Annotated in this window: 59 protein-coding genes and 1 pseudogene (1 of these 60 running past the window's edge); 52 read left to right on the top strand and 8 right to left on the bottom strand. The window is 36.9% G+C overall.

From position 1 onward, the window contains the following. The 14 genes from RT41_RS05120 to RT41_RS05055 form a co-directional block, all read left to right on the top strand. A protein-coding gene (locus tag RT41_RS05120) for a GNAT family N-acetyltransferase (protein ID WP_096817934.1) crosses the window boundary here: on the top strand, nt 1–896 show its 3' portion. Its footprint begins 109 nt before the window's first position; 896 of the gene's 1,005 nt are visible here — the last part of the coding sequence; its start codon lies beyond the left edge, outside the window; its stop codon occupies nt 894–896. A 282-nt stretch (nt 897–1,178) separates the two neighbouring features. Continuing rightward, nucleotides 1,179–2,267, top strand: coding sequence for a DUF871 domain-containing protein (locus RT41_RS05115; RefSeq protein WP_096817932.1), 1,089 nt, complete (start codon nt 1,179–1,181; stop codon nt 2,265–2,267). 229 nt (nt 2,268–2,496) lie between these two features. Next, nucleotides 2,497–3,999, top strand: coding sequence for a PTS sugar transporter subunit IIC (locus RT41_RS05110; protein WP_096817930.1), 1,503 nt, complete (start codon nt 2,497–2,499; stop codon nt 3,997–3,999). Nucleotides 4,000–4,085: 86 nt separating this feature from the next. Further along, a complete protein-coding gene (locus RT41_RS05105) occupies nt 4,086–4,295 on the top strand; it encodes a hypothetical protein (protein WP_054639789.1) in 210 nt (69 codons plus the stop codon). Next, a complete protein-coding gene (locus RT41_RS05100) occupies nt 4,292–4,486 on the top strand; it encodes a hypothetical protein (protein WP_096817928.1) in 195 nt (64 codons plus the stop codon). Before RT41_RS05105 ends, RT41_RS05100 begins: the two co-directional genes overlap by 4 nt. 134 nt (nt 4,487–4,620) lie before the next feature. Then, a complete protein-coding gene (locus RT41_RS05095; RefSeq protein WP_096817927.1) occupies nt 4,621–4,833 on the top strand; it encodes a hypothetical protein in 213 nt (70 codons plus the stop codon). A gap of 159 nt (nt 4,834–4,992) precedes the next feature. After that, a complete protein-coding gene (locus RT41_RS05090; RefSeq protein WP_096817926.1) occupies nt 4,993–6,429 on the top strand; it encodes a glycoside hydrolase family 1 protein in 1,437 nt (478 codons plus the stop codon). 111 nt (nt 6,430–6,540) lie between these two features. Beyond that, the gene (locus tag RT41_RS05085) at nt 6,541–6,993 is read left to right on the top strand and encodes a dUTP diphosphatase (protein ID WP_054639788.1); all 453 of its coding nucleotides are present in this window, start codon (nt 6,541–6,543) and stop codon (nt 6,991–6,993) included. A 69-nt stretch (nt 6,994–7,062) separates the two neighbouring features. Next, nucleotides 7,063–8,412, top strand: coding sequence for a bifunctional metallophosphatase/5'-nucleotidase (locus tag RT41_RS05080; RefSeq protein ID WP_096817924.1), 1,350 nt, complete (start codon nt 7,063–7,065; stop codon nt 8,410–8,412). 46 nt (nt 8,413–8,458) lie between these two features. After that, entirely contained in the window at nt 8,459–9,292 is an 834-nt protein-coding gene (locus tag RT41_RS05075) for a YutD family protein (protein WP_096817922.1), read from the top strand. 97 nt (nt 9,293–9,389) lie between these two features. Beyond that, nucleotides 9,390–10,493, top strand: a complete 1,104-nt coding sequence (gene rlmN / locus RT41_RS05070; RefSeq protein ID WP_096817920.1) for a dual-specificity RNA methyltransferase RlmN — start codon at nt 9,390–9,392, stop codon at nt 10,491–10,493. Nucleotides 10,494–10,650: 157 nt separating this feature from the next. Then, nucleotides 10,651–11,262 carry a nitroreductase family protein gene (locus RT41_RS05065; protein WP_096817918.1) on the top strand — a complete coding sequence of 204 codons (612 nt, stop codon included), beginning with the start codon at nt 10,651–10,653 and terminating at the stop codon, nt 11,260–11,262. A 207-nt stretch (nt 11,263–11,469) separates the two neighbouring features. Beyond that, nucleotides 11,470–12,456 (top strand): polyprenyl synthetase family protein, encoded by a 987-nt coding sequence (locus tag RT41_RS05060; RefSeq protein WP_096817916.1) that lies wholly within the window; start codon nt 11,470–11,472, stop codon nt 12,454–12,456. 54 nt (nt 12,457–12,510) lie between these two features. After that, entirely contained in the window at nt 12,511–13,413 is a 903-nt protein-coding gene (locus tag RT41_RS05055; RefSeq protein ID WP_096817914.1) for a prenyltransferase, read from the top strand. A gap of 27 nt (nt 13,414–13,440) precedes the next feature. Here the strand turns inward: RT41_RS05055 and RT41_RS10440 are convergent, their stop codons facing one another. From RT41_RS10440 to RT41_RS05040, 4 genes are all read right to left on the bottom strand, one after another. Beyond that, the gene (locus RT41_RS10440; RefSeq protein ID WP_180752684.1) at nt 13,441–13,578 is read right to left on the bottom strand and encodes a hypothetical protein; all 138 of its coding nucleotides are present in this window, start codon (nt 13,576–13,578) and stop codon (nt 13,441–13,443) included. A 132-nt stretch (nt 13,579–13,710) separates the two neighbouring features. After that, nucleotides 13,711–13,899, bottom strand: coding sequence for a hypothetical protein (locus tag RT41_RS05050; protein WP_054639786.1), 189 nt, complete (start codon nt 13,897–13,899; stop codon nt 13,711–13,713). Beyond that, complete coding sequence (feoB, locus tag RT41_RS05045; RefSeq protein ID WP_096817912.1) at nt 13,886–15,961, bottom strand: ferrous iron transport protein B; 2,076 nt, start codon at nt 15,959–15,961, stop codon at nt 13,886–13,888. The genes RT41_RS05050 and feoB overlap by 14 nt, the downstream gene beginning before the upstream one ends. 12 nt (nt 15,962–15,973) lie before the next feature. Continuing rightward, entirely contained in the window at nt 15,974–16,441 is a 468-nt protein-coding gene (locus RT41_RS05040; RefSeq protein WP_096817910.1) for a ferrous iron transport protein A, read from the bottom strand. Between the two features lie 205 nt (nt 16,442–16,646). On the opposite strand from RT41_RS05040, the gene RT41_RS05035 reads away from it, so the two are divergent. Further along, complete coding sequence (locus RT41_RS05035; protein ID WP_096817908.1) at nt 16,647–17,441, top strand: HAD-IIB family hydrolase; 795 nt, start codon at nt 16,647–16,649, stop codon at nt 17,439–17,441. A gap of 398 nt (nt 17,442–17,839) precedes the next feature. On the opposite strand, the gene RT41_RS05030 is transcribed toward RT41_RS05035, so the two are convergent. The 3 genes from RT41_RS05030 to rpmB all read right to left on the bottom strand — a co-directional run bounded on the left by RT41_RS05030 (nt 17,840) and on the right by rpmB (nt 20,410). Further along, nucleotides 17,840–19,507: a DAK2 domain-containing protein gene (locus tag RT41_RS05030; RefSeq protein ID WP_096817906.1), complete on the bottom strand. Its 1,668-nt coding sequence runs from the start codon at nt 19,505–19,507 to the stop codon at nt 17,840–17,842. Beyond that, a complete protein-coding gene (locus RT41_RS05025) occupies nt 19,508–19,870 on the bottom strand; it encodes an Asp23/Gls24 family envelope stress response protein (RefSeq protein WP_180752688.1) in 363 nt (120 codons plus the stop codon). Nucleotides 19,871–20,215: 345 nt separating this feature from the next. Beyond that, on the bottom strand, nt 20,216–20,410 hold the full coding sequence (rpmB, locus tag RT41_RS05020) for a 50S ribosomal protein L28 (protein WP_054639783.1): 195 nt from the start codon (nt 20,408–20,410) through the stop codon (nt 20,216–20,218). 137 nt (nt 20,411–20,547) lie between these two features. Here rpmB and RT41_RS05015 point away from each other — a divergent pair, with 137 nt between their 5' ends. The 32 genes and pseudogenes from RT41_RS05015 (at nt 20,548) to RT41_RS10785 (ending at nt 51,801) form a co-directional block, all read left to right on the top strand. After that, on the top strand, nt 20,548–21,222 hold the full coding sequence (locus RT41_RS05015) for a DUF1129 domain-containing protein (RefSeq protein WP_054639782.1): 675 nt from the start codon (nt 20,548–20,550) through the stop codon (nt 21,220–21,222). Nucleotides 21,223–21,354: 132 nt separating this feature from the next. Then, nucleotides 21,355–22,227 carry a glucose-1-phosphate thymidylyltransferase RfbA gene (gene rfbA / locus RT41_RS05010; protein ID WP_054639794.1) on the top strand — a complete coding sequence of 291 codons (873 nt, stop codon included), beginning with the start codon at nt 21,355–21,357 and terminating at the stop codon, nt 22,225–22,227. Nucleotides 22,228–22,264: 37 nt separating this feature from the next. Continuing rightward, entirely contained in the window at nt 22,265–22,744 is a 480-nt protein-coding gene (locus RT41_RS05005) for an SRPBCC domain-containing protein (protein ID WP_096817904.1), read from the top strand. Then, a complete protein-coding gene (locus RT41_RS05000; RefSeq protein WP_096817902.1) occupies nt 22,725–23,366 on the top strand; it encodes a dTDP-4-dehydrorhamnose 3,5-epimerase family protein in 642 nt (213 codons plus the stop codon). The genes RT41_RS05005 and RT41_RS05000 overlap by 20 nt, the downstream gene beginning before the upstream one ends. Next, nucleotides 23,367–23,618 (top strand): hypothetical protein, encoded by a 252-nt coding sequence (locus RT41_RS04995; protein WP_054639780.1) that lies wholly within the window; start codon nt 23,367–23,369, stop codon nt 23,616–23,618. Nucleotides 23,619–23,630: 12 nt separating this feature from the next. Then, entirely contained in the window at nt 23,631–24,689 is a 1,059-nt protein-coding gene (rfbB, locus tag RT41_RS04990) for a dTDP-glucose 4,6-dehydratase (RefSeq protein ID WP_054639779.1), read from the top strand. Between the two features lie 177 nt (nt 24,690–24,866). Next, nucleotides 24,867–25,073, top strand: coding sequence for a hypothetical protein (locus RT41_RS04985; protein ID WP_096817899.1), 207 nt, complete (start codon nt 24,867–24,869; stop codon nt 25,071–25,073). Nucleotide 25,074: 1 nt separating this feature from the next. Further along, nucleotides 25,075–25,554, top strand: a complete 480-nt coding sequence (locus RT41_RS04980) for a VanZ family protein (protein WP_096817897.1) — start codon at nt 25,075–25,077, stop codon at nt 25,552–25,554. 50 nt (nt 25,555–25,604) lie between these two features. Continuing rightward, nucleotides 25,605–26,501 (top strand): dTDP-4-dehydrorhamnose reductase, encoded by an 897-nt coding sequence (gene rfbD, locus RT41_RS04975; protein ID WP_054639776.1) that lies wholly within the window; start codon nt 25,605–25,607, stop codon nt 26,499–26,501. A gap of 163 nt (nt 26,502–26,664) precedes the next feature. Further along, nucleotides 26,665–27,822 (top strand): beta 1-4 rhamnosyltransferase Cps2T, encoded by a 1,158-nt coding sequence (gene cps2T / locus RT41_RS04970; RefSeq protein WP_096817895.1) that lies wholly within the window; start codon nt 26,665–26,667, stop codon nt 27,820–27,822. Continuing rightward, entirely contained in the window at nt 27,812–28,735 is a 924-nt protein-coding gene (locus RT41_RS04965; protein WP_281251370.1) for a glycosyltransferase family 2 protein, read from the top strand. The genes cps2T and RT41_RS04965 overlap by 11 nt, the downstream gene beginning before the upstream one ends. A 5-nt stretch (nt 28,736–28,740) precedes the next feature. Next, entirely contained in the window at nt 28,741–29,550 is an 810-nt protein-coding gene (locus RT41_RS04960; protein WP_096817893.1) for an ABC transporter permease, read from the top strand. Then, the gene (locus tag RT41_RS04955; protein WP_096817890.1) at nt 29,550–30,746 is read left to right on the top strand and encodes an ABC transporter ATP-binding protein; all 1,197 of its coding nucleotides are present in this window, start codon (nt 29,550–29,552) and stop codon (nt 30,744–30,746) included. Before RT41_RS04960 ends, RT41_RS04955 begins: the two co-directional genes overlap by 1 nt. Next, on the top strand, nt 30,739–32,094 hold the full coding sequence (locus RT41_RS04950) for a DUF2142 domain-containing protein (protein ID WP_245811608.1): 1,356 nt from the start codon (nt 30,739–30,741) through the stop codon (nt 32,092–32,094). Before RT41_RS04955 ends, RT41_RS04950 begins: the two co-directional genes overlap by 8 nt. Before the next feature lie 13 nt (nt 32,095–32,107). Next, nucleotides 32,108–33,082: a glycosyltransferase gene (locus RT41_RS04945; RefSeq protein ID WP_096817885.1), complete on the top strand. Its 975-nt coding sequence runs from the start codon at nt 32,108–32,110 to the stop codon at nt 33,080–33,082. A gap of 14 nt (nt 33,083–33,096) precedes the next feature. After that, nucleotides 33,097–34,854 (top strand): rhamnan synthesis F family protein, encoded by a 1,758-nt coding sequence (locus tag RT41_RS04940; protein ID WP_096817883.1) that lies wholly within the window; start codon nt 33,097–33,099, stop codon nt 34,852–34,854. 80 nt (nt 34,855–34,934) lie between these two features. Beyond that, a complete protein-coding gene (locus tag RT41_RS04935; RefSeq protein ID WP_096817881.1) occupies nt 34,935–36,479 on the top strand; it encodes a DUF2142 domain-containing protein in 1,545 nt (514 codons plus the stop codon). Nucleotides 36,480–36,510: 31 nt separating this feature from the next. Then, nucleotides 36,511–37,230: a glycosyltransferase family 2 protein gene (locus RT41_RS04930; RefSeq protein WP_096817879.1), complete on the top strand. Its 720-nt coding sequence runs from the start codon at nt 36,511–36,513 to the stop codon at nt 37,228–37,230. Further along, on the top strand, nt 37,230–37,592 hold the full coding sequence (locus tag RT41_RS04925; protein WP_096817877.1) for a DUF2304 domain-containing protein: 363 nt from the start codon (nt 37,230–37,232) through the stop codon (nt 37,590–37,592). Before RT41_RS04930 ends, RT41_RS04925 begins: the two co-directional genes overlap by 1 nt. Before the next feature lie 24 nt (nt 37,593–37,616). Further along, a complete protein-coding gene (locus tag RT41_RS04920) occupies nt 37,617–38,744 on the top strand; it encodes a glycosyltransferase family 4 protein (RefSeq protein WP_096817875.1) in 1,128 nt (375 codons plus the stop codon). Beyond that, nucleotides 38,741–39,562: a LicD family protein gene (locus RT41_RS04915; RefSeq protein ID WP_096817872.1), complete on the top strand. Its 822-nt coding sequence runs from the start codon at nt 38,741–38,743 to the stop codon at nt 39,560–39,562. Before RT41_RS04920 ends, RT41_RS04915 begins: the two co-directional genes overlap by 4 nt. Then, on the top strand, nt 39,562–40,512 hold the full coding sequence (locus tag RT41_RS04910) for a glycosyltransferase family 2 protein (protein WP_096817870.1): 951 nt from the start codon (nt 39,562–39,564) through the stop codon (nt 40,510–40,512). The genes RT41_RS04915 and RT41_RS04910 overlap by 1 nt, the downstream gene beginning before the upstream one ends. Beyond that, complete coding sequence (locus RT41_RS04905) at nt 40,509–41,231, top strand: IspD/TarI family cytidylyltransferase (RefSeq protein WP_096817869.1); 723 nt, start codon at nt 40,509–40,511, stop codon at nt 41,229–41,231. Before RT41_RS04910 ends, RT41_RS04905 begins: the two co-directional genes overlap by 4 nt. A 3-nt stretch (nt 41,232–41,234) precedes the next feature. Continuing rightward, on the top strand, nt 41,235–42,284 hold the full coding sequence (locus tag RT41_RS04900; RefSeq protein WP_096817867.1) for an NAD-dependent epimerase/dehydratase family protein: 1,050 nt from the start codon (nt 41,235–41,237) through the stop codon (nt 42,282–42,284). Continuing rightward, the gene (locus RT41_RS04895; protein ID WP_054639774.1) at nt 42,285–43,226 is read left to right on the top strand and encodes a glycosyltransferase; all 942 of its coding nucleotides are present in this window, start codon (nt 42,285–42,287) and stop codon (nt 43,224–43,226) included. A gap of 6 nt (nt 43,227–43,232) precedes the next feature. Then, complete coding sequence (locus tag RT41_RS04890; protein WP_096817863.1) at nt 43,233–44,309, top strand: glycosyltransferase family 4 protein; 1,077 nt, start codon at nt 43,233–43,235, stop codon at nt 44,307–44,309. Between the two features lie 53 nt (nt 44,310–44,362). After that, nucleotides 44,363–45,337, top strand: a complete 975-nt coding sequence (locus RT41_RS04885; RefSeq protein ID WP_096817861.1) for a polysaccharide pyruvyl transferase family protein — start codon at nt 44,363–44,365, stop codon at nt 45,335–45,337. After that, on the top strand, nt 45,330–46,856 hold the full coding sequence (locus RT41_RS04880) for an oligosaccharide flippase family protein (protein ID WP_096817859.1): 1,527 nt from the start codon (nt 45,330–45,332) through the stop codon (nt 46,854–46,856). Before RT41_RS04885 ends, RT41_RS04880 begins: the two co-directional genes overlap by 8 nt. A 14-nt stretch (nt 46,857–46,870) precedes the next feature. Beyond that, complete coding sequence (locus RT41_RS04875; RefSeq protein WP_143467349.1) at nt 46,871–48,175, top strand: glycosyltransferase family protein; 1,305 nt, start codon at nt 46,871–46,873, stop codon at nt 48,173–48,175. Between the two features lies 1 nt (nt 48,176). Continuing rightward, on the top strand, nt 48,177–49,286 hold the full coding sequence (gene wecB, locus RT41_RS04870; RefSeq protein ID WP_054639766.1) for a non-hydrolyzing UDP-N-acetylglucosamine 2-epimerase: 1,110 nt from the start codon (nt 48,177–48,179) through the stop codon (nt 49,284–49,286). Between the two features lie 200 nt (nt 49,287–49,486). Continuing rightward, nucleotides 49,487–49,557: pseudogene (locus RT41_RS10790) on the top strand (KxYKxGKxW signal peptide domain-containing protein); the annotation flags it as partial. A 75-nt stretch (nt 49,558–49,632) separates the two neighbouring features. After that, nucleotides 49,633–51,801: a beta strand repeat-containing protein gene (locus RT41_RS10785; RefSeq protein WP_143467347.1), complete on the top strand. Its 2,169-nt coding sequence runs from the start codon at nt 49,633–49,635 to the stop codon at nt 51,799–51,801. Between the two features lie 201 nt (nt 51,802–52,002). Here RT41_RS10785 and RT41_RS04860 read toward each other — a convergent pair whose 3' ends face one another. Then, nucleotides 52,003–53,382, bottom strand: coding sequence for a GH25 family lysozyme (locus RT41_RS04860; protein ID WP_245811606.1), 1,380 nt, complete (start codon nt 53,380–53,382; stop codon nt 52,003–52,005). Between the two features lie 176 nt (nt 53,383–53,558). On the opposite strand from RT41_RS04860, the gene guaB reads away from it, so the two are divergent. From guaB to RT41_RS04835, 5 genes are all read left to right on the top strand, one after another. After that, nucleotides 53,559–55,040, top strand: a complete 1,482-nt coding sequence (guaB, locus tag RT41_RS04855; protein WP_096817851.1) for an IMP dehydrogenase — start codon at nt 53,559–53,561, stop codon at nt 55,038–55,040. A gap of 170 nt (nt 55,041–55,210) precedes the next feature. Beyond that, nucleotides 55,211–56,305: a ribosome biogenesis GTPase YqeH gene (gene yqeH / locus RT41_RS04850; RefSeq protein WP_180752687.1), complete on the top strand. Its 1,095-nt coding sequence runs from the start codon at nt 55,211–55,213 to the stop codon at nt 56,303–56,305. A 28-nt stretch (nt 56,306–56,333) separates the two neighbouring features. Next, the gene (gene msrB, locus RT41_RS04845) at nt 56,334–56,774 is read left to right on the top strand and encodes a peptide-methionine (R)-S-oxide reductase MsrB (protein ID WP_054639761.1); all 441 of its coding nucleotides are present in this window, start codon (nt 56,334–56,336) and stop codon (nt 56,772–56,774) included. After that, entirely contained in the window at nt 56,764–57,327 is a 564-nt protein-coding gene (locus RT41_RS04840; protein WP_096817849.1) for an NUDIX hydrolase, read from the top strand. Before msrB ends, RT41_RS04840 begins: the two co-directional genes overlap by 11 nt. A gap of 84 nt (nt 57,328–57,411) precedes the next feature. Then, on the top strand, nt 57,412–57,669 hold the full coding sequence (locus RT41_RS04835; protein ID WP_096817847.1) for a hypothetical protein: 258 nt from the start codon (nt 57,412–57,414) through the stop codon (nt 57,667–57,669). Nucleotides 57,670–57,671: the final 2 nt, after the last annotated feature.

The following is a 57,671-nucleotide window of genomic DNA, read 5'->3' as shown; positions in this document are numbered from 1 at the left end:
CCAAAGCTTATCAACATATGGAAGAGAATCAATTAACCTCAATGGTAATTGACATTCCGTTTGATGTTTTCTGGAAAAATGAAAAGCTAAAAATGTCAGGGATCGGATATGTCGCAAGCTATCCAGAATTTCGAGGAAATGGGGCAATTCGCAATCTTATGACAAAATTGTTACAAGATGAGTATAAAAAAGGAACGGCTTTAAGTTATTTGGCTCCGTTTTCTTATACTTTTTATGAAAAATTTGGCTATGCTTACAGTTTTGATCGAAAAGTCTATGAGTTACCCGCTGAGAATTTTCCCAGTGGCCGCAAGACTGACGGAAAAATTAGGCGTGTCACTCTAGCAGAGGGATTAGAACAACTAGAATTAATCCATTCACAGGCTGAAAATGAGGGAAGTATGTCAAGAGCTCCTCATGTTTGGGAATATTACTTTCATTACAAATCAAAACCAAATTTTGCTATTTATGAAGAAAATGGTCGTCCGATGGGGTATTTGATTTATGAATTTAAGGGTTCGACTTTTGTTATCCGGGAACTTATTAGCCTTTCGAAAAATGCGAAAGACGCTATTTATCGCTTTATTGCAAGCCATGCGAGTGGATTTGATAAAATGAGCTGGGTCACAACACCGAGGGAAAGATTTGAATATGATGTTCAAGAACCGGCGGCTTTAACAATCACCCAAGAGCCTTATATGATGGCTCGGATTATCAACTTGGACGAATTCATCAAAGTAAATGGAGAACCAGACTTCGCTGTGGAAATAATTGATGAACAGATTCCTGAAAATAATCGGATCTTTGGGAGTGGACAACCTGTTAAAATGACAATTGGTGCGTTTACCGCTGAAATCTTAAGAAAAAATGGAGCAATCTTACGCGAGTATTTTTAAATTTTGATTACAGAATGTTTAATAGTTTGTAATATCACATAATTGGTATAGACATAAAATGCTATCATTATCATTTTTCACTTAAAATGGCATATAAATATAGTTTATAAAATACAAAAGATATGTTTCATTGTGTGAAATATATCATTTTTTCTTAGAAAAGCGCTTGCATTTTTACTTTGAAACCCTTATCATAGAGTTGAAGGTCATTTGAAAAACAAATGAAATTTAAGAAATAATAGAGAGGAAATAAATTTGTTCTTACAAATTTATTAGAGAAAAATGGGAAAATTAGGAATTTCAGTCTATCCAGAACGTTCGACTTATGAACAAGATAAAGCATATCTCGATCTTGCCCACAAATACGGATTTAAACGGGTTTTTACCTCACTTTTAGAGATTAAAGGTGATAAAGAAGAAGTACTCTCTGGTTTCAAAAAAGTTGTTGACTATGCGAATAGTCTTGGCATGGAAGTCATGATTGACATCAACCCTGGCTTGTTCACTCAACTTGGAATTAGTTACGATGATTTATCTTTCTTCCACGATTTGGGAGCGGATGGGATTCGCCTTGATCTTGGTTTCACTGGTGCTGAGGAAGCTCGTATGACTCGTAATCCTTATGGGATTAAGGTTGAAATTAATATGAGTCAAGGAACAACATATGTTGATTCCATAATGGATTATTCACCAGACTCTGAAAAATTACTAGGAAGTCATAATTTTTATCCTCATCGTTATTCAGGACTTGAATATCAATTTTTCTTGTCATGCACTGAAAAATTTAAAAACTATAACTTAAATACGATGGCGTTTGTGAATTCTCATGCAGCAACATTTGGACCTTGGCCTACACAAGACGGACTCTGTACATTGGAAGATCATCGTGATCTTGATATTGCTACTCAAGTGAAGCACTATAAGATGATTGGTGGAATTGATGACATTACTGTTGCTAATGCTTATGCAAGTGAGGAAGAATTGAAAGCAATGGCTAAAGCATTTAATGCAAGTATGCCTGAGATTAAAATTGTGCCTCGTGAGACTGCCACTGAAAATGAACTGAAATGTTTATTTGAAGCGACCCATAGTTATCGAGGAGATCGATCTGCCTACATCTTACGGTCAACGATGACTCGTGTAACCTATCGTGACTTGGATTTCCCAGCTCACGATACAGATACAATTGAACGCGGCGATATTGTTATTGATAATGATGGTTACGGTCAATACAAAGGTGAAACACAAATTGCCCTCAAAACCATGAAAAATGATGGCCGTGTCAATGTTGTGGGTCGAATCTCAGATGATGAATTGTTCCTTCTTGATTTCTTGAAGCCATGGAGTAGTTTCAAGATGATTAAGGAATAATTAAAAACTTTCATTGACAATTGAGGCTTGTTTTATTAGTTGAAACATGTTTTTAAGTTCTTGATAAGCCTTGATTTTTGTTTTTGAAAGCATTATCATATTTATGTAAGCGATGTTATTTAAGCTTGCGTAAAGAAAACATTAATATTTAACTGCTAATGTTTTCCACTAAAAAAGTATCCAAATATTTTGGAAGTATTTATTATTATATCTTTATAAGGAGGATTCCATGAACGGAATTACAGCATGGATGGAGAAATACATCGTGCCAGTTGCTGCAAAAATCGGATCTCAAAAACATCTGATCGCTTTGCGTGACTCATTCATCGGTATGTTGCCTGCAACACTTGCCGGTGCGTTGGCAGCGATGATTTCTGCAATCGTCACAACTTTCCCACAATCAATCCAACAAATGATTTTGGGGGGTTCAAAATTTGCAGCTCTTGCGCCAGATAAAGTCTGGACATTAGCAAATGTACCAGTTATCGGTGACTTGAATAATATCTCAGGTTTAGTTAACCAAGGTACACTAACAGTTATCGGTATGATTTTCGCCTTTTCTTGGGGTTACAATTTGTCTCGTGCATACGGTGTCAATGACCTCGCTGGTGGTATCATTTCAGTTGCTACTTTATTCGCTGGTTTGCCAAACCAACTTGCAAAATTTACAACAGCCCTCGCTACAACTGGTGGCATGGACAAAACTTCTGGTACTTCAAAAGCCGTTGACGCTGTAAATGGTGTCCTTTCTACACAAGGTCTCGCAACTTGGAAACCAGTGTTCGCTGCAGCCCACATGGATGCTGGAGCATACTTCACTGTTATTATTATGGGTGCAATTGCCGTAATTATTTATGCTAAATTGATGCTTGCTGATATCACAATCAAGATGCCAGAATCAGTTCCACCTGCAGTTGCAAAAGCTTTCCTTGCTATCATTCCAACAATCGTTGCTTTGTACGTTGTCAGCTTGATCTACTACATCGTTGGTAAATTAACAAACGACTCTGTAATTAACTTAATTTCGAAATATATCGCTGAACCATTCCAAGTATTGTCACAAAACATCTTCTCAGTATTGATTGTAACAATCTTCGTATCAATCTTCTGGTTCTTCGGTATCCACGGTCCAAACGTGTTGTCACCTGCCCTCGATGGTATCTGGGGACCTCTTGGACTTAACAACCAAGCTCTTTACTTCAAACTTCACTCTGCAGGAATCAATGATTTGGTTTCTAAAGGTGCAATTGACAAAGCACACGCAATTAACGGTGACTTCGTTAACCTTTGGGTACGTGGATCATGGGATGCCTTTGCTTGGTTCGGTGGATCGGGTGGTACAATCACCCTTGTCCTTGCAATCTTGATCTTCTCTAAACGTCAAGACTACAAAGTGGTCAGCCGTCTCGGTCTTGCTCCTGGACTCTTCAACATTAACGAACCTGTCCTCTTCGGACTTCCTGTTGTGTTGAACCCAATCTTCGCAATTCCATTTGTTTTAGCTCCACTTGTAGCGGTTATTATCGCTTATGTAGCTACTGCTCTTCATTTGGTAAGCCCAGTCGTACTTGCTGTACCATGGGTAACTCCACCAATCTTGAATGCCTTCATGGCAACTGGATTTGACTGGCGTGCCATTATTGTTGCAATCATTAACTTGGCTGTAACATTCATCATCTGGACACCATTCGTAATCGCAGCTAACAAGATGGAAGAAACAGATTTAGACTAATTTTGATATAATGAAGACAAGGTTGGTTAAACTGGCCTTGTCTTTATTTTTATGAAATTACTCCACGAATTGAAAGGAATTCACGTATGATATTTTTAAATCTTGCACAAATGCAAGACCAAGTTGTTCGACTTTTAGAAGAAAATGGTTTCCATTTTGTGAAAAAGGCAGGGTTGAAACATTATTTTGAAACACCAACAAACAATTTGGAAGATGATGCACGTCGAGCAAAAGAATTAATAAAAGCTCAACCTTACGGTTCGGTACTGTATTTTAATGTGGAGGTGGTCAAATGAGCACATGGGGAATTGCCGTCATCAGTCTCGGCTTATTGTTAATAGCCTATCAAAACTGGTTTGGACTACTGATTATCATTGTGGGCGCAGTTATGATTCTCGTTTCTCGGAATCAAAAGAAAAAAGCGGATCAATTAGCTGAAGAAGTAATTGAAAATCAAAAGAACGAAAAAATTAAATCACGTAAATAAGTTCCATTTATTGAAAAAGTGATATTTTAAAACTGTTAAAAAATTGATATAATGAGCATAGGGAAATTTTTTAAACTAATGCTTCTGTTTTTGTCAGAAATGACGACAAAAACGAATTGAAAGGACATTTTAATATGATTATTGTAAATCTTGCACAAAAACAAAAAGAAATTATTGAACTTTTGGAAGCAAATGGTTACACATTTGTAAAAAAACAAGCTTTGAAACACTATTTTGAAGTTCCAGCAGGTGTTACAGACTTGGATGAAGAAGTTAAAAAAGTGAAAGCCTTGATTAAAGAAAGCGAATGGGGACAAGTTTTGTTCTTTAATGTAATAGCCGGATAAAATAAAGAAACCTGTCAGTACTGACAGGTTTCTTTGATCAATTAAAAACATATTTCAAATGTTGTAACAGATATAAGCGTTTCCATTTGGTATAATATTAGTGAAGGCAAAGTCCTTAACTTATAAAAATATGATGAGCCGTTTAGGTTTAGGAGAATTATGGAACATAAAATATTAAAATCCTTCCCAAATGATTTTCTCTGGGGGTCTGCTTCAGCAGCATATCAAGTCGAAGGTGCTCCATTTGAAGATGGGAAAAAAGCGAGTGTGTGGGACAATTTCGTACGCATTCCTGGGAAAACATTTAAAGGCACAAATGGGGATGTAGCAGTAGACCACTACCATCGATACAAAGAAGATGTCGCTTTGATGAAAGAACTCGGCTTGAAATCATACCGTTTTTCAATTGCTTGGAGCCGTATTCTGCCTGATGGACGAGGAGAAGTTAACCAAGGCGGATTGAAATTTTACGAGGATTTGATTGATGAATTAATTACAAATGGAATTGAGCCGATTGTAACTCTCTATCATTGGGATTTGCCACAGGCTTTACAAGATTTGTATGGAGGCTGGGAATCTCGCGAGGTTATTGCCGATTTCGTCAATTATTCCGAAATTTTATTCAATGCGTTCAAAGGAAAAGTCAAATATTGGGTTTCATTGAATGAACAAAATGTCTTTACAAACCAAGGCTGGGTGACTGCAACTCACCCACCTGGAAAGAAAAATCTTAAACTTTTTTATCAAGTTAATCACCATGCCAATTTGGCTAACGCAGCAGTTATTAATAAATTCCATGATATGAAAATGCCTGGACAAATTGGTCCAAGTTTTGCATACACCCCACAATATGCAATTGATAGCAATCCAATGAATGTCCTTGCAGCTGAAAATGCAGAAGAAATGTATAGTCATTTTTGGATAGATGTTTACATTTATGGTGAATATCCAATTGTTGCCTTGGCTCATTTGCGTGAGCAAGGATTGGCACCTGAATTTGCGGATGGTGATGCTGAATTGTTGAAATCTGCTCATCCAGACTTCCTCGGTGTTAATTATTATCAAACGGCAACAAATGCATGGAATCCAGTTGACGGGGGTGTAGGTGCGACAGAATTTAATACAAGTGGTAAAAAAGGAACCACAAAAGAATCAGGTGTTCCCGGATTGCACAAAAAAGTTCAAAACCCGTTCATTGAGCGGACAAATTGGGACTGGGAAATTGATCCAGAAGGCTTACGCATCGCACTTCGACGGATCACTTCACGCTATCGTATTCCAGTCATGATTACTGAAAATGGACTTGGAGAATATGATAAACTTGAAGATGGTAAAGTTCATGACGAATACCGTATTGCCTATCTCGAAAGTCATGTTAAAGCGATAAAAGAGGCCATTACAGATGGTGCAACAGTCATTGGCTATCACACTTGGAGCTATACAGATTTACTTTCTTGGCTAAATGGTTATCAGAAACGATATGGTTTTGTCTACGTTGACCAAGATGAGAGTATGGAGGGCAGCCTCAAACGGATTCCAAAAGACTCTTATTACTGGTATCAACAGATCATTGAAACAAATGCTGAGGAACTATAAGCCAACTTGTTTTTCATCAACAATGACATTAAATTTTACATCTCAAAGCACCTTTTGGTGCTTTTTTCTATGGTATAATAAGAATAATTATTAATAGAATTGAGAATGAAAATGAAGATACGTGGATTTGAATTTGTTACAAAATATGCTGACCAAGGTCTTGATTTACCACATCGAGAGACAGAACACGCGGCTGGATATGACTTGGCAGCCGTCGAAACTGTTCATTTTGCACCAGGTGAAATAAAATTAGTTTCTACCGGTTTGAAAGCATATATGCAAGCTGGAGAAGTCCTTTACTTGTATGACCGTTCATCAAATCCAAGAAAAAAAGGGCTTGTTTTAGCAAATTCAGTTGGTGTAATTGATGGCGATTACTATGGTAATTCTGGAAATGAGGGCGAAATTTTTGCTCAAATGATGAATATTACTGACCACGCTGTTGTTATCGAAGCAGGTGAACGTGTGACGCAAGGCGTATTTATGCCTTTCTTAGTCGCTGATGGTGATGATAATGTGACAAAAACAGTTCGTACTGGGGGGTTTGGTTCGACTGGTAAATAATGAAAGTGTCAAGGTTACTTTACATGAGTAGCCTGCAAATTGCCTTGACAGATATGGTATAATTGAGCTATGAATAATCTGCGAATTCTCCACCTTAATGATTTGCATTCGCATTTGGAAAACTTTCCTGTTATTGAGCGTTTTTTTGCTGAACAAACAGCCGAATTTTCTTCTCCAAAAAACGTCTTGCGATTTGATTTAGGTGATAATATTGACCGTGTTCACCCCTTGACAGAAGCTACGAATGGTCAAATGAATGTGGCCTTGATGAATCGATTGAATTTGACTGCTGCTACGATAGGAAATAATGAAGGACTGGGGCTGACACATGAGATGTTGAGCCATCTTTATGATGAAGCAGAGTTCCCCGTTCTTCTATCAAACTTGGAAACTAATTTCGCGAAAGGTCCAATGATTTTTACGACTACATTCGGTCTTCGAGTAGGGATCATTGGCTTAACAGCTCCTTATAGATTGGCTTATCCATCTGCAGGGTGGGAATTATCTGATCCCATTTCCGTTTTAGATGACCTTTTACCACTGGACTGCGATTTTACAATTTTACTTTCACATTTGGGGAAAAATGTTGATGAAAAGATTACGGAGCGCTATGATATCGATTTAATCATTGGTGCTCATACGCATCACTTGTTTGAGCATGGCGCCATATCTAATGGGACATTGTTAGCAGCAGCTGGAAAATATGGTCAATATGTCGGGCAGATTGACCTTACTTTTAACGAAGAAAATCATCTGGTTGACCACCAAATTGAGGCTATTGCAACAAACACATTGCCAAAGTATAAATCTGATGCACTTGATATTAAGGGCTGGCAATTACAAGGCCATAAACTTTTGTCTGGAACTCAATTGGCTCAGTTAGAGCATCCAATTCCAAATCAGTATCCGCATGATGAAGCCAGTCATTTTTTAGGGGAGATTTTAACCGAAGCTAGTCAAACCGATGCTTGTATCCTCAATTCAGGCTTGATTGTTGCGGATGAAATTCCCCAAAATATCACACTTGATACTTTGCATGATCTTTTACCACATTCGATTCGTATGGTTCGTTTTACCATTACGGGATTTGAACTGCGTGAAGTGCTAATGGAAATGATTGATGTGTCGGCTTTTCTTTCAACGCAACAAATTCGGGGCATGGGCTTCCGCGGAAAAACGTTTGGACGTCTTGTTTTACATCAGTTGAAGATTGAACACGGTGAATTTTATATTCAAAAAGCTGGAGTATGGGAAAAGATTATACCTAATGAAAGCTATCAGATTGTTGTTCCAGACCAGTATTTGTTTACATGGTATTTTCCTATTCTGAAGAAAATTGGAAAATCAGAAATTATTTTTCCTTATTTCTTGCGGGAAATTGTGGCGCATAAATTAATAGAAAATGAGAAAGGACTTTGAGGCAGCACTTTTAGAACCAGCTAAAAACTGCATAAAGACAAAATAAATGCCAAAAGAGATTGACGAAAGTAAATTAAATTACAATAAATATCCAGGAGAACATGTTGTTGAATTTGAGGGGGTTGTTACTGTTGGAACAGATAAAACATTCCACTTGGTTCAAAATTTCCGAGAGGGTTTTGATGCGGAAAAATTTGAACAACGATTCTCAGAGCTTTTTGACAAGTACGACTATATTGTTGGAGATTGGGGCTTTGAGCAACTTCGGTTGAAAGGATTTTTCTCAACAAGCCGAAAAAAAATGGATGCGGCAACGAAAATAGATCATTTAGAAGACTATCTGAATGAATATTGCAATTATGGGGCACCTTATTTTGTTTTGAGACGCATTCGGACAAAGGAAAATCGGAAAAAAGAGGCCTTTAATTCTGAACGTGCGTTTGATGAGAATGATCGTCAAGCTAAATTAGATAAGCCAAAACGTCGCCGAAATCGTAACCGAAATAAAAATCGGAATAACGAAGGAGCGGAGGCTAACAGCTATGAAGTTAGAGATAAAAAAGGAAACTCTAATCTAGAAAAATCAAAAGTTCAGAATCAGAATATGTCCAAGGGGCCAAATCAAAAGTTGGATAACAAGGGCGAAAAAGGGAATCCAAAGAAGAAAGTCAATTCTGACAAACGCAAAAATAGTTTTGTCATCACTGACAATGATTCAGCGAGAGAACCTCGGAAGAAAAACGAGTCTAACAAACGCACTCGTACAAATACTAATAAGACAAATGTTGGTAATTCTAATTCGAATAAACAGAAATCAAATGGCCAAGCGACAAAACCAAAACAACAAGGTTTTGTTATTCGCACACGAGATTCTAAATGATTATGAATCATACCTTAAGTCTACTTTTTTATCCATCACAACACAGAGTTAATCATTTAAGGCAAGGATTCATATATTAACAAAACAAGGAATAAATATGAGGGCTGAAGAAAAAAAAGACGCGAAGGCATCCATCTATGGATTGACGCGTGAGAAATTGATTGACTGGGCAGTCGCAAATGACGAAAAAAAGTTTCGTGCAACACAAGTTTGGGATTGGCTTTATCGTAAACGAGTTCAAACATTTGACGAGATGACAAACCTATCTAAGGAACTCATTGAGAAACTCAAAGCTGAGTTTATTATGAATCCATTAGAGCAAGTGGTGATTCAAGAATCAGAAGATGGAACGGTTAAATACTTATTTAGACTTCCGGATCAAATGATGATAGAAACCGTTCTCATGCGACAAGCCTACGGCTTATCCGTTTGTGTCACAACACAAGTGGGATGTAATATGGGTTGTACTTTTTGTGCAAGTGGGATTTTGAAAAAAGAGCGTGATGTGACAGCTGGTGAGATTGTTGCGCAAATTATGTTGGTTCAAAAATATTTTGATGAGCGTGGACTTGATGAACGTGTTTCTCATTTAGTGGTGATGGGGATTGGTGAACCATTTGATAACTACCAAAATTTGATGGATTTCTTGCACATTGTCAATGATGACAACGGATTGGCCATTGGAGCTCGACATATTACTGTTTCAACATGTGGTTATATGCCTGCTAAAATTCGTGAGTTTGCCCACGAAAATTTGCAGATTAACTTGGCGATTTCACTGCATGCACCTAATAACGAACTAAGAACTAGTCTCATGCGTATTAATCGAAGCCAACCTTTGGAAAAATTATTTAATGCCATTGACTATTATACGGATACTACTAATCGGCGCGTGACATACGAATATATCATGCTTTCGGGTATTAATGACAGTCCAGAAGTCGCACAACAATTGGCAGAATTAATTAAACCGCGAAATAAATTGGCATATGTCAACCTGATTCCCTATAATCCAGTTGCTGAGCATATCAAATATGAAAGATCAACTAAGGATGCTGTTGAACAATTTTACAATGTTTTGAAGAAGAATGGAATCAATTGTGTTTTACGTCAAGAGCATGGGACTGACATTGACGCAGCTTGTGGACAGCTTCGTTCAAAACAAATGCGAAAAGATAAAGTTCAAAAAGTAATGAACTAAGAATGGCGACTTCAAGTTGTCATTTTTTCTTTGTAACAAAGTTCTATTATATTGAATAAAAGTAACTATATTAATCAAATATTAACATTTGAAGATTTTTAAAAATGGAACTATTTGTGGTAAAATAAAAGCATTATAGAGAAGAGGGATAAATTTTATGGACTATGTAAAACTTAATAAATCACGACATGCCACCAAACATTTTGATGGTAAAAAAATTCCTACTGTTGATGTAAAACAAATTATTTCTGCGGCCAGTTTGGCACCTTCTGCGCATAATATTCAGCCTTGGCACTTCGTCATTGTTGAAAGCGATGAGAAAAGAGAAGCTTTACTTGGTGAAGTCAAAGGCCAGAATGTTGATCAAATTAAGGAAGCTGGTGCCGTTATCGTTCTCTTTAGTGATACTGATCTTGTTGAACGCTCTCGTGAAATTGCCCGCGCTGGAGCTGAAGAATTGAGTGACGAGCAGCTTGAACGTTTTAATAGTCGTTATCCTCAAATGTTTGATGAATATGACGAATTCTATGAGAGCAATTATCTTTCAATTAATGCTGGTTTAGTTACCATGAACTTAGTTTATGCGATAAAAAATCGTGGTTACGATTCAAATATTATTCTCGGCTTTCATCGGACACCAAAAATTAATGAAATTCTAGAAGTTGAACGTCGTTATCGCCCTGAATTAATTATCCCTCTTGGAAATGCAGCAGTTAAAGGTGTGGCAAGTTATCGTTTACCACAAGATAAAATCATCGAAATTCGTTAATCGACGAAAATTTGTCAGTGTTGCTTAGGAATTCTTGTTTGATTGTGTTAAGGCAATCAGGCAAGAAAATAAGCATTCTTACAAATTTTTTTTTAATCATATTATATTGTTTTGTGATGTCTTATGTAAAAAAACTTTTACAAAGCAGAATATTATAATTTTTGCTAAAATAGTTAATAGTGCGTATGACACGAGAGGATGGAATAGATGCTCAGCTTTTGGCAAGATTACCCTGAAATTCAAAACAAATTAATTGCTGTTCAAGAATTAATGGCGGAACGACTCAAGATTAATAATCAAGAGATTGAGTCAGCATTACAGAAAATGACTTCGCGAGGCGGAAAAATGGTTCGGCCTGCACTTTTTTTCTTGTTCGCTGGATTAAATTCAGATGAATCAGATCCCAAAATGCAAGAACGTTTGCTCAAAATTGCTGCATCACTCGAAATGCTCCACTCAGCAACACTTATTCATGATGATATCATTGATGATTCGCCTTTGAGACGCGGAATGCCTTCTGTTGAAGCCCAATTTGGAAAAGATGTTGCGGTCTATACAGGTGATTTTGTTTATACCATTTTCTTTGAATTGTTGATAGAAACGATGGTATCAACACCATTTTTAACAAAGAATGCTAAATCAATGAAGAAGATTTTACAAGGTGAATTGACACAAATGCAATCGGCGTTTGACGCTACTATTTCTGTCCATAAATATTTGAAAGCTATTTCCGGAAAAACGGCCGAACTTTTGAGTCTGAGCTGTTTAGAAGGAGCCTATTTTTCTGGTGCTGACAAATCAGTGCAACATTCAGCAGGCAAAATCGGTCGCGCTATTGGGTTAGCTTTTCAAGTTTATGACGACATATTAAACTTCTCTGTTGGCCTTGATGAAGAAAACAAGCCTATTCTGACTGATGTCCGTTTAGGGATTTTTACATTGCCGTTGCTTATTGCTAGAGAAAATGAACCTGCTACAATCATGCCTTTTTTGGAACATCCAGAAAAATTGACACGCGAGCAATGCCTTGATTTAGCAAAGTTGGTAGAAGAAGCTGGAGGGATTGCAGGCGCTTTATTATTTGCAAATAGCTTGACTGACAAAGCCTTAGAAGAAATTGAAAAATTACCTGCTGGTCGTAGTCGCGATATTTTATCTGAGGCGACTCAACTTTTGTTACAAAGAAAATATTAAAATGAGTTTACCTCGTTTTTTTTGTTGAGAAAATAGAAAACTAGGAGATGAAAGATGAATGTAAAAGTTTTTGCAGAATTAATTGAATTAAAGGCTAAGACTGCGAGTGTTTTCCCCTTTTTGATGGGACTTGCCTATTCACTCTATCATTACCATGTCGTTAATTTAATTCCATTATTAATTTATTTTGTCGCGATGTTTTTATTTAACTGTTTTGTGGATATTTGGGACAATTATAATGATTTTCATAATGCTGTCGATACAAATGATTATCAAAAAAATACGAATATTATTGGCCGTGAAAATTTAAGTATGGGTTTGATTAAAGGACTTCTTATTTTCTTTTTTTTCAGTTCACTATTAATCGGATTACTCGTAGCAGCAATGACTGGCTGGGAAGTTTTTGCAATTGGTTTGATTTGTTATGCAGTCGGTATTTTTTATGCCGGAGGACCTAAACCACTTTCAACTTTACCTATTGGTGAGTTTTTAAGTGGAATCACAATGGGTTATCTGATTTTTTTAATTTGTGTTTTTATTTGTGCAGGTCCTGCTTTTATCTGGAATTGGACAACGATTGGCTCGACTTTTCTCGTTGCATTGCCCAGTGTTTTACTGATTGCCAATTTGATGTTAGCAAATAATACATGCGACCTTGCAGAAGATGAATCTAACCATCGGTATACTATAGTTCACTATATTGGAAAAAAAGCGGCAGTTGATTGGTGGGAAACGTCGATTGTTTTGAGTTATGTGGCCATTATTGTTGCAGTTGTACTGAAACTTATTTCTCCAATCTTGTTATTAATGTTAATGACAGTTCCACTGATGATAAAATTTGCTCGCCCCTACGTTAAGGCACAGGTGAAAAGAGAAACTTTTATCAGTTCAGTTAAAATACTGATGGTATTTTCACTTTTTCAGGCCATTTTCATGTATCTTGGATTAATCTTTTAGCGAAAAAACCAGCATAGTGCTGGTTTTTTAGATATTTTGCTCAATTATTTGTAAAACGCCACTTTCATTGTTTGAAGGAGCAGTATGCTGTGCGATATTCAGAAGCGTTTTAGAGGTAGCATTTTTCATGACAAATGAGTTTGGCGTCATAGTTTGATTGGTCATTTAAAAAAGTGCCATCCATATCTACTGCGATTGCTTTCATCATTTACTCCTTTATGTTATTGTATCAAAAAGGCGCTTTCTAATAATGATTTTTTGTTTTTAATGATGGAACTTTAACCAAAGGCAACTACATCATTCTTCACATGAACAAGAATCTTTGTGGCTGTTTTCAAGTGTCGTAGAAATTGGAACGGCTGATTTAACTGGGCAGGTATTACTGCTACAATCTTCACAGGCACCCTTGCTATGTACGATTTTACGAATGGTTAAAGCCGTTGCAGTTAAAATTAAAGCAAGTAAAATAAAACTAGGCAAGTTCATAAGTGGGTTCCTCTCCCTTTCTGAAAATGAAATATAAACCAGTGGCAAGTGCAAACGAGGCTAGTAAGGTCATGAGTGTAAATTGACTGGATTGAATGGCAAAACCGATTTGATAAATAATAAAACTCATCATGTAGGCAACCAGTGTTTGGAAGCCTACGGCACGCATTGTCCATTTCACATCGCCCATTTCTTTATAAATCGTTGAAATTGCTGCTATACAAGGGGCACAAAGTAAATTAAAGACTAATAGAGAATAGGCAGAGAGAGGGGTGTAAGCGTGTCTGACAGCTTCCCAAAGTTGATGAGTGTTACTTGTGTCATGTGCATATAAAACGCCCATTGTCCCAACGATTGTTTCTTTAGCAACGAGCCCAGTGAGCGTTGCGACCGCTGCTCTCCATTCACCAAAGCCTAGAGGGGCAAAGAATAATGCAATAAGACGACCGAAATCAGCTAAAATGGATTGGCTCGTGGCAACATTTTGGAAGGTCCAATTGTAGTTCGAGGTGAACCATATGAGCACATTCATTGCGAAAATAATTGTACCAGCACGTTTAATAAAACTGAAGGCATGGTTGAAGGCATATTTGAGAACCGTAAAGATTTGGGGAAGGTGATATATTGGCAGTTCCATGATAAAGGCAGAAACATCACCTGCAAACATCTTTGTTTTCTTAAGAATAATGCCCGATAAGATTATCATTCCCATTCCTAGAAAATAGGCACTAGGGGCTACCCAGCTCGCTTGTCTGAAGAAAGCACCTGAAATAAGTGCAATAATTGGTAATTTTGCGGAACAAGGCATAAATGTAGTAACCATAATTGTAATTTTACGATCACGTTCTTGTTCAATTGTACGAGTCGCCATGATACCTGGAACACCACAACCTGAGGATATCAGCATTGGAATGAAAGACTTGCCAGAAAGACCAAACTTTCTAAAAATGCGATCCATAATAAAGGCAACACGTGCCATGTATCCAGAGTCTTCAAGTATTCCAAGGAGTAAGAACAAGACAAAAATCTGTGGAATAAAACCAAGTATGGCACCAATACCGGCAATAATTCCATTAAGCACAAGATCTTGAAGCCAAGGGACAATTTGAAGATGGGCCAAGATGAAACTAGCAAAGTTTGGAATCCATTGGGCAAACAAAACATTATTAATCCAGTCACTCGCAATGGTTCCAACGGTCTGAATGGATAAATAATAAACGGCCCACATGATAAGTACAAAAATAGGAAGCCCTAGCCACTTATTTGTTACAATTTGGTCAATTTTATCTGTGAGTTTAATCGATTTACCTTCTGATTCAGTGACGCAAAGTCGGACAATTTGGCTTATTAAATCATAACGCTCGTTTACGATGATCGATTCACGATCATCGTTCAATATTTTTTCAGAGATGCTGACTATATCATCGATTTCAAGCAATTGTTTTTCTGTCAGTACTGACAGGGCCAATTTGTCGCCCTCAAAACATTTGATTTGATCAAATCGACGATTTGAATGAATGACTTTTGCAATTTCAGAAAGGGCACCTTCAAGACGGTGATCATAATCCAGTGCTTGGGTTTTTGGGATTTTTTTAGCAAGATTAATTAATTCATCAAGTCCACGGTTTTTAACTGCTGAGGTTTTAACAATGGGAAGTCCGAGTCGATAGGATAACTTCTCAAGGTCAATTGATTTTCCTTCTCTTTCAACTAAGTCGCTCATGTTTAAGGCAAGCACCATTGGAATCCCAAATTCCATTAGTTGCAAGGTTAAGTATAAAGAACGTTCCAAGTTTGTTGAATCTATAATGTTGACCAAAACATCAGGTGGTGTGAGTGAAAGATAGTCACGGGTAACCTGCTCCTCGAGTGAATATGGAGAGAGGGAGTAGAGGCCAGGCAAATCTTGAATGGTGATAGTTTTGTCCTTTTTATAACGACCAGATTTTCGTTCAACGGTTACACCAGGCCAATTTCCGACTTGTTGATTACTTCCAGTTATGATATTAAAGATGCTTGTTTTCCCACTATTGGGGTTCCCTAATAAGGCAATGATTGTCATACTTTTACCACGTTAATCTACTTTTTTGTCAATAACGACTTTAATTCTATCAGCATCAATTTTTCGTAAAGATAAGGCATATCCTCTCAGATGGAGTTCCATAGGGTCGCCAAGGGGTGCCAACTTTTGGACTAGGACACTTGTTCCTCGTGTAATTCCCATGTCCATCAGTCGGCGTTTTATCTCACCAGTAGCATCAATGATTCTGACGATACCTGTTTGACCAATTTCTAATTTTGAGAGACCGACGATTTCTTCTTTAGAACGTTCTTTTTTTACAAAAATTTGTTTCAGATAAGAACTACTTAAAGCTAATCTTGCATTTTCAAGCTTAACTATTGCATTTTCACCGTTAAATGAGATTAAACTAATCGCCTTTTCTTTAATAAAGCCAAGTTCACGCAGTTTTGGCTGGTCTTTTCCAAGGATACGATCAATATAATAAATTTGTCCAACGTGAGTTTGATCAAGTGTTTGCATTTTTACTCCAAAATTAATTTATGTCAAATATATTTTACACAAATTATATCACAAAAACTTTGTGAACAATGTGCAAAACTGAAACTTTGTGCAAAATGTAACATTAAATTTTTGTTACAGGATGAAAAAAACATGTTTCTTAATATAAAACGCTTACTTTTCATAGAAATGTTATAATTTAATTAATAAACATACTGGAGGTCATATGATAAAACTGATTTTAACAGATTTAGACGGTACTTTTCTAAATTCAAAAGGGGATTATAACAAAGAAGACTTTTCCAATATTTTGTCAGAACTGACTAAAAAGAACATTGCTTTTGGTGCTGTCACAGGGAAACAAACGGAAAGAGTAGAAGAACTATTTGGAGACTTAGCAGATAAAATTTGGATTTTGGGCGATTCTGCTAGCCGAATTAAACATGCGGGGAAATTTGAATTTGAATCCCTGATTCCAAATTCAAAAGGTCTAGATATTATTTCCAAACTTGAAGGCATTCAAGCCGACCAAACTATTATTGCTTGTACGACGCAAGCAGCAGTTATTGCTGACCGACGTCAATTGCTCGATGGCGAGCTTGTTCGTCGATCTTATGCGACGATTAATGTGGTTAAAGATTTCTCAGAAATAACGGATGATTTTGTAAAAATTACTGTTTTTGATCGTAAAAAGCGGTGTTTTGATACATTTGAGAAAATAAAAGGAGAACAAGATAATTTTTATATTGTTGCAAGTGAGGCGGCATGGATTGACATTACTTCAAAGGGGATTCACAAAGGGACAACTGTTCAAAAACTGCAAGAAATTTTAGCTGTCAGTTCTGACGAAACAATGGCTTTTGGTGATGGCTACAATGATTTCGAGCTACTTAATCAAGCTCAAGAAAGTTACGCTATGGCAAATGCTTTTGACGAAGTCAAAACACATGCCAAACATATTGCACCTCCCAATGATGAAAACGGTGTTCTGCAAGTAATTAAAGAAAAAGTATTAAACTAAACAAGAGATACACTGGAGTCCAGTTTTCATTTCCTAAAAAAATGGATAGGGTCGTCCATGTTTTCGATGAATATTTGATGCTTTTCGAAGCATCTTTTTTAAAGCTTTTGAAAAATTAAATCCTTTGCTTCTAATTCAAGTAAATATTGGGCAAGATTTTTTGAACGGCTCTCAACATTAAATTGAAATACTGATTATCTTTAAAAATTAAGTCAAAGTTAACTCCATGTTTTTGAATATTGCTCAAAATTCACAAGCGTCCGAATGGATTGGAATATTGGGGAGTGCGCTTTGGTAACTGAAAAAATTCTCCCTCCCTTGAGAAGAGAAGAAGTTTCGATGAAAATATTTCGAAAATAAAAAAAGCTCTGATTTTAGAGCTTTTTAATTATATTGACTTATTCAACTGAGAAGATATAAGGATAAACGGGTTGTTTTCCTTCGAAGATTTCGACTTCAAGGTCGCCGTATTTCTTTTGGATCACACGAGCAACTTTTTCAGCGAATGCTTTTTTACCTTCACTACCAACATAAATAGTTGCGATTTCACTGTCATCGTCAATCATTTTATCAAATACAGCCATCATTGCATCACCTTGACGCTTTGTAGATACAACGATTTTGTTGTTCAACATTCCGAGCGTGTCTTTTTTGTGGATTTCAATTCCATCAACATTTGTATCGCGTATTGCATTTGTAACCGAGCCAGATTTAACTTCTGAAAGTGCTGCAGTCATGCTGGCTTTATTTTCTTCAATGCTATGCGTTGGGTCGAAAGCGAGAAGTGCTGTGAAGCCTTGAGGAACTGTTGCTGATTCAACAACTTCGACAGGAATTTCAGCTACTTCAGCAGCAGATTTTGCTGCCATGAAAATATTTTTATTATTAGGTAAGATGATTACTTTTTCAGCATTAACATTTTCAATTGCTTTGAGAATATCTTCAGTTGAAGGATTCATCGTTTGACCACCAGAAACAACGTGATTGACACCCATTTCTTTAAAGATCTCAGCCAAACCATCACCAGCGGCGATAGCAATCAATCCCCAGTCTTTCTTAGAGGCTGAAGTTGAAATATTAGATTTGGCTTCTTTTTCCTTTACACCTTCGTTTTGAAGACGCATATTATCAACTTTGACCTTAAGTAAACGACCAAATTTGAGTCCTTCTTGAATCACAAGCCCTGGATCTTCAGTATGAACGTGAAGTTTAATAATTTCATCGTCATCGACTAAAACAGTTGAGTTTCCAAGTCCTTCAAGGAAAGTTTGGAAATTATCGTGGCTATATTCGGTTTGAACCGATGGTCCTTTACCGATTTCGACCATGATTTCGGTACAGTATCCAAATTTAATATCAGCAGTAGAAGCACTTCCTACACCAGCTGATTCATGTTCAACATTGACCATGCGATCCATTGCACCCAGTTCAGCAATTGGTGTTTCAGGAACAAATTCGCCATTCAAGGCCATCATGAAGCCTTCATAAATATATACGAGACCTTGACCACCGGAATCAACAACGCCGACCTCTTTGAGAACAGGAAGCATTTCAGGCGTCATTGCCAATGCTTTTTTAGCACCGTCAAGGGCCGCAGCCATTATTTCAACGACATCATCCGTTTCGTCCGTTTTACGTTTCGCCATTTCAGCAGCACCGCGAGAAACAGTCAAAATAGTCCCTTCGACTGGTTTCATAACAGCTTTGTAAGCTACTTCAACACCCGATTGGAGCGCGGCAGCAAAGTGAATGCCGTCAAGTTCGTCATAGCCTTTTGCATAATTGCTGAAGCCACGGAAAATTTGCGATGTAATAACACCAGAGTTACCACGGGCACCCATGAGCAAACCTTTTGAAAGGATTTGAGCAACTTCGCCAACTGTATTGGCTGGACGTTCGGCAACTTCTTTTGCACCGTTTGTGATCGTCATCCCCATATTTGTTCCAGTATCTCCATCAGGAACTGGGAAAACATTGAGCGAATTAACGTACTCAGCTTGTTCATTCAAACGACTTGCTGCCGCTTGGACCATTTCTTTAAATTTACTTGCGTCTATATTAGCCACTTAGTCTTCAACCACCTTCACATTTTGTACGTAAACGTTGATTTTTGAAACGGAAATTCCGAGTTGGTTTTCCAAATTGAATCGAACGCGTTCTTGGATGTTTTTTGCAACTTCACTGATTTTTACACCATAAGAGATGACAACATACACATCAATTGAGATTTCATTGTCAGTATTTGTTACAACGACACCTTTAGAATAATTCTCTTGACGTAAAATACTGCGGAAATTATCTTTGACAGCCGCTTTGCTTGTCATGCCAACGACGCCGAAAATTTCAGTTGTGCTTGCACCAACAACAGTAGAAATGACTTCAGTCGCAATATCGACATTGCCATGTGAATTGTTAATAGTAACACTCATTTTCATATATGTGCCGCTCGTTTTTGCCAAAACGACACTTTCCTCCATATTATTTATAATATCATTATTTATTTTATCATATTTTTACAAAATAAAACAGTTGCTTTGGCTTGCAACCGCTATTTTATATCAATTCTAATCGTATCAATTATTTTTTGATTGTTTTTATGGTAATTTCTGACTGAAACTTCTGATTGACGTCCCCATTTTTGCCCCTATCTATTGGATGAAAGAAATTTTGGTTAATAGATAGGTCTGATAGCCTAGTAGTCCATTTTAAGGACAAAAAAACTCTGCCATTAATGACAGAGTCCCATTTTTTGCTTGCGCAAGCAAAAACTTCAATTATGCACGTTCTACGCCTGCAGGCAATTTTTTGAGTGCTTTAGCAGTAGCCCAAACAGTTTTGAGTTGGCCGTTTTCGATGATTTTAACTTTTTGAAGGTTAGGTTTAACGACACGTTTAGTTTGGTTCATTGCGTGTGAACGGTTGTTGGAAGCAGTAGTTCCAGCACCAGTAAAGTAACATACTTTAGACATGAATTAGATCCTCCTTATAGAATTTTATGCACCTAAAGGATAACATACTTGTCGATTATAACATTTTATTTATAAAAAAATCAAGTTTTTTCCATTTTTTGCTGATTTTTTTTCTATTATTTGATAAAATAGGTCTTATGGAAAATTTAATTGACGAATTAACAGCGAAGAATAAAGAATATGTTCACGCAGTAACAAAGCAACTGATGTTAGTAGGAAAATCAGACGACGAAGTAAAAACGATTTTGAATGAACTCTTACCACAAATTATTGAAGGTCAAAAAACAGCAACCCCTGCTCGTAAACTGTTGGGTACACCAACTGAGTTTGTTGACCAATATGTGCCAAAGGCAGCAGTAAATAAGAAAAATTCGAATGATAAAAATAGCAACGACAAACCTGTTTGGATGTGGCTTGATAGCACGCTCTTATTCTTTGGCTTTATTTATTTGGTTACAGGAGCAATTTCACTTTTCTCGCCGAAAAGCGCCCAAGTCTATGGCTTAGTAACAACGATCATTATGGCTGCTCTTGCAGGACTTGTCATGTATATGATTTACAAATTCTACTATGCCCAAACAGGTGAACGTCGCAAATGGAATTGGAAACAAATGTTATTAGTTGTGGCTGTCGTTCTCGTTTGGTCAGCATTCTCAACATTCTCTGTTTTACTTCCACGTGCAATTAACCCAGTATTCAATTCTTACATTACTGTTTTGATTGGTGTTATCGCACTTGTTGTAAAATATTTACTCAAGCGCAAATTCCATATTCGTTCAACATTGGCACCAATGTCAACCGTACAAAAATAAAATTATAAAGAGCTTGATGCTCTTTTTTTGCGTGATTTTAATGCAAATAGTGGCGGAGAAACAAAACAAGTCAATGACAGTATAATTGAAATGTGCTATAATTATTCTGATAAACTATACATGGAGGTTCCAATGAAAGGAATTATCTTAGCAGGCGGTTCAGGGACTCGCCTATACCCACTGACACGTGCAGCTAGTAAACAATTAATGCCAATATATGACAAACCAATGATTTATTATCCACTTTCAACACTGATGTTGGCAGGTATCAAAGATATTTTAATTATCTCTACACCTACGGATACTCCTCGATTCAAAGAATTGTTACAAGACGGCTCTGAATTCGGGATTAATTTGCAATATGCAGTTCAACCTTCACCAGATGGGTTGGCACAAGCATTTATTATAGGTGAAGATTTTATTGGGGACGATTCTGTCGCCTTGATTTTAGGTGATAATATCTATCACGGCCCAGGAATGTCTAAAATGCTCCAGGGTGCAGCAGCAAAAGCACATGGCGCAACTGTTTTCGGTTACCATGTTTCAGATCCAGAACGTTTTGGTGTGGTCGAATTTGATGATGACATGAATGCTATTTCTATAGAAGAAAAACCAGAGCATCCTAAATCAAACTATGCTGTTACAGGACTTTACTTCTATGACAACGATGTTGTTGAGATTGCTAAAAGTATCAAGCCCTCTCCTCGTGGAGAACTTGAAATCACTGATGTAAATAAGGCTTATCTTGAACGCGGGGACCTCTCAGTTGAACTCATGGGACGTGGCTTTGCGTGGCTTGATACTGGAACTCACGAAAGCCTGCTTGAAGCTGCTCAATACATAGAAACAGTTCAACGGATGCAAAATGTTCAAGTTGCAAATCTTGAGGAAATTGCATGGCGTATGGGCTACATCACAGCTGAAGAGGTACGTGAACTCGCTCAACCATTGAAGAAAAATGAGTACGGTCAATACTTGCTCCGCTTGATAGGCGATGTTAAATAATTTGTAATTTAGCTAAATTTATAATTAAGGAAAAAAGATGGAAATTTCATATCCAGATGAGGTCACAATTGCGGGTGTGCAAGAATTTGCAGCTCCAAAGGAACTTGTTTTTGAAGTTTTTACTCAGCCTGAACATTTAAAGCAGACGCTGACACCATTTGATGAAAAGATTGTTGCTTTAGAATTTGATGTACGACCAGGAGGGATGTACGATTATACTTTCGTCACCCCTGACGGCAAACCTTATCGATTTTTTGGTCAATATTTAGAAGTCCAAAAGTCTAAAAAACTTATTTCGACTTGGCATTTTTCTGGTTGGGACAGCGTTGAAGCCGTTGAGACTTTGGATTTTCATGATTTAGGAAATCAAACTTTGATGAATTACCAATTGCGCTTCCGAACTCCTGAAGGTCGAGCTCACATGAGTAAAGTTGATGGTGTTGAAGCAGGCTACCTCAAAGTCAATGAATATTTAATTAATTTACAGAAAGATAATAATGACAGAAGAATTTTTTGAAAAAAAACTAGCTGCACATCCTATTGAAGCCATTCCGGGAGTGATCAAATTTGATATTCCAGTCCACGGCGACAATCGCGGCTGGTTCAAGGAAAATTTCCAAAAAGAAAAAATGCTTCCACTGGGCTTTCCAGAAAGCTTTTTTGCAGAAGGAAAATTGCAAAATAATGTCTCATTTTCTAAGAAAAACGTTTTGCGTGGGCTTCATGCAGAACCTTGGGACAAATACATTTCAGTAGCAGATGGTGGACGCGTTCTGGGCACTTGGGTCGATTTACGTGAAGGCGAGAGCTTTGGCCATGTGTACCAAACAATTATTGATGCCAGTGTTGGAATGTATATTCCACGTGGTGTTGCCAATGGTTTCCAAGTGCTTTCAGATACAGTTTCATATAGCTATCTTGTTAACGACTATTGGGCATTGGAACTGAAACCAAAATATGCTTTTGTTAACTATGCAGATCCAGCATTGGACATTAAGTGGGAAAATCTTGATGCTGCTGAAGTTTCTGAAGCAGACAAGAATCACCCTTTGCTTAAAGACGTTAAGCCTGTCACAAAAGAAGTTCTTTATGGAAAATCTAACGCTTTTTCGACTGAAGATTGGAAATTTGGACTTTAAGTGAAAGCCTTACATCTTAAAACGAAAAAAACGCTTGAATTTTGGTTAATTGGAAATGAAAGCCAGCCCGATTGGGTGCGTAAAGCATTCGAAAATGGTGGATTTAGACAAAATGGACGGAAATTAATTATTGTCAATACCTACGGGCTTGTCAAAATTTCTGTCAGCGCAGATGAGATCCTCATTTTCAACGGAAAATATGCGAAGGTTTTGCCGAAAACAAAGTTTGAACGAGAGTATAAAATAATTTAAGGAAAACAAAAAATGGAATCACCATATAAACATATCGTGGTAACTGGTGGCGCAGGCTTCATCGGTTCTAACTTTGTGCACTATGTGTACAATAATTTCCCGGACGTACATATCACAGTCTTAGATAAGCTTACTTACGCGGGTAATGTAAATAATATTAATATGTTATTTGAAAGCGGCCGTGTTGAGCTCGTGGTTGGCGATATTGCTGACCCTGAGATTGTCGATCAAGTTGCCTCAAAAGCAGATGCGATCGTGCATTATGCAGCAGAATCACATAATGACAACAGCTTGATTTCACAAGATGAATTTATTCAAACGAATTTCATCGGAACCTACACTTTGATTCAAGCAGCACGTAAGTATGATTTGCGTTTTCACCATGTCTCAACTGACGAAGTATACGGTGATTTGCCTTATCGTGAAGAATTACCAGGGCACGGTGAAGGCGTTGGTGAAAAATTCACACCTGAAACGCCTTATAATCCAACGTCACCATACAGCTCGACTAAAGCTGCATCTGACTTGATTGTCCGTGCTTGGGTACGTTCATTTGGCTTGAAAGCTACGATTTCAAACTGTTCAAATAATTATGGCCCTTTCCAACACATCGAAAAATTCATTCCGCGTCAAATCACAAATATTTTGGCTGGTATTACGCCAAAACTTTACGGCGACGGCAAAAATGTCCGCGATTGGATTCACACTGAAGATCATTCTTCTGGTGTTTGGGCGATTTTGACAAAAGGACGTTACGGCGAAACTTATCTGATCGGTGCTGATGGCGAAAAAAATAACAAGGAAGTCTTGGAAGACATTTTAACACGTATGGGACATGATAAAAATGATTACGATCGTGTTGTAGACCCTCGTGGAGATGCGCATGACAAACGTTATGCCATTGACAATACGAAACTTCGTGAAGAACTTGGTTGGACTCCTAAACATACCGATTTCGAAAGCGGCTTGCAAGCAACAATCGACTGGTATCGTGAAAACGAAAATTGGTGGAAAGCTGAAAAAGAAGCTGTCGAAGCAAAATATGCTAAAACACAAAAGGTTATTAAATAACATTTTGAATGAGGCTGACTATGAAAAAAGTGATTTGGGCTGTGTTGAGAAGGGCTTATTTGCCTGACCCTGCAGTCGCGAACCTTTATTCGACTCCGTCTTTACTGCCCCTACTGTTATCTTTTTAGCGATTTTGTCCAAGATTGAGCAAAATAAGAAAAATGAAACTAGGCAGAAATGCAAAAAATTATTAATGTGAAAAATAAGAAGGTCCATTTTTTACAGTCTGAACATCAAACAATGTGTGGGTTGACTGATAAAGGCGTTGAGGGATATGCTAAACCGATTTGGCAGGCAACAAATCTTGACGTAAATTGTAAACTTTGTTTGAAAAAATGGAATCAATTGGGCCAAGTAATCAAAGAATCACCAGAAGTGAATTGAAATGAGTAAAAAATACAGTCAAATTTGTTTTGGGTGTTACTTATTTTTCCTGGTCTGGCTGATTATGTTCAAACTTTCGATTAATTTACCTGTCTTTTTTCAACGGGCAAGTGGACGGAGCTTAAATTTAATCCCCTTTGTAAATGATGGCGGGACAAGAGAAATGTTACTCAATGTACTTGCCTTTGTACCACTAGGATGGTTTTTACGTAAGGTCACTCATTTCAAATGGTTTAGTGCATTAAGTGTTATTTTCTTAATAACTTTAATATTCGAAACACTTCAATATATCTTTGCCATAGGTGCAAGCGATATTAATGACATCTTGATGAATAGCTTAGGTGGTGGAATTGGACTCATTCTATTTCAATTGCTCAAAGATAAAAGTAAACAAAAAATCGGGAATGGTTTAGAAATAGTGCTCTTTGCTTTGATGTTGCTAATTCTATTGCTTCAAATTGTCCATCATTTCGGACGCTGATATAGCTTCATTAAAAGATTTTAAGACATAATATTAAAAAGGAAAAAAATATGATTTTAATTACAGGAGGTAATGGTCAGCTTGGTACAGAACTTCGTTATTTACTTGACGAACGTGGCGTGACTTACACGGCAACTGATGCAGCAGAGCTTGACATTACCGATAAAGCAAAGGTCGATGCCTTCTTTGATGAATACAAACCGACGGTCGTTTATCATTGTGCAGCTTATACTGCTGTTGATAAAGAAGAGGGCGAAGGCAAAGCGTTAGGCGAACTTATTAACGTTGATGGAACACGTAATATTGCTCAAGCAAGTGCCCGTGTTGGAGCAACAATGGTTCAAATTTCAACGGACTATGTTTTCGGTGGTTACCTGCCAATTGGGGAAGAACGTTTCCCTGATGATGCAAAACATCCTGAGTCAGAATATGGTCGTACAAAGGATCTTGGAGAACAAGCAATTGTAGCATCTGGTGCGAAGTTCTATGTCATTCGCACGGCTTGGCTCTTTGGCTCATACGGACCAAATTTTGTCTTTACAATGCAAAAATTAGCTGAAAGTCATCCTGAATTGACTGTCGTTAACGATCAACATGGTGTTCCAACGTGGAGCCGTACACTTGCTGAATTTATGACACATTTGGTTGATGTTAATGCTGAATCTGGTTTCTATCATTTGTCAAATGATAAAAAGAAAGATGAAGATGTGACTTGGTTCGATTTCGCAACCGAAATTTTAAAAGATACCGATACAGTAGTTAAACCAGTTGACTCGTCAGCATTCAAACAAGCAGCTAAACGTCCATTTAATTCAACGATGAATTTGGATAAATCAAAAGCAACAGGCTTTGTCATTCCAACATGGCAAGATGCGTTGGCCCAAATGATGGCCCAAGGTGACCTGCGTGCTGACAAAAACAAAATTAAGGGTGATACTTCTAAATAAAGCGTCGCCCCTCAATAGAGCGGAGAATTCTGTCAGAGATGACAGAATTCTCGCTTTGAGAAGTCGGTGCAATTTTGCACCCTTTCTGATATCAAATCTGCTCAATAGTATTAAGCATGTAGTTTTGGTAATAACTTTGGCAAAAACAAAGTAATGGAGAAACATGAAACACATTTTTATCATCGGAAGTAGAGGACTTCCAGCAAAATACGGAGGCTTTGAAACCTTCGTGGAAGAACTCGTCAAGCACCAAATCAATAAAAATATCAAATATCATGTGGCTTGTCAAAGCGAGAATGCAGATTTAGTACACGCAGGAGAGCATTTCGAATATTTAGGCGCAGATTGTTTTTCAATCAAAGTCCCCAATATTGGTCCTGCGCGTGTTATAGCTTATGATATTCTGGCGATTAATGCGGCACTTAATCAAATAAAAAAAGAGAAGATTCAACAGCCGATCTTCTACATATTGGGGAATACAATTGGTGGTGTCATTGGACATTACGCTAAAAAAATCCATCAAGTGGGTGGAACGTTACTCGTCAATCCAGACGGGCTTGAATGGCGTAGAACCAAATGGGCTGCCCCAGTACGGAAATACCTTAAGTTTGCCGAAAAAAAAATGGTAGAGCATGCTGACCTGATTATTTCCGACAATCAAGGGATTTTAGATTACCTCAAGAGTGAATATGGCTCAGTCAAGTCTGACGTTATTGCTTATGGTACCGAGCAAGTTGAATCAGATTTGACAGAATCTGAAACTTTGGTAAAATATAAAGTTAGTGACTATTTTCTCATTGTGGGACGTTTTGTTCCAGAAAACAATTACGAAACTCTGATTTCGGGGTTCATGGCGAGTCGATCCAGACGTGATTTAGTCATTATTACAAACTACGAAGGCAATACTTTCTATGATACATTACGTGAGAAAACACATTTTGACCAGGACCCACGAGTGAAATTTGTTGGGACCGTTTATGATCAAAATGAACTGCGCTTTATTCGTGAAAATGCCTTTGCCTATCTTCATGGACATGAAGTTGGTGGTACAAATCCAGGGCTGCTTGAAGCCATGTGGTCAACACCAGTCAACTTAGTTCTCGATGTCAATTTTAACCGTCAATCTGCGGCTGATTCAGTTCTATATTTTGACAAAGACAAAATCACAGCCCAACTTGAAAATCTGTCCGTACTGACAGTGGAAGAAAAAGCACTGTTGCACCGAAAAGCACAGGCGCTAATACAAGAAAAATACACTTGGGAACACATTTGTGAACAATACGAATCCCTATTTTTGAAGGAGTTTGTTTTTGAAAGTTAATATCTTAATGTCGACGTACAATGGTGAAAAATTCGTCGCTGACCAAATCAAATCAATTCAAGAGCAAACATATAGTGATTGGAGCTTGATTGTCAGAGATGACGGTTCAAAAGATAGAACCTGCGAAATTGTAAACGAGATTGCCAGTCACGACCACCGTATTCGGTTACTTAAGGCTGATAATGTTGGCGTCGTCAGATCATTTTTTGCACTGACAAAAATTGAACCAGCAGACTTTTATTTCTTTTCTGACCAAGATGACTATTGGCTCGAAAACAAGTTGGAGGTCATCTTAAAAGAAGCAGAGTCCCATGATAATCAGAAGCCCATTCTTTATTACACCGATTTGAAAATCGTCAATAAATCACTTGACGTCCTGAATGAGTCCATGGTGAAGTATCAATCCGGTCATGCCAACACTCAATTGGTGCAAGAATTGACTGAAAATACGGTTACTGGCGGTACGGTTGGAATTAACCATGCACTTGCTGAAAAATGGCATGATACCGAAAATATCATCATGCATGATTGGTGGCTTGCGCTACTTGCTGCTGCTTTAGGTGAACTTGTCTTTATTGACACACCAACGGAGCTTTATCGTCAACATGATAATAATGTTCTAGGTGCTCGAACATTGACAAAAAGGATGAAAAATTGGTTCAATCACTGGATAAAAAAATATTGGTGGTTAATCACTTCGAGTCAAAAACAAGCACAAAAATTATTGGTATTTGATGAATTGCCAGAAGAAAATCGAATGTTGGCACAGACCTATGTTGAAATCTTGGAAAAACCTTTTATTAAAAGAATTCATGCACTTCGACATTATCATTTGAGAAAAAATAGACCACTTCATACCTTTATTTTCAGAACTCTTGTTCTGACAAAATTTGGTTACAAAAAGGAAAAATAATTAACATGAACTTTTTTAATCGTAGAAATCAAATTCTACTAAAAGAACTCGTAAAAACAGATTTTAAACTCCGTTACCAAGGATCAGTCATTGGCTATCTTTGGTCAATTCTAAAACCCGTCATGCTCTTTGTGATCATGTACCTTGTCTTCGTTCGCTTCTTGCGCTTCGGAAGTGCGGTTCCCCACTTTGCTGTTGCCCTTTTATTGGCCCTGACATTGTGGAATTTCTTCGCAGAAACAACCAACATGGGAATGGTTTCTATTGTCTCGAGAGGTGACCTACTGAGAAAAATTAGTTTTTCAAAACCAATTATCATTTTCTCAGTTGTAGCAAATGCCTTCATCAACTTATTGATAAGTTTGATTGTCGTTGTTATTTTTGCTTTTCTAAATGGCATTCATATGTCATGGAATGTGATTTTCGTTGTTCCGCTTTTAGTTGAATTAGTCCTTTTAGCTACAGGCGTTGCCTTTATTTTAGCTACCGTTTTTGTTAAATTTCGTGATTTAGGACCAATTTGGGAAGTGGCAATGCAAACTGGCTTATATGGTACCCCAATTATTTATCCTATAATCCAAGTTTCACACACGCATCCAACCATTGCCAAAATTTTGATGCTCAATCCAATGGCTCAAATTGTTCAAGATATGCGTTATATTTTGACATTCAGTAATAATACTAACCCAACTTTGTGGCAAATGACGGATAAACCTTACATCATTATCATCCCATATCTCATTCCATTTATTATTTTTGGAATCGGCTTGTGGATTTTCACAAAAAACTCTAACAAATTTGCGGAGATTATCTAATGAATGACAATATTGCAGTAAAAATAGATCACGTAAGTAAATTCTTCCGTCTTCCAACAGAGGCAACTTCTAGCCTCAGAACAACTTTGGTTAACCGTTTACGCGGAATCAAAGGTTATAAAGAACAACACGTATTAAAAGATATTGATTTTGTCGTTGAAAAAGGCGACTTTTTTGGCATTGTCGGACGTAATGGCTCTGGTAAATCAACATTGCTTAAAATTATTTCACAAATCTACACCCCTGAAAAAGGAAACGTGACAGTTAATGGAAAATTAGTTTCATTTATTGAACTTGGGGTCGGATTTAACCCGGAATTAACAGGTAAAGAAAATATTTTCCTGAATGGTGCAATGCTCGGCTTTTCTCACGAGGAAATTGCGGCTATGTATGATGAAATTGTTGATTTTGCGGAACTTGAAGAATTTATGAATCAAAAATTAAAAAATTATTCTTCAGGAATGCAGGTCCGTTTGGCCTTCTCGGTAGCCATTAAGGCACGTGGAGACGTATTGGTTCTGGATGAAGTTCTTGCCGTTGGGGATGAATCTTTCCAAAGAAAATGTAACGACTATTTCCTCGAACGTAAAGCATCTGGAAAGACAACGATTCTTGTTACTCATGACATGGGCGCTGCGAAGAAATATTGTAACAAAGCGATTCTTATTGAGAACGGATTGATTAAAGTTTCAGGCGACGTGAACGATGTTGCCAACCAATACAGCTTAGATAATCTACAAACTGAAGTAACAGCAAACTCTAATTTAGATATTGATGTTAAAGATGAATGGATTGATCAGCTTGAAGTTAACTTCATCAATCAACAAAAAATTTCACCAAAAGATGAGATTAAATTTGAAGTAAGTTATCGTGTCAAAAAAGCGATCAAAACTTATGTTGCCTTCTCATTGACTGATGTTGACCGCAACATTTGGATTTACAATGACAACTCGCTTGATTATTTGACCGAAGGTCAAGGCCACAAAAAAGCAGTCTACACCTGTAAGTTGGATCAGGTTAACAATTTAAAACTAAAATTACAAGTCTCCATTCGTAATGAGCGTGATGAAATGGTTGCATTTGCGGATGAAAAAGTTATATTGATTAATCGAAATGATATACCAGAAACTGATAAGTCTGCACTTGATTCTGCAACTGGCCTAATTCAACGAAATGGGGCATGGACTTTTGAATAAAATAGCGAAAAGAACTGACGATCAAAAGAAGTATTCAAAGCCAGAAAATATTTTTCTATTTTTAGTGCTCGTTATCGGTTTTCTAGCTGTTTTCATTACTCCACCTCTAACCATGGGAGATGAAGGCTATCACCTTAGCAGGAGTTACAATCTCTTCTCAACAAAAGCTCCAGAATCAATGTCTAATCCACAGGTTCGGGCAAAAGAATTCGAAGCAATTGGGCTTTCGACAGAGGGGAAAATTAATCCCACTTTCTACAAAAAGTTGATTACCAAAAAAGTTGACTTGCAAAATGATGGAGTGAGATTTTCCGTTTATAGCAAATGGAACAACACCTTTGGCCCATTAGATTTCATGCATTTACCCGCAGCAATCGGTGTTTTAATTGCTCGACTGATTTACCCAAGTTTGGGAATCATGGATTATGGCGGACGTATCGCCAATTTACTCTTCTTCGCATTTGCTTTTTATTTCTTAATTAAGAAAAACAAATATGCTAAGTGGTCGATGATTTTGCTTTTTGTGATTGGTGGAATTCAAAAAATATTTAGTCCAAGCTATGATGTGCTTAGTTTTCTCGTTTTTGCTGCTTTTGTAGTGAATTTATTTGACCTCGCACAACTTCCAACAATTCGAGAAGTTAGCTTGAAAAAAGCAATTTACACGGCTTTTCTCACTTGCTCATTTTATTTTATAAAAACTAATTATGTCTTTGCAATTTTTGCCTTTTTGGGACTTCCAATGTTTTATCGACCGATAATTAAAAAATTAAAAAGTCTAAAAATATCAGGAAAATTTTCCCTCTCGGCATTGATTCTTGGTATAATATTTATAGCAACTTATTTTGTAAATAAGAAAATTCCAATTTTCACAATCATAAAAAAATTCATAGAAAATTATATGAATGTGGAAATGATGAGCAATAATGCAAAACAGATGTGGCAAATTGTTCCAACAACTTTACCTGGTTTTATCAATATCATCTTCATTTTAATTCTATTTATCGTGATGATGGGAGAATTTAAAGTAAGTTGGTCGAAAGGGACTGTCATTTTCTTCAGCATGACTTATTTGGTCAATTGGTTAGGGATATTTGCAGGATTCTTTATTGAAAATGCTGCGTTAGCAAGTGCCAATTTGCAAGGCCGCTATTTATCACCGTTTATGTTTCTATTTGTTCCTTTTGTTCAAAATTTAGGACGAAAGTTCAATTTTACCATGTCTGATAAGGCGATTAAAAAGCTGTCAGTATGGACAATAATCACAATTTCTATTTTGTATTTGTGCATTACTTTTTACCGGTCTTACATCTTGCATGTAACTCCGACTTGGACCAATAATGCATAGAAAAGGAGAGACTATGCTAGATAAAGTCTCTGTTGTTATCACTTGTTACAATCATGAGGCATACATTGAACAGTGTTTACGAAGTGTATTCAATCAAACATACAGCAACATTGAATTAATCGTCTTCAACGATGGCTCCACTGACCAGTCTGGTCATGTAATCGAACGGTTATTAAAAGAAAGTCCATTTGCAGAAACATCTTATTTCTCTCAAGAAAATCGGGGAATTGTCGCAGTAAGGAATGAGGCCTTAACTAAAATAACGGGAGATTATCTTCTTTTTATAGACAGTGACAATTATATTGATGTTCAACATATTGAAATTTTAGTTCATTCCTTACAAAAAAGTAATGCTGATATCGCTTACTGTCAACTGTGGGATTTTGTTCATGATCGTCATGTTTTACGTGATGACTTGGATTTTAAGCTGGAAAAAGAACTTGAAGGCAATCTGATTGATATGTCCTCGTTGGTTCGCGTTTCTAAAGTTTCGAATGTCCGCTTTGATGAGCAATTGGACCACAAAGCACTTGAAGATTACGATTTTTGGCTTGCCTTAATCCTAAAAAATCAAGCAAAACCGATATTTGTCAAAGAAACAAAGTTGAACTATCGCGTTTTAGATAATTCCCGCACTGAAAGAGGGAACTGGGATAAATATTATGATGCATATTTCTATCTTTTAGAAAAATATCATGCAATTATACCAGATGAAATATTAAAAGCTAGTCAAGCAAATATTAAGTTATGGTTAAAAAGTTACTTGGAAAATAATGAAAAGTTAACTGAAGCCAATCAAAAAATTCAGGAAAAAGATTCACATATTTCTAATTTTCAAAAAGAAGTGAAGACATTAAAAAATCTTTTATCCGCAAAAGAAGAAGAACTTAATAGTTTTGAAAAAGAACTCGATGAGAAAAATCGAGAACTAGAGGCTATTAAGAACACGAGAATTTATAAATTTCTTCAAAAATTGAAGGGAAATTAATCCAGGGGTAATCAATGAAACGACTTTTACTTTACGTTCACTTTAATCGAAATAAAGAATTAAGTGGGCACGTCATTTATCAACTCAATCAGATGAGAAAATTATTTGAAAGAGTAATTTTTATCTCAAATAGTGAGTTGCCAGCTCAATATCAAAGTCAACTTTCTGAGTTTGTTGATGAGTTCATTCAGCGTGAAAACAAAGGCTTTGATTTTGCTGCATGGCGTGATGGGATGAACAAAGTGGGGGTTGACGAGCTGAGATCTTACGATTCTGTCACATTGATGAATGATACCTGTTTTGGTCCTCTTTATGATATGGCTCCAATTTATGAAAAATATGAAGCACAAAATGTTGATTTTTGGGGAGTGACGAACCATCGTGCCTACCGTGAATCGAAAAATCACTATTTTGATGAACATATTCAGTCTTATTATAAGGTTTTCAATCAGAATGTGATTCAATCAGATGTGTTTACTGATTTTTGGAAAAACATTGTTGATTATACGAATGTGCAAGATGTAATTGACCATTATGAAATTCAGTCCACCAAAGTATTTATGGATGCGGGATTTCATTATGAATCAATTCTTGACACGCGGAATTTAGATGCAAAGAATCTTCTTCACCCTGATTTTTCTTATTATGCTCCAGATGTGATTCTTCGAGAAAAAGTTCCATTTATCAAGGTTAAAGCATTCCAAAGTGTTGAAAGCAACGGCATTGCTTATTATATGCTTGATTACATTGATAAAAACACGGATTATCCCAAATCGCTTATTGTCGAACACCTTAGCACAGTCGGCTACCCTGATTCCAACTTCTTATTGCCAAGCAAAATGATTACAACTTTGCCAGAAACAGTAATTCATCAGAGCGTTGCCGTACATTTACACGTTTATTATCCAGAATTACTGGAAGAATTTCTAGATGCATTTAAAAATTTCTCATTTAACTATGATTTATTTTTAACCACAAATACGGATGAAAAAGAAACAATCATTCAGGAAACATTAACTCGACGTAAGGTTAAAGCAACTCTGGTTAGGACTCCCAATCGTGGGCGTGATGTTATTCCATTTTTGGCACTTAAAGATGAATTAAAAAAATATGACATCGTGGGACATTTTCACACAAAACGTTCATTAGAAGCAGCCTTTTTTGCGGGAGAATCTTGGAGAACTGAGTTGATTGACATGTTAATCAAACCAGCTGATAACATCATGGCTCATTTTGAACAAAATAAAAAATTAGGAATTGTCATTGCTGACATCCCAAGCTTCTTTAGGTTTAATAGAATTGTTGACGCTGACAATGAGAATAAACAAATTGCGCCAATTATGAATGATGTATGGAAAAGAATGAAAATGAACAAAAAAGTGAATTTCCATGATTTTAATACATTTACAATGAGTTATGGAACCTTCTTCTGGGCTAAATCAGAAATCCTCACTCCCTTATTTAATTTGGAAATTATGGATCGAGAAATACCAGATGAGCCTTTGCCACAAAATACAATTTTGCATGCAATTGAACGGATGTTAATTTATCTTGCTTGGGATAAAGAAATGGACTTTAACATCAGTCCAAATCAAGTCAAGCTCAGCCCATTTATTGATGCGCGAACACTGAACCAACGTTTCCACATTAGCCCTGAAAATTCAGATGACATTCGATTGAGGTATGTTGGTAAATTGCTGATTAAAAAATCAATCCGACTAATAAAGTATCGTGTCTATAAACTTCTTGGCAAGGATGTTAGTGACTTATAAACTGAACACTAGATTACTTAAATTAAATTCTATTGTTCACAATTTAGGAGTAAATTTACCAAAAAATTTCTAGGTGGGGTATGAAATATAAAAAGAAAATCATAATCTTAGTTGTTAGTTTAGTTACACTTCTTGCTGCACAACTCGCAATTAATACGATTCCGAATCAACTTCCCAATACATCAAGAGCTATTATTTTTATCGCCTCAGTTATTGGAGCCATTATTTTTGTCAATTTTGAACATGTGAAACATCTCCCTCGCAATGCTTTTGTCATTATTTTATTTTTAGGAATAGGAATTTCGATTATTAAGCCGATTCAATTTGGACTGGATGAAGAAACACATTTGACTTGGGCAATTCGTTTGGCTGATGGCCAACTTTTTGCACGTGAAACCATGGTTCAGCCCGATTGGAATACAGTCGAGAGATATGATTCGTTGAGAAAACCGAATGCGGTTCACACTAAAAATGGGTTTTCGAGAGAATTTCTTAATGAAAAACATGAACCTTCGACTTATTCAGGCAAGATAACGGGGGTTAATAATATTGGCGAAATTCCAAATGCGCTTGGATGGGCAGTTGGTCGGTTAGTGAGTTCAAGGATATTTGTCTCTTATTATTTAGGAAGAATATTTAATGTCCTTGCCTATGCTTTAATGGCCTTTTTGGCACTGAAATTAGGTAAAAAATATCGAGAAGTGATCTTCCTTTTTGCTGTATTTCCTACAAATTTGTGGATTATCGCAGGTTTCCAGTATGATTGGCTCTATTATGGCCTTTCGATGTTGATTATAGGTCTCTTAACAAGGTTCTTCTCAGATGAAAAAGTAAGTCGAAAAAATCTAAGTTTATATCTGCTTGCGACAACTTTAATGATATTTCCAAAGTTTCCTTACGTTTTAATGGGAATTCTTCCACTCTTTATTTCGAAAGACAAATTTGTCAAAGCAAAAGATAAACTTTTTTACGGCTTGGCGACTTTAGGAAGTTTTCTAATTGCAGTCTTGTGGTATGTGAGTCCAAAACTCATTCGGCATTTTTCACAGGCAACAGTTGAAAGCAAACCTACAGTAATTACAAATGCAGTTGATGCCACTTACTTTATTAAACATCCATTTCCAATCATTAGGACATTTATAAATGATGGACTGGGCTCCCTAAGTAATTTTTCTGGATCGGATATTTCAAAGAATCCACCAGCACCTTTATATTATGCTCAACACGGTTCACAAATTGTAAATGCGATGCTACCACTTGTTTTTGTTGTCTTACTTGTATTGGCCACTGTTCGACTTGATTTTCAAGTTAGCAAAAAAATTAAACTTGTATTTATTGGCATTTACATGATCATTTCATTCCTTGTAATCTATGCAATGGCTGGAGACAACCGTGTTGGATTTAACGCTGGGGATTTGTATATCAAAGGGGTTCAATTTAGATATTTTTATTTGATGTTGATGACCTTACCAATAATTTTTGGCGACGGACTTCGAAAATTATTTCCTGTCAATTATCATGATAGTGAGACCGCTGATTTGGCTGTTTCTCAACATCTACAAATTTCGTTATTTTATATTAATGTTTTTATTATGTCAGTGGCAATTTATGTGTTGATTAGCTGAGCCAGTGTTTAATAACTTATAGGAGTCAAAAATGAAAAGAATACTTCTTATTATTCCGGCTTACAATGAAGCGGAAGGAATAATTGATAACATAAATAAAATTGAATCCTATCGTGCAAAATGTGCTTATGATTTGGATTATGTTGTGATCAATGATGGATCGACAGATAATGAGGAAGAAGTTTTAAGAAATCATCAGATTAATCACATTGAGTTAATTCAGAATCTTGGCATTGGTGGCGCAGTTCAAACCGGCTATAAATATGCACAGGAAAATAATTATGATATAGCTGTCCAATTTGATGGTGATGGCCAACACGATATTGAATCACTCCCCCATTTATTAGATCCGCTTATTAATAATGAGGCAGATTTTACGATTGGCTCACGTTTTTTGGAAGAAAGCAATTCAGAATTTAAGTCCTCAATCACGCGACAAATTGGGATTCGGTTTTTATCGGTGCTAATTTATTTGACCTCTAAAGTTCGTATTTTGGACGTCACCAGCGGTTATCGTGCAGGAAACAAAAGGGTCATTGAACAATTTGTAAAGCGTTATCCACGCCAGTACCCAGAACCTGAAAGTTACATGCATTTGTTTTCCCAGGGAATCAGAGTGAAAGAAGTTGGCGCCCGCATGTTCGAGCGAACAACTGGTGTTTCAAGCATTAATTTCATTAAAGGAATTAATTATATGATTTCTGTTTCCTTATCTATTTTAGCTTCAGCAATTATTGGAAAGGATCGATAATGCCAATACAACTACGAATCATGGCTATTATTTTAGCCTTTGCCTTCTTTATTTTTACCATTCGTCTTGTCAGACGTGACAAAGCAGAGATTAGACACATGTTAAAATGGATTATTCTTGCTATTGTTATCCTACTTGGCGCTGTTTTTCCAGAAATTGGCTCAAAAATTGCACATTTGATGGGAATTAAAACGTTGGCTTCAATGACCCTCTTTGTGTTAGTTGGAATTTTGATTATCATTGCGATGCTTTACCAAATTTCATTGGTGTCAGCTGAAAAACAAATTACGAACCTCGTTCAAGAAGTCTCCTTGTTGAAAAAGCGCGTGGATGAACTTGAAGAACAAACTAAAGACGAATAGGAATTAATTTAAAAGGATACGAATATGTCAAAGACAGTTGCATTTTTTAATGGCTTTTATGTTCCGCATCTGGGTGGTGTCGAGCGTTACACATACAATATTGCCAAAAAATTACTTGAAAAGGGCTATAATGTCATTATTGTGACGACTCAGCATGATGACCAATTAAAAAACGAGGAAATCTTAGAAGGTATCAAAGTTTACCGCTTACCGATTAAGAAATTTTGGAAAAATCGTTATCCTTTTTTTAAGAAAAATAAAACTTATCACGATTTAGTTCAAAAAATTGAACAAGAACCAATTGATTATTTTGTTGCAAACACAAGATTCCATTTGGCAGCACTTCTGGGAACGGAATTAGCCAAAAAGAAAAATAAAAAGGCGATTGTTTTAGAGCACGGGACAACCTATCTGACACTTAACAATCCATTTTTGGATTTCTTTCTTAAGCGCATCGAAAAGTGGCTTATTAATAAGGTCAAGAAAAATACAGATATTTTCTACGGTGTTTCAAAAGAAGCAGCTGATTGGATTAAAATTTTTGGGATTCAGTCAAAAGGCGTCCTTTACAATGCTGTAGACTCGGAAGACTTGGCTAAATTTAGTCATCCTAAACATTCGGATACGATTACCCTTTCATATTCTGGTCGCTTGCAAGCTCAATTTAAAGGTGTTGAAAAATTATTATCAGCTTTCATCCAGATTTCAAAAGAGTACCCTCATCTAAAACTTATTATCGCAGGGGATGGGCCAATTCTTGAAGAAATGAAAGCACAGTATCCTCAAGAGAATATCCATTTCCTTGGCCATGTTTCACATGATAAAGTTATGGAAGTCAATAATGAATCAGATATTTTTGTATTAATGTCAAAAATAGAAGGCTTCTCGACTTCTATGATTGAGGCAGCCCTTTTGAAAAATGTCATTATTACCACAAATGTTGGTGGTGCTCATGAACTTATACCGTCAGAAGAATATGGTTTTGTCATTGAGAACAGTGAGGAAGCGCTACTTTTAACTTTGAGAGAATTACTTGAAAATCAAGATAGAATCCAAAAAATTCAAAACAAAGTTTCTCAACGTGTTATCGAAAACTTCACCTGGGATATGACGGCTGAAGCATTTATTAAAGCATTTGGAGGGCTAGAATGAAAGAACTCACAGACCAAGAATTAAAACAACTCCAGCTGGAAATGACAGCTTACATTGATCAGATCTGTCGTGAAAATGAAATTGAATATTCTTTGGGTGGAGGCTCTCTGCTAGGATCAATTCGCCATAAAGGATACATTCCTTGGGATGACGATATTGATTTAATGCTGATACGTCCTAATTATGAGAGATTAATGTCATTACTGACAGAAAAACTGCCAGAGCACTATTCAATTATTTACTACAAGGTTCGCCCAACTTATTTGCCTTTTGCAAAAATCTATGATAATAGGACTTATTTTACAAGTAAATTGGATAATTTGAATAAGGGGACAGGCGTTTTTGTTGATATTTTCCCCATGGATGCTCTTCCTGATGACAATCAGAAAAGTGATGAGTTTAAGAAAGAAATTCAAGAATCGGCTATTGATTTAGCTGCCTCAGCACCAGGAACAGTCTATGCAAGTGCATCAAAATGGTATTATTTTATAGGAAAATTAATTCTTTGGTTCCCTCGCCATCTTAGATTTGCTGGTAAAAACAGACAAATAGCTGAAAAAGTGGATCAATTAATGCAGAAATATGAAAACTCTGATGTTAAGTCTATTGGTTATGCGTATTCAGGTTACAAAACGGAACATTTTCCTCGAGAAATTTTTGAGACATACGAAGATGTTCAATTTGAAAATCGAAAATTTAGAAAAATTAAAGACCATAATAGTTACTTAAATACTTTGTACGGGGATTATATGCAATTGCCCCCCGAAAATAAACGGGTCAATCACAGTTATTATCACTGGTACTGGAAAGAAAAATAATGAAAATCAATGTTTGTTTATCAACTTACAATGGCGAAGCTTTCCTAAGTGAGCAAATTAAAAGTATTTTGAACCAAACGTATCCTGATTTTACACTCTTAATACGCGATGACGGCTCGACTGACAGAACGGTAGAGCTTATTAAAAGCTATCAAGCAAAAGATAAGCGAATTGAATTTATAAATGAAGAGGACATAAAAAATATTGGTGCTCCACGTTCATTTTACGAACTTGTCCGATACGAGCAAGCTGATTTTTATTTCTTCTCAGACCAGGATGATGTGTGGAAAGCAGATAAAATCTCCCTTTTCATTTCTGAAGCACAGCAACAAAATAATTCAAAACCGATTACTTATTATTCTAATTTTACTACGGTTAACGAAGAACTACGAACCATCCGCCAATTGGCCTATCCAGATAAAGAACAAGTTACATTAGAGCAAAATCTAGTTGGAAATAAAATCATTGGTTGCTCAATTATGATTAATAATGCATTAGCAAGAATTTGGGAACTATATGATTTTGACATTGATAGCTCCTATCATGATTCATATTTGGTCTTGATGGCACTATCAATGGGGAAACTCGTTTTTATTAATAATTCAACTATTCTCTACCGCCAACACAGTCATAATTTGATTGGAGATAAGAAAAAGGCAAGTCCACTTAATAGTTTCTGGGCGATGATTTATTCATCAACGGTCAGAGCTGAGGATATTTCTGTCAAATACCAAAAATATATTGTGCCCGATCGAAAAGAAATAATTAGTGACTTTTATAAATTATCATTTTATTCATTCTTTAAAAGATTATTCCTTGTCGAGAGGCATCGTTACAATCGTGGAAATTTTAAAGAAAACTTGATGGTAAAAGTTCTACTAATCTCACAATTTCACAATCAAAATAAAGCATTAGCCACTAATCTAAAGAAGTTTAAGGAGAAAAAATGAATATTGGCGTAATCTTTGCCGGTGGAACTGGCAGCCGAATGAAATCGAAAGATAAACCTAAACAATTTTTGGAAGTCCATGGGAAACCCATTATCGTTCATACACTCGAATTATTTGAGAAGACCCCAGAAATTGATGCCACGGTGGTTGTCATTATTGAAAGTTGGCTTGATTACATGAATGACCTTGTTAAGAAATTCAATTTGCTAAAAGTAAAAAGTGTTGTGCCCGGTGGGACAACTGGGCAGCTTTCTATTTTTAATGGGCTTGAGGCAGCAGAAAAAATTGCTCAAGGTGAAGAATCCGTCGTACTAATCCACGATGGGGTTCGCCCGTTGATTAACAGTGAAGTCATCGTTGACAACATCAACTGTGTGAATAAAAATGGGACAGCAATTACAACTGCACCTGCTAAAGAAACAGTTGTCCTTGTGGATAGCGAAAATCATGTTTCAGAAGTCGTTGATCGCACGCGTTCATTTACAGCAAAAGCACCACAAAGCTTCAAATTAGCTGATATTTTATCTGTAGAACGTGACGCAATTTCAAAAGGGATTATCGATGCTATTGATTCTAGTACTTTGATGGGGATGTATCATCGTGACTTAACGATTGTCGAAGGTCCTTATCAAAATATAAAAATCACTACACCAGATGATTTTTATATGTTTAAAGCATTGTGTGATGCACGCGAGATTTCACAAATTTATGAGGTTTAAGATTTGTTAACATATCAAAATAAAGTTGTCCAAGCCGATATTCAATTGATTATCAGTCAGAAGAAAATTAACTTTGAAAAATTAAGAAATAAAACAGTTCTAATAACGGGTGTTTCAGGAATGTTAGCAACATATTTAGCCTATACCCTTTATTATTTGAGTGATAAAGAAGCTTTCAACATTCAAATTATTGGAACAGCAAGAAATATGGCTAAAGCGCGTCAAAAATTTGAAGGTCTTTCTGAAGATTATTTCACGCTTATCCAACACGATGTAACAATTCCTTTTCAAACAAATCATCAAATTGATTTCATTATTCACGCTGCTAGTAACGCCAGTCCCAAATTTATAACGACTGATCCAGTGGGGATAATAAAAGCCAATACGATTGGGACTTTAAATCTCTTGGAGTTTGCCCAAACACAAAAAATAGAAAATCTCCTTTTCTTATCCACTCGAGAAATTTATGGAAAAGCAATTAAACAACAATTGTCAGAAAACGATTATGGTGGATTTGATATTTTAGCAGCTCGGGCTTGTTACCCAGAGAGTAAACGAATGGCAGAGACGCTTTTAATGAGTTATTATTTACAATTTGGTATTCCATTCAATGTGGCACGCATTGCGCATACCTATGGCCCTGGTATGGAAATCGGGAATGACGGTCGCATCATGAATGATTTGATTTCTAATGTTGTAAATTCACAAGATATTATTTTGAAAAGCGACGGAAGGGCCGAACGAGCATTTTGTTATCTGGCTGATACAACAACAGCTTTATTCTTTATTTTGCTGAATGGTGCATCAGCACAGGCCTATAACGTTGCTAATGAAGATGAACCAATCATGATTAGAGATCTCGCACATAAAATGGTCGAATTATTCCCAGAAAAAGGTTGCTCTGTAGTTTTTGACATTCCAAAGACGATGAGCAGTGCTTACAGTAGGGATGGGCGAACGGTTATGGAAATGACAAAGATTGAGCATTTGGGGTGGCAAAGGCAAGTGCGTCTTGACCAAGGCATTAAGAAAACAGTTGAAAGTTTTGAGTAAATGATGAAAACAGCAGTATTAATGGCAACCTACAATGGGGAAAAATTTTTAGAAAATCAATTGGATTCAGTCAGAAATCAAGAATTAAAACCTGACTTTGTCGTTTTTCGTGACGATTGTTCGACGGATGGTACCATTGCTTTTCTTAAACAATATATCGCTAGATACAATTTAGAAAATTGGCTTATAAGAGAAAATGAAACGAATTTAGGTTGGCGTTTAAATTTCAGACAGCTCCTGATTGATTCACAAGAGTTAGATGTTGACCTTGTTTTCTTCTCTGACCAAGATGATACATGGAAATTGGATAAAAACCGTCGACAAGTTGAGGTATTGAAAGAACACCCAGAAATTGAAGTATTAAGTGGTGACATTGAAATTAAGAAGATATCTGAACAAGCGACCATACCGACTTATTTCGAGTTTTCTGACCATTATGCACAAATTTCAAAATATCCAGCCAAAACAACTTATAATTCATTTCGGTCAGGTTGGACCTTGGCAATACGTCGCTCGTTAGTTGACGCAGCACTTAAGTATTGGAAACCTGAGTATAATATTACCCACGATGTTCTTTTTGCGACTCTGTCAAGTTTGACAGAAACTGGCTATAACTTAAATCAAACGGTCGGTATTCATTTGCGCCATGCCGGAAATGCGAGCGGGAAGGCCTTGTTGACCATTCATGACCCTAAAGCACTGCATGTATCAGAACTCTACAAATTTGTTGGATTTTATGATATTATTTATAAAATCTTAAAAGATCGAGAATCAGATTATGCACCTGAAATAAAAAATTATTATGAGTTTTATGTCAAACGTCATCATTTGGCGTCTGAAAATAAGATCATTCCTGTATTTGCTCAAATCTTTACAGAGTGGAAATACTACGCAGGAATGAGTGGACGAATTCGCGATGTCATATTTGCGTTTAAAAAATAGGAATCAATGAAAAAAATAAATTTTGTTTTACCAGCCAATTTTGACCGACCAGTAGGAGGCTTTAAAATTGTCTTCCAATATGCCAATGAACTTAACCAACGAGGCTATGAAGTATCTATGACTTTTCTCTTCAATATGAGAGAAAAGCATTTTCTCATTTCTAAAGCACAACGGTTTGTCAATAATCACATTCACCAAGTTGTAAAACATAGTGAAGAATTGACCTGGTTTGATTTGGATAAAAATGTTAACATTTATTATGATGTTGCGACACAAAACGAATTTCCCGACGCGGATTTTGTTGTGGCAACTGCCGCACCAACGACAACAATTGTGTCCAAGTTGCCTGAAACGAAGGGGAAGAAATTTTATTTCATTCAAAATTTTGAAACATGGTTTTATGATGAATCTGTAGAAAAAATTAATGAAACTTACAATTTAGGGCTAACGAATATTGTTATTTCCAACGAATTGCGTCAGAAAGTAATCGAAGGATCAGGCAAAGAACCTAAATATTTACCCAATTTTTATAACCCAGATGAATTCTTTTTGGCAAAGCCAATCGAAAATCGTGACAATATCGTTTGTTTAATCAATCATACACACGAGGTGAAACGTACAAAACTTGGTCTTGAAATACTCGCAGAGGTTAAAAAACAAGTTCCAGACCTAAAAGTTGAACTTTTTGGTGCTTATGAGCCTGTTACCGAATTAGCTGACTATGTAAATTTTACATACAAGGCTAATCCAGAACAACTACGTAATGATATTTATGGCAAATCGAAGATTTATTTATTACCAAGTGTCCTTGAAGGATGGGTTCTGACAGGAATGGAGGCAATGGCTTGTGGAGCAACGGTTGTTTCAAGTCGAATTGGTGGTATCGTTGACTATGCAAACGATGGGAATAGCATCTTAATTGAACCAGACAACAAAGCAGCCTTCGTAAAAGCAATTGTGGATTTATTAAACGATGCAGACAAATGTGAAACTTTGGCGAAAAAAGCGCGTGAAGAAGTCCAACAATATCGTATTGAATATTCAAGCGACATCTTAGAGAGGATATTACAAGGTAATGAGTAGCCTTTAATATTTTACAAAGCTCTAATGAAACTTTAAGATTAACTGGAGGAAAAATGACAAAACTAATTACAATTTGGGACACATCAGTTGGTACCCTTAATGTTGGTGATGAAATTATAAACGAAGCTGTAAAAAAAGAACTTTCTGACATTTATCAAGATGGCTACCAACTTGTATCTACAACAACACACGATATCATTGGTCGCCGAAGTCGTTTGATCATCAAACGTAGTGAAGCTTCTTTTGTTGCTGGGACAAATATCTTATCTTCTAAATATAAACACTTCAGAACGAGCAATGGTTGGAATCTACGTTATCGAGACGCTTTTCTTGTTCGTGATGTTATCTTATTAGGTGTTGGCTGGGAGAATTACCAATCTAAACCATCGTTTACGAATCGTTTTATGTATCAACATATTCTAAATAAGAATATTATTCATTCGGTTCGCGATAACCACACGAAAAAGATGCTTGAGAGCATTGGTATTTCAAATGTTGTTAATACTGGTTGTCCAACACTTTGGCGCTTATCCCCAGAACATTGTCAGACAATTCCTCATCACAAGGCAAAAAAAGTGATTACAACCGTAACTGATTATCGTAAAGACAAAGTTGCTGATGAAAAAATGTTGAAAACTTTGAAAGATAATTATGAAGAAGTTTATTTGTGGCTCCAAGGTTCTTATGATGAAGACTACTTTGATCAATTAGATTCTGATGTGATTAAAGGAATTAAGAAAATTCCAGGTTCATTACAAAGATATAATGAAGTCTTAGAAGATCCTGATATCGAATTTGTAGGAACTCGTCTTCACGCAGGAATCCGAGCAATGCAAAAGGGCAGAAGAGCAGTGATCATTGGAGTAGACAATCGTTCAATTGAAATGAAAAAAGACTGGGACTTACCTGTACTTGAACGTGAAAATATTGATTATTTAGCAGAATATATCAATCAAGATTTTGAAACTAAGATTAACCTAGATTTTGAATTGATTGAGCAGTGGAAAGCACAATTCAAACATGAATAATACTTCTCAAAATAAAAGTCTTATTATTAATTTAGTTTCGGCGCTTTTGATTTTTGTTGTAAATTTATTGATTAACTTTATTCTTTCTCCATTTATCGTCCAAAATTTAGGGGCTGAAGCGAATGGTTTCGTGCAACTAGCAAATACTTTTGTTTCATATGTTAGTATCATTACTATCGCGCTCAACTCGATGGCTTCTCGGTTTATTACGGTGTCCTTGGTTAAAGGAGAAAAACAAAGGGCAAATCAATTTTATTCATCAACTTTCTTTGGAAATGTTATCTTACTAGGGGTATTAATCATCCCAATTGCGGTTATGATTTACAATTTACAACACTTTGTAAATATCTCTCCATCCTTAGTTGGTCAAGTAAAGTATCTATTTAGCTTAATTTTTATTAGTTTTTTCTTATCAACTGCAGCTCCCGTGTGGACTGTTGCAACATTCGTGAAAAATAAAATCTATTTGCAATCAATTGGAACAATGTTATCGACATTGACCAGAGCGATTGCCATTGGTTTATTATTCATGGCTTTTAAACCAAAGATATGGTATCTCGGAATTGCCGCAATCCTTTCAACTCTGATCCTTCAAATTTGGCAATTTTACTGTAAAACTAAAGAATTAAATGAGCTTAAAGTTAAAATTGAAGATGTAAAATGGGAGAATATCAAAGAATTACTTGCAAGTGGTATTTGGAATTCAGTGAACCAGCTTGGAATTTTGCTATTTGGTGGTTTGGATCTTATCTTTTCAAATTTATTTATCAATGCGAAAGCAATGGGGATCGTTTCGATTGCCCAGATTGTTCCCAATTTTTTAGGAAGTTTGCAAAGTACAATCACAAATATCTTCACACCCAACATGACAATATTTTATGCCAAAGGGAAAATTGAAGCGCTAAAAAATGAAATATTTAAAGCCGGAAAAATTAATATTGCCCTACTAGGAATTCCTTTTACAATCCTTGTTGTTTTTGGGCAGGAGTTTTTCCACTTATGGATGCCGAGTCAAAATAGTGTGTTGCTCCAACAACTTTCTGTCTTATATACGCTTAGTTTTTTGCTGATGGTTGGTATTATGCCTCTTTGGAGCATCTTTGTTATTGTCAATAAAACAAGGACAAATTCAGACACGGTAATTATTAGTGGAGTAATAAGCGCCATTTTGACTTTAGCTGCATTAAAATTTACTAATCTCGGTGTATTAGCCATTTGTGGTGTCAGTTCAATCGTAGCGATCTTCAGAAATATTATTTTTGTGGTTCCTTATTCAGCGAAGTATATTGGATTGAAGTGGACGACCTTTTTTCCACTTATCTTTTTGACAATATTTAACTTTGTCGTTGAATTTACATTAGGAAAAGTACTATTGCATTTTATGACAGTTGATTCATGGCTAAGTCTAGCTACTGCAGTCATTATTTTCGGATTGCTAAGTATAGTATTAAGTTTTGTTATATTGCTAAATCGTAAAGAAAAAGCCTATTTTTTCAATTTTTTGAAGAAAAATAAATAATAATGGATAGAGATATGAAGAATATTGTTTTATTAATGTATAATTTTCCTCCACTTGGTGCTGGAAGAGGGATTGCTTGGACTTATTTCTGTGAGCAACTTTCGAAGAATTATAATGTAACAGTCTTTACTGTTGAAGCAAGTGAATTTGACCCTTTTTATAATGCGGATAAGTTAAATTTAATCACTGAAAATTATCAAGTCAACAGATCAAATCCAGGGGTGTTGTATGAAAGAAATGTAAATTCATGGAAAAATTCAGCCATAAATCCTGCCACACATAAAGTTAATAATAATTCTGCTTCAAGTGAAACATTTTCCAAAAAATTAATCAATAAAACAAGAAAAATTCTTCTTTTTCCAGATAGTTATGTGTTTTGGAATAAAAATTTAGAAGAGGCAGTACTTGACTTTAGCAAGGACCACCAAATTGATTTAATTATCTCAGTTGGTTTTCCATTCTCAACACACTTGGCGGCATCTAAATTACAAAAAAAATTGAATACAAAACTCATCTTAGATTATGGTGATCCTTGGTCATTTAATCCTTCAACAACGACAATTCCAAGGGAAAGGCAATGGTTTGACAAAATTGTTGAGGGGCGTATCTTAAGGAAGGCAGACTTTATTACTGTTACAACTGAAAATACAAAAGAGATGTTTAAAAAGAATTTTCCCTTTGTTCAAGGTAAAATCGATATTATCACACAAGGTGTTTTCACTAAAGATTTTTACGATAAGGATTTGATTCATGAAAATGAGTCAAGTGTAATCACGATGTTTTATGCAGGAACATTTTACAAGGACATTCGCAATCCATCTTCCTTTTTCGAAGCCCTCTTGAAAATAAATCAAATCGATTTGAAAGGCAAAAAAGTAAAAATCATTATTGCTGGTAACATGGAAGACTATGTTTTGACCCAGATTGATAAATTCTCTGATGGAGGACCAATCGAAATCAAGGCATTAGGAAATCTTCCTTTCGATTTAGTGGCGGATTATCAAAAGAAAGCTGATGCTTTATTATTTTTTGGTAACTATGGTGGTGTTCAGGTACCCGGGAAAATTTTCGAGTACTTGGCAACAGATCGGCCAATTTATGGTGTGATTCCAAAAGGTGATGAATCAGAACGTATTATCAACAGATATGATAGAGGAATTATTTCTGATTATGATGAAGGAAATATTAAAGCATCATTTATTAACTTTATCGACGAAGTCGCTAATAAGAAATATAACCAGCTTGAACCTATTAAGGATTATGACTGGAAAAATATAGCTGAAAAATATGAAAAAATAGTAGGGAGCGTATTAGGTTAAGATGAATGAAATCAAAGTAATGAGTGTTTTTGGTACTCGACCTGAGGCAATCAAAATGGCTCCATTGATTAAACAATTGGAAAAAGATGAGCGTTTTAAATCAATCACGGTTGTAACAGCCCAACATCGACAGATGCTTGACCAAGTTTTGGATATATTTAAAATTATCCCTGATTATGATTTAGATATCATGAAAAATGGTCAAACCTTAAGCGATATTACGAGCCGTGTTTTATTGAAATTAGATCCAGTCATCGAGGAAGCTCAACCAGATATTATACTTGTTCATGGAGATACAACAACAACTCTAGCCGCATCGCTTTCAGCATTCTATCATCAGGTTAAAATCGGGCATGTGGAAGCTGGATTAAGAACATGGAATAAATACTCTCCGTTCCCTGAAGAAGCGAACCGCCAAATGACGGATGTTCTTGCTGATTACTATTTTGCCCCTACAGCTAAGAGTAAAGCCAATCTCTTAGCTGAAGGACATGATGAGAAGAAAATTTTTGTAACGGGTAATACAGCCATCGATGCGATGAAATACACAATTTCTACCGATTATTCCAATGATCTTCTGGATTCAATCAAAAATAAAAAGATTGTATTGGTTACTATGCATCGTCGCGAAAATTTGGGAACCCCTATGATGAATGTTTTCAAGGCAATTAATCGACTTGTGGAGAAACATCCGGATGTAGAAATTGTTTTTCCAATTCACAAAAATCCAAAAGTTAGACAAAACGCAGCGGAAACATTGATAAAATCAGAACGAATTCATGTGATAGAACCTTTGGATGTCGTTGATTTCCAAAATTTTGCCAATCACAGTTATCTTATTTTGACGGATTCAGGTGGAGTACAAGAAGAAGCACCTTCTCTTGGCGTCCCAGTTTTAGTTTTGAGGGACACCACAGAGCGTCCAGAAGGAATTGAAGCAGGAACACTCAAAATGGTTGGTACAAATGAAGCAACAGTTTTTGATAATGCTGATTTATTGCTCAGCAATGATGAAGAATATGCTAAAATGCACCATGCTGAAAATCCCTATGGAGATGGAAAAACCAGTGAACGTATTTTGAAAATTCTTTCAGAGCAACTAAAAAAATAAAACGAGAGCAATCTTGAACAATTAAAAAATACCTGTCAGTAATGACAAGTTTTTTTATACCAATTTTTCCTTTAAATGGCCAGGATATTACTGATAAATAGTTAGTAATATTTTAAACTTGTAGTTGACAGATTACAAAAAAAGGTATATAATGTCTTTGTAATCGATAAATTACTTTATTCATATAAAAGGAGAATAAAATGGAAACAAAAGATTCAAACTTCCGCACATGGAAGTCTGGCAAGACTTGGCTCTTTGCTTCGGCTGCTGTNGGGGGGGGGGGGGGGTTGCCACTACCGCACATGCTGACACTGCAGCAATTACAGCAAACAATTCTGTTGGAACCGTGCCAGTCTATCAAGTTGCGAAAGGTAATGACCATTTCCTTTCGACTAACAAAGCTTATGTTGATACCCTTTTAACTAAAGGTTACAATTCAGAGAGAATCGTTGCTTTTGCTTATGCTTCAAGTGCTGTTCCAGTACAAAGCTGGTACAATCCATCAGCAGGACACTATTTTACAACTGATAGTTCTGCAGCAAATGTTGCACGTTTGAAAGCTTTGGGTTACACTCAAATGTATTCTTCAAATTTGTATTCCGCTGGTCAATCCGATGTTGATGCTGCACCTGTTTATGTTACATATAACCATTCCGCTAATCATTACTACTCACAAGATCAAACTGACGTCCCTTCTGGATATTCTAACCAATCAATTTCATTCCTTGGTGTTAAAGCAGCAGCCAGTATAGTTACAAACGCTGCAACAGTTACAGCAGGGGCAACTAACGCTCAAGTCGAAGCTGCTGTTGTAGATCAAACCAGTGTTGATGCTGGTGGTAATTCACTCTACAAGAATGTTAATGGTGTTCTTACAGTAAATTCATCAGTCCTTACATTGTCAGGCCTTGACACAACTAAGACTGGTACTCAAACTGTAACAGTTAGTCTCGCAGGAACCAGTGTAACAGCGACTGCTAAAGTCACAGTTGTAGCTCCAACAGTATCATCTACAACTGGTGCCGTATCTACCTCTGTCATTAAAGGTGCAAATACTAGTATCCTTAGCTCAACAACTGGTCAGCCAACAGCATATACACTGAATGGTTCGACAGCATCAGAAACATATACGAATGCTAGTGGTGTATCAACAACAACGACTGTACCAAGTTCTACACTCAATGTAGCCACTGGAGCTACTGTTGACCCTTATGTTGGATTGACTTTACCAACTGGTGGTCTTGTCGCAGCAGCTGCAGCAATTACAACAACAAAAGCTGTTACAGCATCACCAACAGCTGACCAATCAGTTTTGTATAACGGTACTGGAGATGCATTAGTTACAGACTTCCCTACATATTCTGAAGCAACTTCTACATATTCTTCAACACCTCTAACAGTTGCTGAAATGAAAGCAGTTGTTGGCTATACTTGGGATGATGTTGATGCTAAGACGACTGGCAATACAGGAACTCTTGACACAACTAAATTACCTGTTGGCGATGTTGTCACAATCCACTATTACACAACTGATGTAAATGGTGTCAAGACACCATTGGCAGACACACAATTGACTGTTCAAGCTGCAGCAACGACTACAGCTGTTAATCCAGCCTTCAAGATTGATACGACGAAAGATACAGAAGATACAACAACCGGTGCTGTTGATGGTACTTCTGGTGCAGTCGCAACAAATGGTGTGGTTTCTGGTGGAAGTACGTTGACACTTGGACAAACAGTGCTTGGCGGAACTACTTTTGACCCAGCTAGCTTGACTACTATGGCTAAAGCTACAGGTGTTACTGAAACGATTGTTTATGTACCAGCAACAGATACTTCTGCTACAACTGACGTCGCTCAAGCTGCTACAGATGTTACTGCAGCTCAAGGTTTGGATGAATCTTTAGCAACATATGCTGCTGCAAAATATACTGCAAAAGGACTCACTATCCCTTACACTATTGTGACATCAGTAGATACTACTAAACTAGGAACATATACAGCTTACTTCTCAAATCAAAAAGCCACTGGTGCAACTCTTGTTAATGGAGTCGTTACACTTCCAACTACAACAATGACTTCTGCTGGTAGCTTGACATATACTGTTGCTAAATCTACAGCTACACCAACCACGTCTGCTTCTGCAACAGCAGCTCGTGCTGCAAATGGCACAATCACAGTTTCTGGTTACGGTACACTTCCTGTTGTACTTGTATCTTCAACTGCAACTGCTGACTATGTTGCTTATGCTCCTGCTAGCTATTTGGATGCACTTGGCACTTCAACAATGACTTTGAGTAATAACTCAGGCACGTTGACAGCAGTAGCCCCAGCTTCACAAACCATCGCTGACCCATATGCTCCAACATCAGAAACAGTTGCAATGACCACAACTGATTTGGGTGCACTGACAGGTACTGGCTCTACTGGTTCAACAGTTAGTTACTCGGATGTTAAGGTAGTAGCATATACTTATGCTGGTAATACAACTTATGTTGCCTTTGCTACTAAATAATTTTGATAAAATTTAAAAAAAGTCGAGCAACCGCTCGGCTTTTTCTTATGCTCAAGGTGGAGCGGGTAGAAGGTTCATTTCTGGATTTAATTTATCAAAGTAATAAAGATTAAAAATTAATCCATACCGTCAAGTTGAAAAAAGCACGCAAAAACGTGCTTGAATGCTCTGTGAAAAGCGTTTTTGTTAAAACGGACTTTTTTATGATTTTAAACCGTACCAAGAAATACCTTCGTAGTTCCAACCTGATTTAGAGAGGACATTTTTTTCGTTCAAATCAGTGGTAAATAGGTGTTGCTTTATTCCAGAATTATATAGCCGATAAACAGGTGTGTCGCCAGTGCTTGAAGTGGCTGCGTAAAAGACAATCCCCTCATAGTTCCAACCCGATTTAGAGAGGACATTTTTCTCGTTCGTATCTGTTGTATAGAGGTGCATCTTGATTCCTGGATGATAGAGTCGATAGACTGGAATCCCCCCAGAGACGGGAGCATAATAGCTGATCCCTTCATATTTTCCCCAGCCTATATTTACTAACGTATTTTTTTCGTTTAGACTTGAAGTATAGAAATGTTCTAAGTTATTTGGGTTGTAAAGTCGATAAACTGGAGTGGATGTTACAATGGGAATATTAAAGAAATTTCCGAAGTCAACGGAGGTATCTAGGTTATTATTTTGAAGATTTGTTGTACTGTTAAAATACATCTGGCTGGTATATTGCCAGGCACCAAATTGTGAATTATTGGTGTATTCTGTTGGCCAACTGTAGGTTCCAGTTGAATTTAGAGCAGGAGTGTCTGCTGGATATTGAGCTACCCAGAGATTTTTTGCTCCTAGAACGCTTGGATTCATAACTGATGAATTCGCCCAACTTTGTTGAGTATAGTATTTTACATTGGAGAAACCATTATTATTAAGAACTGTAGCAAATGTTTGAGCTCCTGTTGTCCAGCTACTTACTGCGGCTCCTCCTGTAGCTTCGCAGTCGGCAATCATTACTGTACTGGAAGGGAGTGGTGAATGAGAATCTTTTTGAAGATTTGCTTGGACGGTGGCTAACGTGTTGAGGAAGAAGTTTGCTTCAGTTGTTGCGTCAGCTACAGCACTTGGAGAAGTGGACGTGAGTGGAGGAAAATAGGCAAAATGATAGAGGGCGATATTTAGTCCCGCATTTTGAGCCATTTCAATTTGAGATGTAGCGTAACTGTTTACCCAACCGTAACCTTTAGCATTAGCAGAACCTCCTGAAAGTTGGATAACAACAGTTTTTACTCCAGCTGCTTTTAACGCATTGAAGTCAGATTGGTTAAATGTAATGGTTTGGTTTCCTACTGTCCATGTGTTGGTATTTGAAATATCAACGAAATCGGTTGCTGGGAGATTAGAGATAGAAGGATTGAGATTGACTGGGATTCCTGTCGCTGCAGAGCTTGATGAAGAGGTACCAAGGATGGAGCGTTTTGCCTTTTGTGTGAGCGAATCCCCCATTGCTGGTTGCCCTGTCGTGGGATTGTATTCAGCGAAAGCTGGTTTTGCCACAAAAATAACTCCTGTCAGTGCTGACAGCAATAATAATCTCATAATTTTATTTTTCATACTTCTATTGTATTATATAATGAAAAAAGTTACAAATAAAGGACGTAGTTTTTGTCTACTTTAAATAATATTGGTTTGAAAAAGTGTGAAAATCGTGATAGAATAGATGAAATATATATTAGGCTGAAAGTCTTTAAAGAAATATTGGAGGATTATTTTCGATGTCAAACTGGGAAACTAAGTTTTTGAAAAAAGGATTTACTTTTGATGATGTACTGCTTATTCCAGCAGAAAGTCACGTATTACCAAACGAGGTGAGCATGAAAACTCGGCTTGCTAAAAATTTGACGTTGAATATTCCCGTGATGTCCGCAGCAATGGATACCGTTACTGACAGTAAAATGGCGATTTCAATGGCGCGTCAAGGTGGATTGGGAGTGATTCACAAAAACATGTCAATAGATCAACAAGCAGACGAGGTTCGCAAGGTTAAACGTTCTGAGTCAGGTGTTATTACTGACCCATTCTTTTTGACCCCTGAGCATAAGATTGAAGAAGCAGAAAATTTGATGGCAACCTATCGTATTTCTGGTGTACCGATTGTTGAAACGCTAGCAAATCGCAAATTAGTTGGGATTTTGACAAACAGGGATTTGAGATTTGTCAGTGATTACGATCAATTGATTAAGAACGTCATGACAGCGGAAGAATTGATTACAGCGCCTGTTGGAACAACTTTAGATGAAGCAGCAAATATTTTGCAACAACACAAGATTGAAAAGCTTCCTCTTGTTGATGATTCAGGTAAATTGGCAGGCTTGATTACAATCAAAGATATTGAGCGTGTAATTGAATTTCCCAACGCTGCCAAAGATGCTCAAGGTCGTTTGCTCGTAGCTGGTGCTGTTGGTGTTACTTCTGACACCTTTGAACGTGCAGAGGCGCTCTTTGCTGCTGGTGCTGATGCAATTGTCATCGATACTGCCCATGGACATTCTGCAGGTGTTTTGCGCAAAATAGCTGAAATCCGTGAACATTTCCCAGATCGGACATTAATTGCTGGAAATATTGCGACTGGCGAAGGTGCACGTGCCCTCTATGAAGCTGGTGTTGACGTGGTGAAAGTTGGGATTGGTCCTGGCTCAATCTGTACAACTCGTGTTGTTGCAGGCGTTGGGGTACCACAAATTACAGCCATTTATGATGCAGCTAATGTAGCACGTGAATATGGCAAGACAATCATTGCTGATGGTGGAATCAAATATTCTGGCGACATCGTCAAAGCACTTGCCGCTGGTGGAGATGCTGTTATGCTTGGCTCAATGCTTGCTGGGACTGACGAAGCGCCCGGCGAAATGGAAATTTTCCAAGGTCGGAAGTACAAAACCTATCGCGGAATGGGTTCGCTTGCTGCAATGGCTAAAGGGTCTAAAGATCGTTATTTCCAAGGTGCTGTCAATGAAGCTAATAAACTTGTTCCAGAAGGAATTGAAGGCCGCGTAGCTTACAAAGGCGCAGCTGGAGACATTATCTTCCAAATGATGGGAGGCTTGAAAGCAGGAATGGGTTATACAGGTGCTGCTACAATCGCTGAATTACATGATAAAGCTCAGTTCATTGAAATGTCAGGCGCTGGTCTGAAAGAATCGCATCCTCACGATGTTCAGATTACGAAGGAAGCCCCAAATTACTCAGCACTTTAAATAAATTTGCTATAATTTGATTGAATAGAACCGCTTCATTTTTTAGATGATCAATTTAAAATGATTCAAGAAAAGACTGTCACTAATGACAGTCTTTTCTGTTAATTATTGAGGACTAAAAACCTTTTTAAATATGGTATAATTGCCATATGAATGATAATGAAAATATGATGGAAGAGTTGCGTTGCATAGGCTGTGGCGCAGTGATTCAAACAGAAGATAAAGATGCACTTGGATACTTGCCATCAGGTGCTTTGAAGAAAAAAATTGAGAATGATGAGGATTTGTACTGCCAACGCTGTTTCCGTTTGCGACACTACAATGAAATTGCTCCAACCGCTTTGACAGATGAGGATTTTTTGAAGTTACTCGAAAAAATTGGCAAACAAAACGCCTTGGTGGTTAATGTCGTTGATATTTTTGACTTCAATGGCTCGCTGATCCCGAATTTGCACAAGTTGACGGGTAATAATGACCTGCTCATGGTGGCGAATAAACGAGATATTTTGCCAAAGTCGCTAAAAGTTAATAAAATGACAAACTGGCTTAAAGAACAGGCAGCAAAATCTGGCTTGAAACCAAAAGAAATCCGCGTGGTTTCTGCGAAAAATCGCGATGATGTAATTGATTTGATGGGAACGATTGAACATTACCGGAAGGGACGAAATGTCTATGTGGTTGGTGTGACCAACGTAGGGAAATCAACATTGATTAATGCAATTATCAAGCAAGCGTCTGGAAGTCAGGATGTTATTACGACGAGTCGTTTTCCAGGGACAACGCTTGATATGATTGAGATTCCTCTAGATGCTAAAACAGCGATTATCGACACACCGGGGATCATTCACAGAGGTCAAATGGCTCACTATTTGGCTCCTGAGGACCTCAAATATGTTTCACCTCGCAAAGAAATCAAGCCAAAAACTTATCAGTTGAACAAGGGGCAAACATTGTTCTTTGGCGGTTTAGCACGATTTGATTTTATTGAAGGCGAGAAGCAAGGATTTACTGGATATTTTGATAATGAAATCAATGTTCACCGAACTAAATTAGAAGGTGCAACTGAACTTTATGAAAAACACGCGGGTGAATTGTTGGCCCCAGCACTTGTCGGAGCAAAAATGGTTCGTAAAGAATTCAAAGTAGCTGAAAAAACGGACATTGTCTTTTCGGGACTGGGTTGGGTCCGCGTTCCTGAACGAGCAATCGTGGCTGCATGGGTACCTGAGGGGGTCGATGTGGTAAAAAGAAAAGCGTTGATTTAACAATTGATTCAGGCTGAAAGGGGCAAAAATGGCATTCGAAAAAGAAAAAGCACAATTAAATGATTTGTCGTACAGAGTTACTCAAGAGGCTGCGACAGAAGCCCCTTTCACTAACGAATTTGATGACTTTTTTGAAAAAGGACTATATGTAGACATTGTTTCAGGTGAGCCTTTGTTTACGAGTATGGAGAAGTATCATTCAGGCTGTGGCTGGCCAGCTTTTACAGCTCCAATTGACCGTTCTGTAATTCAGGAAAAACGTGACCAGACCTTTAACATGGAGCGGACTGAAGTACGTTCAAAAGATGCGAATAGTCACTTGGGACATGTGTTTGCTGATGGGCCCTCGGAAAGTGGTGGATTACGCTACTGTATTAATTCAGCTGCCTTACGTTTTGTTCCTTTTGACAAACTGGATGAGGAAGGATACGGAGATTTCGTAGATCGCTTTGAAAAAAATGAGAAATAAATTGCAAATTTTATTGGATGAGTATACTCCTGAAGGCCAACAAGAAAGTTCAGACCTCAATATCTTCAAAAAAGCTGCGGAAAATGAGGTTAATTTAACGAGAGAAAGCTTGGGCCATTTCACGGCAAGTGCTATCGTTGTTAATGAAAGTCATGACAAAATTTTGGGGATTTTTCATAAAATTTACCAAAGCTGGGGCTGGATGGGAGGCCACGCTGATGGCGAAAGTGATTTACTTGCAGTTGCTTTGCGTGAAGTTCAGGAAGAAAGCGGTCTTACAAAGTTGAAAGTTTTGCAAGATTTCCCGATTTCAATTGAAAATGCCACTGTCGCTCCGCATATTCATCGTTCAAGAGGCTATGTTTCAGCTCATTTACATCTGAATGTCACTTTTCTATTTGAAGCCTCAGAGAAGGAAGCACTCAAGCTAAATAAAGATGAAACAGAAGGTCTTGCTTGGATTCCAATGTCAGATTTTGTTGAGAAATCAACAGAACCTGAGATGAAGATTATTTATAAGAAAATCATCAATCGGATTAAGGAAAAATATTGATCACTAAGCGATAAGCCTATTAACAATTTTCTTGATTTTAATCAAGAAATAATAATTCTGTTGACATAAAGAATTGAGGTAAAGATGGATACTATTTTTGAAGAAATAATCAATGCGCTCAATAAGACAACGCAAGAAGGTGGGAAAACTTTTGAATCGGGTAAATTCGTAGGCCTTGGTTGGTGCTTTAGACAGCGGAAAACGAGTAATTTTGAAGGGCCTTATCCGCTAATTGCCCTGAAAGTCCAAAAAAATGCTGTTCATCTTTACTATCCTTTTTGGCTTTTCTCAAGTACCGAAATTCAGAATTTTCAAGAGAGGTTCTGTTGCAAAGTTTTCTGATA

The organism is Lactococcus fujiensis JCM 16395, assembly GCF_002441655.1.
Taxonomy (GTDB): Bacteria; Bacillota; Bacilli; order Lactobacillales; family Streptococcaceae; genus Lactococcus; species Lactococcus fujiensis.
The sequence above is the reverse complement of the archived record's forward strand: the minus strand, read 5'-3'. Positions and strand labels throughout refer to the sequence as shown.

Bases quoted from the DNA above. Each gene is read 5' to 3' on its own strand.
- RT41_RS05115 (WP_096817932.1), top strand. From the start codon at position 1,179: ATGGGAAAATTAGGAATTTCAGTCTATCCAGAACGTTCGACTTATGAA.
- RT41_RS05110 (WP_096817930.1), top strand. From the start codon at position 2,497: ATGAACGGAATTACAGCATGGATGGAGAAATACATCGTGCCAGTTGCT.
- RT41_RS05105 (WP_054639789.1), top strand. From the start codon at position 4,086: ATGATATTTTTAAATCTTGCACAAATGCAAGACCAAGTTGTTCGACTT.
- RT41_RS05100 (WP_096817928.1), top strand. From the start codon at position 4,292: ATGAGCACATGGGGAATTGCCGTCATCAGTCTCGGCTTATTGTTAATA.
- RT41_RS05095 (WP_096817927.1), top strand. From the start codon at position 4,621: ATGATTATTGTAAATCTTGCACAAAAACAAAAAGAAATTATTGAACTT.
- RT41_RS05090 (WP_096817926.1), top strand. From the start codon at position 4,993: ATGGAACATAAAATATTAAAATCCTTCCCAAATGATTTTCTCTGGGGG.
- RT41_RS05085 (WP_054639788.1), top strand. From the start codon at position 6,541: ATGAAGATACGTGGATTTGAATTTGTTACAAAATATGCTGACCAAGGT.
- RT41_RS05080 (WP_096817924.1), top strand. From the start codon at position 7,063: ATGAATAATCTGCGAATTCTCCACCTTAATGATTTGCATTCGCATTTG.
- RT41_RS05075 (WP_096817922.1), top strand. From the start codon at position 8,459: ATGCCAAAAGAGATTGACGAAAGTAAATTAAATTACAATAAATATCCA.
- rlmN (WP_096817920.1), top strand. From the start codon at position 9,390: ATGAGGGCTGAAGAAAAAAAAGACGCGAAGGCATCCATCTATGGATTG.
- RT41_RS05065 (WP_096817918.1), top strand. From the start codon at position 10,651: ATGGACTATGTAAAACTTAATAAATCACGACATGCCACCAAACATTTT.
- RT41_RS05060 (WP_096817916.1), top strand. From the start codon at position 11,470: ATGCTCAGCTTTTGGCAAGATTACCCTGAAATTCAAAACAAATTAATT.
- RT41_RS05055 (WP_096817914.1), top strand. From the start codon at position 12,511: ATGAATGTAAAAGTTTTTGCAGAATTAATTGAATTAAAGGCTAAGACT.
- RT41_RS10440 (WP_180752684.1), bottom strand. From the start codon at position 13,578: ATGACCAATCAAACTATGACGCCAAACTCATTTGTCATGAAAAATGCT.
- RT41_RS05050 (WP_054639786.1), bottom strand. From the start codon at position 13,899: ATGAACTTGCCTAGTTTTATTTTACTTGCTTTAATTTTAACTGCAACG.
- feoB (WP_096817912.1), bottom strand. From the start codon at position 15,961: ATGACAATCATTGCCTTATTAGGGAACCCCAATAGTGGGAAAACAAGC.
- RT41_RS05040 (WP_096817910.1), bottom strand. From the start codon at position 16,441: ATGCAAACACTTGATCAAACTCACGTTGGACAAATTTATTATATTGAT.
- RT41_RS05035 (WP_096817908.1), top strand. From the start codon at position 16,647: ATGATAAAACTGATTTTAACAGATTTAGACGGTACTTTTCTAAATTCA.
- RT41_RS05025 (WP_180752688.1), bottom strand. From the start codon at position 19,870: ATGAGTGTTACTATTAACAATTCACATGGCAATGTCGATATTGCGACT.
- rpmB (WP_054639783.1), bottom strand. From the start codon at position 20,410: ATGTCTAAAGTATGTTACTTTACTGGTGCTGGAACTACTGCTTCCAAC.
- RT41_RS05015 (WP_054639782.1), top strand. From the start codon at position 20,548: ATGGAAAATTTAATTGACGAATTAACAGCGAAGAATAAAGAATATGTT.
- rfbA (WP_054639794.1), top strand. From the start codon at position 21,355: ATGAAAGGAATTATCTTAGCAGGCGGTTCAGGGACTCGCCTATACCCA.
- RT41_RS05005 (WP_096817904.1), top strand. From the start codon at position 22,265: ATGGAAATTTCATATCCAGATGAGGTCACAATTGCGGGTGTGCAAGAA.
- RT41_RS05000 (WP_096817902.1), top strand. From the start codon at position 22,725: ATGACAGAAGAATTTTTTGAAAAAAAACTAGCTGCACATCCTATTGAA.
- rfbB (WP_054639779.1), top strand. From the start codon at position 23,631: ATGGAATCACCATATAAACATATCGTGGTAACTGGTGGCGCAGGCTTC.
- RT41_RS04985 (WP_096817899.1), top strand. From the start codon at position 24,867: ATGCAAAAAATTATTAATGTGAAAAATAAGAAGGTCCATTTTTTACAG.
- RT41_RS04980 (WP_096817897.1), top strand. From the start codon at position 25,075: ATGAGTAAAAAATACAGTCAAATTTGTTTTGGGTGTTACTTATTTTTC.
- rfbD (WP_054639776.1), top strand. From the start codon at position 25,605: ATGATTTTAATTACAGGAGGTAATGGTCAGCTTGGTACAGAACTTCGT.
- cps2T (WP_096817895.1), top strand. From the start codon at position 26,665: ATGAAACACATTTTTATCATCGGAAGTAGAGGACTTCCAGCAAAATAC.
- RT41_RS04960 (WP_096817893.1), top strand. From the start codon at position 28,741: ATGAACTTTTTTAATCGTAGAAATCAAATTCTACTAAAAGAACTCGTA.
- RT41_RS04955 (WP_096817890.1), top strand. From the start codon at position 29,550: ATGAATGACAATATTGCAGTAAAAATAGATCACGTAAGTAAATTCTTC.
- RT41_RS04945 (WP_096817885.1), top strand. From the start codon at position 32,108: ATGCTAGATAAAGTCTCTGTTGTTATCACTTGTTACAATCATGAGGCA.
- RT41_RS04940 (WP_096817883.1), top strand. From the start codon at position 33,097: ATGAAACGACTTTTACTTTACGTTCACTTTAATCGAAATAAAGAATTA.
- RT41_RS04935 (WP_096817881.1), top strand. From the start codon at position 34,935: ATGAAATATAAAAAGAAAATCATAATCTTAGTTGTTAGTTTAGTTACA.
- RT41_RS04930 (WP_096817879.1), top strand. From the start codon at position 36,511: ATGAAAAGAATACTTCTTATTATTCCGGCTTACAATGAAGCGGAAGGA.
- RT41_RS04925 (WP_096817877.1), top strand. From the start codon at position 37,230: ATGCCAATACAACTACGAATCATGGCTATTATTTTAGCCTTTGCCTTC.
- RT41_RS04920 (WP_096817875.1), top strand. From the start codon at position 37,617: ATGTCAAAGACAGTTGCATTTTTTAATGGCTTTTATGTTCCGCATCTG.
- RT41_RS04915 (WP_096817872.1), top strand. From the start codon at position 38,741: ATGAAAGAACTCACAGACCAAGAATTAAAACAACTCCAGCTGGAAATG.
- RT41_RS04910 (WP_096817870.1), top strand. From the start codon at position 39,562: ATGAAAATCAATGTTTGTTTATCAACTTACAATGGCGAAGCTTTCCTA.
- RT41_RS04905 (WP_096817869.1), top strand. From the start codon at position 40,509: ATGAATATTGGCGTAATCTTTGCCGGTGGAACTGGCAGCCGAATGAAA.
- RT41_RS04895 (WP_054639774.1), top strand. From the start codon at position 42,285: ATGATGAAAACAGCAGTATTAATGGCAACCTACAATGGGGAAAAATTT.
- RT41_RS04890 (WP_096817863.1), top strand. From the start codon at position 43,233: ATGAAAAAAATAAATTTTGTTTTACCAGCCAATTTTGACCGACCAGTA.
- RT41_RS04885 (WP_096817861.1), top strand. From the start codon at position 44,363: ATGACAAAACTAATTACAATTTGGGACACATCAGTTGGTACCCTTAAT.
- RT41_RS04880 (WP_096817859.1), top strand. From the start codon at position 45,330: ATGAATAATACTTCTCAAAATAAAAGTCTTATTATTAATTTAGTTTCG.
- RT41_RS04875 (WP_143467349.1), top strand. From the start codon at position 46,871: ATGAAGAATATTGTTTTATTAATGTATAATTTTCCTCCACTTGGTGCT.
- wecB (WP_054639766.1), top strand. From the start codon at position 48,177: ATGAATGAAATCAAAGTAATGAGTGTTTTTGGTACTCGACCTGAGGCA.
- RT41_RS04860 (WP_245811606.1), bottom strand. From the start codon at position 53,382: ATGAGATTATTATTGCTGTCAGCACTGACAGGAGTTATTTTTGTGGCA.
- guaB (WP_096817851.1), top strand. From the start codon at position 53,559: ATGTCAAACTGGGAAACTAAGTTTTTGAAAAAAGGATTTACTTTTGAT.
- yqeH (WP_180752687.1), top strand. From the start codon at position 55,211: ATGGAAGAGTTGCGTTGCATAGGCTGTGGCGCAGTGATTCAAACAGAA.
- msrB (WP_054639761.1), top strand. From the start codon at position 56,334: ATGGCATTCGAAAAAGAAAAAGCACAATTAAATGATTTGTCGTACAGA.
- RT41_RS04840 (WP_096817849.1), top strand. From the start codon at position 56,764: ATGAGAAATAAATTGCAAATTTTATTGGATGAGTATACTCCTGAAGGC.
- RT41_RS04835 (WP_096817847.1), top strand. From the start codon at position 57,412: ATGGATACTATTTTTGAAGAAATAATCAATGCGCTCAATAAGACAACG.